At 63.5% G+C, this 53,813-nt stretch carries 60 protein-coding genes (1 of these 60 cut by a window edge); 17 read left to right on the top strand and 43 right to left on the bottom strand.

The features are described from left to right. On the top strand, positions 1-810 hold the 3' portion of the coding sequence (locus tag AC2A04_RS16290; protein ID WP_484213408.1) for a sugar porter family MFS transporter. The gene continues 597 nt to the left of window position 1, outside the view; the window shows 810 of its 1,407 coding nt (coding positions 598-1,407); the start codon falls outside the window, past its left edge; its stop codon occupies positions 808-810. 62 nt (positions 811-872) lie between these two features. On the opposite strand, the gene AC2A04_RS16285 is transcribed toward AC2A04_RS16290, so the two are convergent. The 3 genes from AC2A04_RS16285 to AC2A04_RS16275 all read right to left on the bottom strand — a co-directional run bounded on the left by AC2A04_RS16285 (position 873) and on the right by AC2A04_RS16275 (position 4,129). After that, on the bottom strand, positions 873-2,438 hold the full coding sequence (locus AC2A04_RS16285; protein WP_484213407.1) for an acyl-CoA synthetase: 1,566 nt from the start codon (positions 2,436-2,438) through the stop codon (positions 873-875). A gap of 95 nt (positions 2,439-2,533) precedes the next feature. Further along, positions 2,534-3,088, bottom strand: a complete 555-nt coding sequence (locus AC2A04_RS16280) for a fasciclin domain-containing protein (protein ID WP_484213406.1) — start codon at positions 3,086-3,088, stop codon at positions 2,534-2,536. A gap of 24 nt (positions 3,089-3,112) precedes the next feature. Next, on the bottom strand, positions 3,113-4,129 hold the full coding sequence (locus tag AC2A04_RS16275) for a hypothetical protein (RefSeq protein ID WP_484213405.1): 1,017 nt from the start codon (positions 4,127-4,129) through the stop codon (positions 3,113-3,115). A 160-nt stretch (positions 4,130-4,289) separates the two neighbouring features. Here AC2A04_RS16275 and AC2A04_RS16270 point away from each other — a divergent pair, with 160 nt between their 5' ends. Beyond that, positions 4,290-4,970 (top strand): spermidine synthase, encoded by a 681-nt coding sequence (locus tag AC2A04_RS16270; protein WP_484213404.1) that lies wholly within the window; start codon positions 4,290-4,292, stop codon positions 4,968-4,970. Positions 4,971-5,164: 194 nt separating this feature from the next. On the opposite strand, the gene AC2A04_RS16265 is transcribed toward AC2A04_RS16270, so the two are convergent. Beyond that, positions 5,165-6,160, bottom strand: a complete 996-nt coding sequence (locus tag AC2A04_RS16265) for an aldo/keto reductase (RefSeq protein ID WP_484213403.1) — start codon at positions 6,158-6,160, stop codon at positions 5,165-5,167. 12 nt (positions 6,161-6,172) lie between these two features. Beyond that, positions 6,173-6,472, bottom strand: a complete 300-nt coding sequence (locus AC2A04_RS16260; protein WP_484213402.1) for a lipocalin-like domain-containing protein — start codon at positions 6,470-6,472, stop codon at positions 6,173-6,175. A 229-nt stretch (positions 6,473-6,701) separates the two neighbouring features. Between AC2A04_RS16260 and AC2A04_RS16255 the strand changes: the two genes are divergently transcribed. Further along, positions 6,702-7,643, top strand: coding sequence for an AraC family transcriptional regulator (locus AC2A04_RS16255; RefSeq protein ID WP_484213401.1), 942 nt, complete (start codon positions 6,702-6,704; stop codon positions 7,641-7,643). 227 nt (positions 7,644-7,870) lie between these two features. On the opposite strand, the gene AC2A04_RS16250 is transcribed toward AC2A04_RS16255, so the two are convergent. The 4 genes from AC2A04_RS16250 to AC2A04_RS16235 form a co-directional block, all read right to left on the bottom strand. Beyond that, positions 7,871-8,584 carry a M23 family metallopeptidase gene (locus AC2A04_RS16250; protein WP_484213400.1) on the bottom strand — a complete coding sequence of 238 codons (714 nt, stop codon included), beginning with the start codon at positions 8,582-8,584 and terminating at the stop codon, positions 7,871-7,873. 194 nt (positions 8,585-8,778) lie between these two features. Then, complete coding sequence (locus AC2A04_RS16245; RefSeq protein ID WP_484213399.1) at positions 8,779-9,570, bottom strand: ferritin-like domain-containing protein; 792 nt, start codon at positions 9,568-9,570, stop codon at positions 8,779-8,781. 84 nt (positions 9,571-9,654) lie between these two features. Further along, positions 9,655-10,125, bottom strand: coding sequence for a peroxiredoxin (locus AC2A04_RS16240; RefSeq protein ID WP_484213398.1), 471 nt, complete (start codon positions 10,123-10,125; stop codon positions 9,655-9,657). Continuing rightward, positions 10,122-12,785, bottom strand: coding sequence for a bifunctional [glutamine synthetase] adenylyltransferase/[glutamine synthetase]-adenylyl-L-tyrosine phosphorylase (locus tag AC2A04_RS16235; protein WP_484213427.1), 2,664 nt, complete (start codon positions 12,783-12,785; stop codon positions 10,122-10,124). The genes AC2A04_RS16240 and AC2A04_RS16235 overlap by 4 nt, the downstream gene beginning before the upstream one ends. 108 nt (positions 12,786-12,893) lie before the next feature. On the opposite strand from AC2A04_RS16235, the gene AC2A04_RS16230 reads away from it, so the two are divergent. Then, positions 12,894-13,883: an agmatine deiminase family protein gene (locus AC2A04_RS16230; RefSeq protein ID WP_484213397.1), complete on the top strand. Its 990-nt coding sequence runs from the start codon at positions 12,894-12,896 to the stop codon at positions 13,881-13,883. A 43-nt stretch (positions 13,884-13,926) separates the two neighbouring features. On the opposite strand, the gene AC2A04_RS16225 is transcribed toward AC2A04_RS16230, so the two are convergent. The 3 genes from AC2A04_RS16225 to AC2A04_RS16215 all read right to left on the bottom strand — a co-directional run bounded on the left by AC2A04_RS16225 (position 13,927) and on the right by AC2A04_RS16215 (position 17,568). After that, positions 13,927-14,940: an acyltransferase family protein gene (locus tag AC2A04_RS16225; RefSeq protein ID WP_484213396.1), complete on the bottom strand. Its 1,014-nt coding sequence runs from the start codon at positions 14,938-14,940 to the stop codon at positions 13,927-13,929. A 259-nt stretch (positions 14,941-15,199) separates the two neighbouring features. Further along, a complete protein-coding gene (locus AC2A04_RS16220; RefSeq protein WP_484213395.1) occupies positions 15,200-16,198 on the bottom strand; it encodes a GDP-mannose 4,6-dehydratase in 999 nt (332 codons plus the stop codon). 44 nt (positions 16,199-16,242) lie between these two features. Continuing rightward, complete coding sequence (locus AC2A04_RS16215; RefSeq protein ID WP_484213394.1) at positions 16,243-17,568, bottom strand: nucleotide sugar dehydrogenase; 1,326 nt, start codon at positions 17,566-17,568, stop codon at positions 16,243-16,245. Between the two features lie 107 nt (positions 17,569-17,675). On the opposite strand from AC2A04_RS16215, the gene wecB reads away from it, so the two are divergent. The 3 genes from wecB to AC2A04_RS16200 all read left to right on the top strand — a co-directional run bounded on the left by wecB (position 17,676) and on the right by AC2A04_RS16200 (position 21,128). Further along, complete coding sequence (wecB, locus tag AC2A04_RS16210; protein ID WP_484213393.1) at positions 17,676-18,797, top strand: non-hydrolyzing UDP-N-acetylglucosamine 2-epimerase; 1,122 nt, start codon at positions 17,676-17,678, stop codon at positions 18,795-18,797. Next, entirely contained in the window at positions 18,787-20,091 is a 1,305-nt protein-coding gene (wecC, locus tag AC2A04_RS16205; RefSeq protein WP_484213426.1) for a UDP-N-acetyl-D-mannosamine dehydrogenase, read from the top strand. Before wecB ends, wecC begins: the two co-directional genes overlap by 11 nt. 89 nt (positions 20,092-20,180) lie before the next feature. Then, positions 20,181-21,128 carry a cation diffusion facilitator family transporter gene (locus tag AC2A04_RS16200; RefSeq protein WP_484213392.1) on the top strand — a complete coding sequence of 316 codons (948 nt, stop codon included), beginning with the start codon at positions 20,181-20,183 and terminating at the stop codon, positions 21,126-21,128. A gap of 137 nt (positions 21,129-21,265) precedes the next feature. Here AC2A04_RS16200 and AC2A04_RS16195 read toward each other — a convergent pair whose 3' ends face one another. Genes AC2A04_RS16195 through AC2A04_RS16185 form a run of 3 tightly spaced genes read right to left on the bottom strand, consistent with a single transcriptional unit; the run spans position 21,266 to position 23,050 of the window. Further along, positions 21,266-22,159: a sterol desaturase family protein gene (locus tag AC2A04_RS16195; RefSeq protein ID WP_484213391.1), complete on the bottom strand. Its 894-nt coding sequence runs from the start codon at positions 22,157-22,159 to the stop codon at positions 21,266-21,268. Continuing rightward, positions 22,156-22,608, bottom strand: a complete 453-nt coding sequence (locus tag AC2A04_RS16190; RefSeq protein WP_484213390.1) for a hypothetical protein — start codon at positions 22,606-22,608, stop codon at positions 22,156-22,158. The genes AC2A04_RS16195 and AC2A04_RS16190 overlap by 4 nt, the downstream gene beginning before the upstream one ends. 7 nt (positions 22,609-22,615) lie before the next feature. After that, entirely contained in the window at positions 22,616-23,050 is a 435-nt protein-coding gene (locus tag AC2A04_RS16185) for a protein tyrosine phosphatase family protein (RefSeq protein ID WP_484213389.1), read from the bottom strand. Positions 23,051-23,357: 307 nt separating this feature from the next. Here AC2A04_RS16185 and AC2A04_RS16180 point away from each other — a divergent pair, with 307 nt between their 5' ends. The 7 genes from AC2A04_RS16180 to AC2A04_RS16150 all read left to right on the top strand — a co-directional run bounded on the left by AC2A04_RS16180 (position 23,358) and on the right by AC2A04_RS16150 (position 30,268). Continuing rightward, the gene (locus AC2A04_RS16180; RefSeq protein WP_484213388.1) at positions 23,358-24,146 is read left to right on the top strand and encodes a cold-shock protein; all 789 of its coding nucleotides are present in this window, start codon (positions 23,358-23,360) and stop codon (positions 24,144-24,146) included. A 181-nt stretch (positions 24,147-24,327) separates the two neighbouring features. Beyond that, positions 24,328-25,521, top strand: a complete 1,194-nt coding sequence (locus tag AC2A04_RS16175) for an acetylornithine transaminase (protein WP_484213387.1) — start codon at positions 24,328-24,330, stop codon at positions 25,519-25,521. Beyond that, entirely contained in the window at positions 25,518-26,444 is a 927-nt protein-coding gene (gene argF / locus AC2A04_RS16170; protein ID WP_484213386.1) for an ornithine carbamoyltransferase, read from the top strand. Before AC2A04_RS16175 ends, argF begins: the two co-directional genes overlap by 4 nt. A gap of 10 nt (positions 26,445-26,454) precedes the next feature. Next, the gene (locus tag AC2A04_RS16165; protein ID WP_484213385.1) at positions 26,455-27,357 is read left to right on the top strand and encodes an Hsp33 family molecular chaperone HslO; all 903 of its coding nucleotides are present in this window, start codon (positions 26,455-26,457) and stop codon (positions 27,355-27,357) included. Between the two features lie 192 nt (positions 27,358-27,549). Further along, the gene (locus tag AC2A04_RS16160; RefSeq protein WP_484213384.1) at positions 27,550-27,933 is read left to right on the top strand and encodes a DUF3617 domain-containing protein; all 384 of its coding nucleotides are present in this window, start codon (positions 27,550-27,552) and stop codon (positions 27,931-27,933) included. A 69-nt stretch (positions 27,934-28,002) separates the two neighbouring features. After that, complete coding sequence (gene queC, locus AC2A04_RS16155) at positions 28,003-28,704, top strand: 7-cyano-7-deazaguanine synthase QueC (RefSeq protein WP_484213383.1); 702 nt, start codon at positions 28,003-28,005, stop codon at positions 28,702-28,704. Then, positions 28,676-30,268 carry a spinster family MFS transporter gene (locus tag AC2A04_RS16150; protein ID WP_484213382.1) on the top strand — a complete coding sequence of 531 codons (1,593 nt, stop codon included), beginning with the start codon at positions 28,676-28,678 and terminating at the stop codon, positions 30,266-30,268. The genes queC and AC2A04_RS16150 overlap by 29 nt, the downstream gene beginning before the upstream one ends. Positions 30,269-30,274: 6 nt before the next feature. On the opposite strand, the gene AC2A04_RS16145 is transcribed toward AC2A04_RS16150, so the two are convergent. From AC2A04_RS16145 to AC2A04_RS16130, 4 genes are all read right to left on the bottom strand, one after another. After that, positions 30,275-30,814, bottom strand: a complete 540-nt coding sequence (locus tag AC2A04_RS16145; RefSeq protein ID WP_484213381.1) for a superoxide dismutase family protein — start codon at positions 30,812-30,814, stop codon at positions 30,275-30,277. 93 nt (positions 30,815-30,907) lie between these two features. Next, positions 30,908-31,990 carry an OmpA family protein gene (locus tag AC2A04_RS16140; protein WP_484213380.1) on the bottom strand — a complete coding sequence of 361 codons (1,083 nt, stop codon included), beginning with the start codon at positions 31,988-31,990 and terminating at the stop codon, positions 30,908-30,910. Between the two features lie 192 nt (positions 31,991-32,182). Next, complete coding sequence (locus tag AC2A04_RS16135) at positions 32,183-32,641, bottom strand: DUF2793 domain-containing protein (RefSeq protein ID WP_484213379.1); 459 nt, start codon at positions 32,639-32,641, stop codon at positions 32,183-32,185. A gap of 19 nt (positions 32,642-32,660) precedes the next feature. Further along, positions 32,661-34,847, bottom strand: coding sequence for a phage tail protein (locus AC2A04_RS16130; RefSeq protein WP_484213378.1), 2,187 nt, complete (start codon positions 34,845-34,847; stop codon positions 32,661-32,663). An 8-nt stretch (positions 34,848-34,855) separates the two neighbouring features. On the opposite strand from AC2A04_RS16130, the gene AC2A04_RS16125 reads away from it, so the two are divergent. Beyond that, positions 34,856-35,053, top strand: a complete 198-nt coding sequence (locus tag AC2A04_RS16125) for a hypothetical protein (RefSeq protein ID WP_484213377.1) — start codon at positions 34,856-34,858, stop codon at positions 35,051-35,053. Positions 35,054-35,107: 54 nt separating this feature from the next. On the opposite strand, the gene AC2A04_RS16120 is transcribed toward AC2A04_RS16125, so the two are convergent. The 16 genes from AC2A04_RS16120 to AC2A04_RS16045 all read right to left on the bottom strand — a co-directional run bounded on the left by AC2A04_RS16120 (position 35,108) and on the right by AC2A04_RS16045 (position 46,137). Then, positions 35,108-35,251 (bottom strand): hypothetical protein, encoded by a 144-nt coding sequence (locus AC2A04_RS16120; protein WP_484213376.1) that lies wholly within the window; start codon positions 35,249-35,251, stop codon positions 35,108-35,110. After that, positions 35,248-36,063: a DUF2163 domain-containing protein gene (locus AC2A04_RS16115; protein WP_484213375.1), complete on the bottom strand. Its 816-nt coding sequence runs from the start codon at positions 36,061-36,063 to the stop codon at positions 35,248-35,250. Before AC2A04_RS16115 ends, AC2A04_RS16120 begins: the two co-directional genes overlap by 4 nt. Continuing rightward, entirely contained in the window at positions 36,060-38,396 is a 2,337-nt protein-coding gene (locus AC2A04_RS16110) for a DUF2460 domain-containing protein (RefSeq protein ID WP_484213374.1), read from the bottom strand. The genes AC2A04_RS16115 and AC2A04_RS16110 overlap by 4 nt, the downstream gene beginning before the upstream one ends. Before the next feature lie 18 nt (positions 38,397-38,414). Further along, a complete protein-coding gene (locus AC2A04_RS16105) occupies positions 38,415-38,996 on the bottom strand; it encodes a tail tape measure protein (RefSeq protein WP_484213373.1) in 582 nt (193 codons plus the stop codon). Beyond that, positions 38,986-39,183: a phage tail assembly chaperone gene (locus AC2A04_RS16100; protein ID WP_484213372.1), complete on the bottom strand. Its 198-nt coding sequence runs from the start codon at positions 39,181-39,183 to the stop codon at positions 38,986-38,988. The genes AC2A04_RS16105 and AC2A04_RS16100 overlap by 11 nt, the downstream gene beginning before the upstream one ends. Continuing rightward, the gene (locus AC2A04_RS16095; protein WP_484213371.1) at positions 39,180-39,494 is read right to left on the bottom strand and encodes a gene transfer agent family protein; all 315 of its coding nucleotides are present in this window, start codon (positions 39,492-39,494) and stop codon (positions 39,180-39,182) included. The genes AC2A04_RS16100 and AC2A04_RS16095 overlap by 4 nt, the downstream gene beginning before the upstream one ends. Then, on the bottom strand, positions 39,494-39,901 hold the full coding sequence (locus AC2A04_RS16090) for a phage major tail protein, TP901-1 family (protein WP_484213370.1): 408 nt from the start codon (positions 39,899-39,901) through the stop codon (positions 39,494-39,496). Before AC2A04_RS16090 ends, AC2A04_RS16095 begins: the two co-directional genes overlap by 1 nt. A gap of 29 nt (positions 39,902-39,930) precedes the next feature. After that, complete coding sequence (locus tag AC2A04_RS16085) at positions 39,931-40,326, bottom strand: DUF3168 domain-containing protein (RefSeq protein ID WP_484213369.1); 396 nt, start codon at positions 40,324-40,326, stop codon at positions 39,931-39,933. Positions 40,327-40,330: 4 nt separating this feature from the next. After that, positions 40,331-40,489 carry a hypothetical protein gene (locus AC2A04_RS16080; RefSeq protein ID WP_484213368.1) on the bottom strand — a complete coding sequence of 53 codons (159 nt, stop codon included), beginning with the start codon at positions 40,487-40,489 and terminating at the stop codon, positions 40,331-40,333. After that, positions 40,486-41,037, bottom strand: coding sequence for a head-tail connector protein (locus AC2A04_RS16075; protein WP_484213367.1), 552 nt, complete (start codon positions 41,035-41,037; stop codon positions 40,486-40,488). The genes AC2A04_RS16080 and AC2A04_RS16075 overlap by 4 nt, the downstream gene beginning before the upstream one ends. A 114-nt stretch (positions 41,038-41,151) precedes the next feature. Beyond that, the gene (locus tag AC2A04_RS16070) at positions 41,152-42,303 is read right to left on the bottom strand and encodes a phage major capsid protein (protein ID WP_484213366.1); all 1,152 of its coding nucleotides are present in this window, start codon (positions 42,301-42,303) and stop codon (positions 41,152-41,154) included. Between the two features lie 81 nt (positions 42,304-42,384). Further along, entirely contained in the window at positions 42,385-42,831 is a 447-nt protein-coding gene (locus tag AC2A04_RS16065) for an HK97 family phage prohead protease (RefSeq protein WP_484213365.1), read from the bottom strand. Beyond that, positions 42,828-43,136 (bottom strand): DUF6127 family protein, encoded by a 309-nt coding sequence (locus AC2A04_RS16060; RefSeq protein WP_484213364.1) that lies wholly within the window; start codon positions 43,134-43,136, stop codon positions 42,828-42,830. The genes AC2A04_RS16065 and AC2A04_RS16060 overlap by 4 nt, the downstream gene beginning before the upstream one ends. Further along, complete coding sequence (locus AC2A04_RS16055) at positions 43,133-44,287, bottom strand: phage portal protein (RefSeq protein WP_484213363.1); 1,155 nt, start codon at positions 44,285-44,287, stop codon at positions 43,133-43,135. The genes AC2A04_RS16060 and AC2A04_RS16055 overlap by 4 nt, the downstream gene beginning before the upstream one ends. 22 nt (positions 44,288-44,309) lie before the next feature. Beyond that, positions 44,310-45,638, bottom strand: coding sequence for a DNA-packaging protein (locus AC2A04_RS16050; RefSeq protein WP_484213362.1), 1,329 nt, complete (start codon positions 45,636-45,638; stop codon positions 44,310-44,312). Next, a complete protein-coding gene (locus AC2A04_RS16045; protein ID WP_484213361.1) occupies positions 45,631-46,137 on the bottom strand; it encodes a hypothetical protein in 507 nt (168 codons plus the stop codon). Before AC2A04_RS16045 ends, AC2A04_RS16050 begins: the two co-directional genes overlap by 8 nt. A 220-nt stretch (positions 46,138-46,357) precedes the next feature. On the opposite strand from AC2A04_RS16045, the gene AC2A04_RS16040 reads away from it, so the two are divergent. Further along, on the top strand, positions 46,358-46,996 hold the full coding sequence (locus tag AC2A04_RS16040; protein WP_484213425.1) for a YqaA family protein: 639 nt from the start codon (positions 46,358-46,360) through the stop codon (positions 46,994-46,996). Positions 46,997-47,063: 67 nt separating this feature from the next. On the opposite strand, the gene AC2A04_RS16035 is transcribed toward AC2A04_RS16040, so the two are convergent. Genes AC2A04_RS16035 through AC2A04_RS16000 form a run of 8 tightly spaced genes read right to left on the bottom strand, consistent with a single transcriptional unit; the run spans position 47,064 to position 53,065 of the window. Further along, on the bottom strand, positions 47,064-47,819 hold the full coding sequence (locus tag AC2A04_RS16035) for an SDR family NAD(P)-dependent oxidoreductase (protein WP_484213360.1): 756 nt from the start codon (positions 47,817-47,819) through the stop codon (positions 47,064-47,066). Continuing rightward, a complete protein-coding gene (locus AC2A04_RS16030; protein ID WP_484213359.1) occupies positions 47,819-48,109 on the bottom strand; it encodes a putative quinol monooxygenase in 291 nt (96 codons plus the stop codon). The genes AC2A04_RS16035 and AC2A04_RS16030 overlap by 1 nt, the downstream gene beginning before the upstream one ends. 2 nt (positions 48,110-48,111) lie before the next feature. After that, a complete protein-coding gene (locus tag AC2A04_RS16025; protein ID WP_484213358.1) occupies positions 48,112-48,771 on the bottom strand; it encodes an NAD(P)-dependent oxidoreductase in 660 nt (219 codons plus the stop codon). Then, entirely contained in the window at positions 48,768-49,112 is a 345-nt protein-coding gene (locus tag AC2A04_RS16020; protein WP_484213357.1) for a hypothetical protein, read from the bottom strand. The genes AC2A04_RS16025 and AC2A04_RS16020 overlap by 4 nt, the downstream gene beginning before the upstream one ends. Next, a complete protein-coding gene (locus AC2A04_RS16015; protein WP_484213356.1) occupies positions 49,109-49,504 on the bottom strand; it encodes a c-type cytochrome in 396 nt (131 codons plus the stop codon). The genes AC2A04_RS16020 and AC2A04_RS16015 overlap by 4 nt, the downstream gene beginning before the upstream one ends. Then, positions 49,501-51,030: an FAD-binding oxidoreductase gene (locus AC2A04_RS16010; protein ID WP_484213355.1), complete on the bottom strand. Its 1,530-nt coding sequence runs from the start codon at positions 51,028-51,030 to the stop codon at positions 49,501-49,503. Before AC2A04_RS16010 ends, AC2A04_RS16015 begins: the two co-directional genes overlap by 4 nt. After that, on the bottom strand, positions 51,027-52,190 hold the full coding sequence (locus AC2A04_RS16005; protein ID WP_484213354.1) for an MFS transporter: 1,164 nt from the start codon (positions 52,188-52,190) through the stop codon (positions 51,027-51,029). Before AC2A04_RS16005 ends, AC2A04_RS16010 begins: the two co-directional genes overlap by 4 nt. Before the next feature lie 8 nt (positions 52,191-52,198). Continuing rightward, positions 52,199-53,065 carry an SMP-30/gluconolactonase/LRE family protein gene (locus AC2A04_RS16000; RefSeq protein WP_484213353.1) on the bottom strand — a complete coding sequence of 289 codons (867 nt, stop codon included), beginning with the start codon at positions 53,063-53,065 and terminating at the stop codon, positions 52,199-52,201. Positions 53,066-53,138: 73 nt separating this feature from the next. Between AC2A04_RS16000 and AC2A04_RS15995 the strand changes: the two genes are divergently transcribed. Next, positions 53,139-53,738, top strand: a complete 600-nt coding sequence (locus tag AC2A04_RS15995) for a TetR/AcrR family transcriptional regulator C-terminal domain-containing protein (RefSeq protein WP_484213352.1) — start codon at positions 53,139-53,141, stop codon at positions 53,736-53,738. Positions 53,739-53,813 lie beyond the last annotated feature (75 nt).

Genomic DNA, 53,813 nt, shown 5'->3' with positions numbered 1-53,813 from the left:
ATGCTGATCCCCGAAAGCCCGCGCTTCCTCGTCGCAAAGGGCCGCCACGACGAAGCCCGCAGCGTTCTCGGGCGGCTGTTCGGCACCGACACCGCCGATATCAAGCTCGCCGAGATCCGCGCCTCGCTGGCCAGCGATCACCAGCCAAGCCTTGCCGACATCGCCAAGCCCGGCGGCGGCTGGCGTCCGATCGTCTGGGTCGGCATCGGCCTTGCCGTGTTCCAGCAGCTCGTCGGCATCAACGTCGTGTTCTATTATGGCGCGGTGCTGTGGCAGGCGGTGGGCTTCTCCGAGGCCGACGCGCTCAAGATCAACATTCTCTCGGGCGTCGTCTCGATCGCGGCCTGCCTCGTCTCCATCGGACTTGTCGACAAGATCGGGCGCAAGCCACTGCTGCTGATCGGCTCTGCGGGGATGACCGTCACGCTCGGCATCCTGGCCTGGTGCTTTGCGCAGGCGACGACCGGGGCCGATGGCGCGCTGGTGCTGCCTGAAGGCGTCGGCACGATCGCGCTTTACGCTGCCAATATCTACGTGGTGTTCTTCAACATGAGCTGGGGCCCGGTGATGTGGGTCATGCTGGGCGAGATGTTCCCCAACCAGATGCGCGGGTCAGCGCTTGCCGTGGCGGGCGCGGCACAGTGGCTGGCCAATTTCGCGGTCAGTTCCAGCTTCCCGTGGATGGCCAGCAACATCGGCCTGCCGGTGACATATACCGCCTACACCGTGTTCGCAGGAATCTCGCTCGTGTTCGTCGCCCGTTCGGTCAACGAGACCAAGGGCAAGGAGCTCGAGGCGATGGAAGGCTGAAAGCGCGCTGCCGCTCGTCCTTGTGAAAGCAGGCGGCAGCGGCGGTACGCGCTGCGCCCGGGTCAAGCTGTGGTGCCGTCCTGCGCCTTCTGGCGATATTCATCGCGCAACAGGCGCTTGAACAGCTTGCCGGTCGGCTCGCGCGGCAACTCAGGCCGGAAATCGATCTGGCGCGGCATCTTCATGCGCGAAAGCTGCGGCGCGAGCCATTCGGTGAGTTCCGTCGCCAGCGCAGGCCCGGCCTCGGCCATGTCGCGCGGCTGGACGATCGCGACCACGCGTTCGCCCATGTCCGGGTCGGGCGCGCCGATCACGGCAACGTCGGCCACCTTGGGATGCGTAACCAGCAGGTTCTCGATCTCCTGCGGGTAGATGTTCACGCCGCCCGATATGATCATGAAGCTCTTGCGGTCGGTCAGGTACAGGAAGCCGTCCTCGTCCACCCAGCCCACATCGCCAAGGCTGGTCCAGCCATGCTTGTTGGTGGCATCGCGCGTCTTGTCGGGATCGTTGTGGTAGCTGAACGGGCTGCCGCCTTCGAAGAACACCTGGCCCTCGCTCCGCGCCGGAACCACGTCTCCGCTTTCGTCGCAGATGCGGATCGTGCCGAGCAGCGCCCGCCCGACCGAGCCGGGCCGCTGCAGCCACTCCTCGGCAGAGATATAGGTGAACCCGTTGCCCTCCGTCCCGGCATAGTATTCGCGGATCACCGGCCCCCACCAGTCGATCATCGCCTGCTTGATCGGTACCGGACACGGCGCTGCGGCATGGATCGCGCATTTCAGGCTCGAGATGTCGTGGCGGGTGCGGACTTCCTCGGGCAGCTTGAGCATGCGGATGAAGTGCGTGGGCACCCACTGGCTGTCGGTCACCTTGAAGCGCTCGATCAGGGCCAGGGCCTGTTCGGGATCGAACTTCTCCATGACAACCACGGTGCCGCCCAGCCGGTGGACGGTCATCGACCAGCGCAGCGGTGCCGCGTGATAGAGGGGCGCGGGCGAGAGATAGACGGCATCGCCGGTAATGCCGAAGGCCTGGCTGGCCAGCCCGATCAGCGAATTGACCCCGCCGATCTCGGGGTCCTCGGGCAAGGGAATGCGCACGCCCTTGGGCTTGCCGGTCGTGCCCGAGGAATAGAGCATGTCGCACCCGGCGCGCTCGTCCGCAATCGGTGTGTCGGGCATGGCCGCCAGCACGTCGTCGAGCGATTGCGCCCCGCTCCCGCCAAAGCGCAAGTGCGGGATTTCGGGCGCAAGCGCGGCCACTTCGTCGAGCAGGCCTGCCGTCGCCGCCGATCCCACGATCAGGCGACTGCCGCTGTCGCGCGCGATATAGGCAATCTCCGGCGCAGCCAGCCGGTTCGAAACCGCCACATAGACCAGACCCGCACGCTGCGCGCCCCACGTCACGGTGAACAGGTCTGCCGAATTCTCGAAACACAGCGCGATGGTATCGCCGACTTGCAGGCCCCGCGCGCGCATCGCCTGGGCAAAGCGGTTGGACGACGCCTCAAGCTCGGCATAGGTCACGACCTTGCCGCTGCCGCCCATGATGATCGCCGGTCGCTGTGGATTGCGCGCCGAATGGTACTTGGGATGCAAATGCACCGGCAGGCCCTCTCGAGTCATGCAGCTTTTCGCTGCGGTTTTCGAGATCTTAACCGATCACTTAATTTGCGCAAGCCCCGAGAACATTGCCACGCAATCCGTACGTGCACGCTGGCTTAGGGAGTTGGAAGAACCCGATCGATGGGGAAGATCACCCCGTTGGTAGCGACAATCGGTCGTCCGACGATCCGCGGCGCATCCTCGCCATCGCCCAGGCGAATCATGTCGCCTTCCTTGCGGACCTTGATCGGCGCCGCGCCGACGCTGGCGACAGTGATCGTGCCCCCTGCGCGGGCCAGCGCAGTGTCGAGATCGGCCTGGCTCATGTAGCCCGGCGAGACATGGCTGCTCAACAGGGCGACAAGCTGCGCCCGGCCGGACTCGCTCTCGAGCGCGGTCCTCTCGCTTTCGGGCATGGCCGCAATCGCGGCATTGGTCGGCGCGAACATGGTATAGCTGCCGACCCCGCCGAAGGTCTTGTCGAGCCCCGCCGCCTTGACCAGTTTCGCGGTTGACGAAAGGTCGTCCACCTTGTCGAGCGATTGGGCCAGCGGGCTGCTCGCCGCCGGATCGCCGCTGGTCGCCGATGCAGCGGGCGATGCCTCGTCGCCCTTGTCGCAGGCTCCCAGCGTAAGAGCGGCGACCACGATCGCCATTGTCCAACGTGCCATTATTTTACTCCCCTGTTTTTCGCGTCAGACCAGCAGTTCGATCACGGCCCGCACCAGCTGCGTGGTCGGGTCCACTTCGTAGACGTAGCCATCGCTGTAGCGGTAATAGGCGTCCTCCCGGTCGACATAGCGATCACGGTAGTCGAGCGGGACGTTATAGACATCGTAGCCCGCAGGAATGCGCTGGCCGACGCTCCAGCGGTCGCCCGTGAGGAGGCCCGCGATGCCATCGATCTGGCCATTGCGCGGATCGACCGCGAAAATCGCATTCTGCGCGACGCGATAGTCGTAGCTGCCGCCATAGCCGTAATAGCGGTCGTAATACTGCGGCGCTTCATATCCGGTGTACTGCTCGGGCCAGATCTGGCCACCGAACAGGGCCCCGCCCACCAGCGGAATGAGCGTGGCGATCAGCCCGCCATTGCCGACGCGGTAGAGATAGCCATTGCTCGTCCGCCAGTCGTACCCGTCGTCGCGGTACCGGACCGGATACCAGTTCGACCAGCCGTCATAGCGATCGAGCGTGCGGACCTGCCCCGGAGGCAGGCAGCCGTTGTTCTTGCGCGCCAGTCCCGGCGGGCACCAACTGGCAGTCGGGATGACGAAGGACCGGTCATCATAGCGATAGCGCTTTCCGTCCCAGGTCCGGTCGACGAACAGGCGGGAATTGTCACGCCACCCATCGCGGCCTTTCGAAACCTTTATGCGAACGTCGTTTGACCCGGCGCCGCGGTCGCGCTCTGCAACGCGTTCGATCACGCGATCGCCCTTGTCCTTCCTGTCGGGACCCTTGCCGTCGAAGGACCGGTCGTCCTTCCGGTCCGGACCCTTCGCCATTTTGCGATCGTTGCCGGGTGCGGCCTTGTCGGCCCTCGCCTCGGCCTTGCCCGATCCCTTCACGGCATGGCCCTGGGCATGCTCCTTGTGCCCGCCGCCGCCGTTACCGCCGCCATTGCCGCCACCGTTGCCCTTGCCCTGGGCCAGAGCGGGCGTGCCCAGCACCAGCGATGTTGCGCTGGCCAAAAGAAGGATCATCCGCATTGTCGCTCTCCGCCAAAACTGTCGGCGCTGGAACGGTCCGTCCTGCCGACAGGTTCCCGCACGGACCGCGATCGAGCGGGCGCGGCGGAAATGCACTCTTCCCATCGCGCCTGTGGTATGCTCCACGCCAGCCGACCAACGCCTGACCGGAGCCTTACCCTTGATCGCACGCGAATTGCTTGGAAGCGCCCAGGTGCCGGGAGGCGAGGAGCTGCGGCTGTACCGCCACGATCGCGATTTCATGATCGTGCTCGACCGCAACGAACTGATGAGCACGCGCATGAGCGGCTCGGAAGTCGCGCTCGCGGAGTTGAGCTGCGCGCGCATCGCCGGGGCTGCCCGCCCCGCCATGCTGATCGGCGGCTACGGCATGGGCTTCACCTTGCGCGCTGCGTTGAACAAGCTGCCGGGCGACGCCCATGTCACCGTGGCCGAACTGGTGCCCGAGATCATCCACTGGGCACGCGGGCCCATGGCAGAGGTCGCCGCAGGCTGCCTCGACGATCCGCGCGTCCGGCTGGTGATGACCGACGTCGCCGATGTGATCCGCGCCAACGGATTGAATGTCGGCGGCACCGGCTACGACGCGATCCTGCTCGATGTCGACAACGGCCCCGACGGCCTCGTCCGCAGCGAGAACAACCAGCTCTACTCCACCCGCGGCCTGCGCGCCGCCCAATCCGCCCTGCGCCCCGGCGGCGTGCTGGCGATCTGGTCCGCGGCCAAAGACCCCAACTTCACCCAACGCCTCAAACACGTCGGCTTCGACGTCGAAGAAGTAGAAGTCCGCGCCCGCGCCAACGGCAAAGGCGCCCGCCACGTGATCTGGTTCGCGCGATAGGTTTCTGGTGTTTTTTGTTGGTGGAGTGAATGGCAGGTTACGACCAAATCTGGACGCTCACATCAGCCCGTATGAACGTCCAGATCTGAGAAATGCAGCCCTACGGGTTAGACAAGTTGGTCTGCCGTGAGGCGAACTCTCCACCGACATGGTACAAGTTCAGTTCCGGCGGAGGGCAATGGTGCTTGTTTCGTTCAATGTTCACTCATAGCCTCGATGTTGTCGGGGTAGCGGGCGCCCTGAATGTCGATAGCTGCGGCCGCCTGTTCGATGTCGGCAAGGTCGCTGGCCGCCAGGGTCAGGTTCGCACCCGCGATGTTTTCGGCAAGGCGTTCGGCCATGCGGGTGCCCGGAATGGGCACGATCGACGGGCGCTGTGCCAGAAGCCATGCCAGCGCTACCTGCGCGGGGCTGGCATTGTGGCGGGCGGCAATTCGGCCAAGCAGATCCACCAAGGCCTGGTTGGCGGCACGCGCCTCAGGAGCGAAGCGAGGAATGGAATTACGGATATCGACGCCGGGGAACTCCGTCGCAGGGTCGATCTTTCCGGTGAGGAAGCCTTTGCCCAGCGGACTGAACGGGACAAAACCAATGCCCAATTCGTCCAGCACTGGCAGGACATGGGTCTCAGGCTGGCGATACCACAAAGAATATTCGCTTTGCAGCGCCGTCACGGGGATAACGGCATGAGCGCGGCGGATGGTCTCCACGCCAGCCTCCGAAAGACCGAAATGGAGCACTTTGCCCTCGGTAATCAGGTCGCCCACTGTGCCGGCCACATCCTCGATGGGCACAGCCGGGTCGACACGATGCTGGTAGAACAGGTCGATGACGTCGCTACGCAGACGCTTGAGCGAAGCTTCGCACACGCGTCGAATCTGCTCGGGACGGCTGTCGAGGCCGCCATGGCCGGTGTGTCCGGCATAGCCGATGTCAAAGCCGAACTTGGTGGCGATCACCACTTGATCTCGCACCGGCGCCAAGGCCTCGCCCAGCAATTCCTCGTTGGTGTAGGGGCCGTAAACTTCGGCGGTGTCGAAGAAGGTCACCCCCAGTTCTACCGCCTTGCGCAGCAGTGCGATATTGTCGGAACGCTCGCCTGCGGGGCCATAGTGCACCGAGGACATACCCATCGCGCCATAACCGATGGCCGACACTTCGAGCCCTTGGCCCAGAATACGCTTTTGCATGTGTGTGTCCTTTTAGGGGCGCTGCCAGACGACGCGCCAATGTTCGGCCGGATTGGTGGAGGTGATGATAAGGCGATTGCCTTCCATCCGGATCGCGCGGGGCAGATCGCGCCCGACCAGATCGCGCACCAGCGCGCCATCAACATGGAACACCAAGCTCTTGCCATCAGGTGCCAGTTTGAACGTGCCATAGGAGGCTTCGTAGCCTCCGTGGGAATAGGCGTTGATCACGCTTTCCGGCAGCATGACCTGCACCGCCATATGGCCATCTTCCGTCAGCGTCAGCAGGCCGCAACAAGGCGTGGACTGCACCTGCCCATTGGCCCCGGGTTGCTCGAGGCTGGCAATCCGCCATGCGCCCAGAATATCCGGGCGAGTTTGAGCGGAGGCAGAGGCAGTCAGTGTGCCGGTCAAAATGGCAGCCAGTAAGACAAGGCGAGGCAGCATCTGTTTTCCTTTGTGGCCGAGTATGGAGGCTGTTTAGCCGAAGCGTGCCTTTCGGGCTTTCCTGATCCTGCCCGATATTTGCCTGATCCTCTGAATGCTGGAAATCCTTCTTGCCAGCTTGCGCCTGCCTGCGCAAAATCACAGCATGTCGGATACCCCTAGCCAATCGCCATACATCGGCAAGTTGCCTCAAGTTATTCTGGCGCATACGCCAGAGGTGGGCGAGAATGCCACGGCTATCAGCGGCCTTTCACTTTATCGCCGGATTGCCCAAACCCCTTGTTATCGGGCAATTTATGATCCCAGCCTGACGCTGTTCGCGCAAGGACGCAAGGCGGTGAATGTAGGCGGGGTGGATTATCAGGGCATGGCCGGGCGGTTTCTGATCTCCTCGGTCGACTTGCCGGTGCAAAGCCAGGTTATCGAAGCCAGCCCTGAAAAGCCGTTGCTCTCGATGTTGCTCTCGATCGACAGTGCCATGTTGCGCGAGGTGATCGCACAGCAAGAGCCGCAGCCGGTAAGACCGGTGCAAGGCGCTTTGGCATTGGGCGAAGCGCCGCTTAGCCTTATGGACGCCTGCGCGCGGCTGGTCGGCCTGCTCGACCGCCCACAAGACATCGGCTTTATGGCGCCGCTGATCCAGCGCGAAATCCTCTACCGCTTGTTGCAAACCCCGCAGGCCGCACGTCTGCGCGCCATCGCCTCGGCCAGCGATCACAGCCACCGCACCGCCCGCGCTATCGGCTGGTTGCGCCGCAACTATGACCAGCCACTGCGGATCGACGCGCTGGCTGATTTGGCCAGTATGGGGGTATCGACTCTGCACCACCATTTTCGCGCACTGACCGCGATGAGCCCGTTGCAATATCAAAAGCAACTGCGCCTGCAGGCCGCCCGCGAAAAGATGATTGGCGGTCTGGACGCCACCGGCGCGGCATATGCTGTAGGCTATGAAAGCGTCAGCCAGTTCAACCGCGAATATGCCCGGCTATTCGGGCAACCCCCATTGCGGGACATGAAAGCATTCAATGCTTAAAGTGTGATCGACAGCATCAAATGGCAGCTCTCCAACTGAAAGCCGTCCTTCGCGTGCTCAAACGCGAATGACCGCAAAGTCCCAAAAGCAGTCATTGCGCATGTGTCCTAGGTCCAACTCCTTCTCCCACGCCTCAATCCGCTACCCCGCTCCAAATAGAAAAGGGCGCCGTCACCGGCGCCCTTTTCCGCATCCTCTCCAAGATGCTTCGTACTGACCGGGGCGGTTTATTCCGGACCACCGCGTCCTTCGGCCGGGTTGTTGCTGGCATAGACCTTGGCGTTGTCCTGCAGGTAGGGGACCGGGTTGACCGCTTCACCGGCAACGCGGACTTCGTAGTGCAGGTGCGGGCCGGTCGAGCGGCCGGTCGAACCGACGTAGCCGATGATGTCGCCCTTGCGGACCTGCTGCCCTTCGGCAACGGCAACGCGCGACATGTGGCCGTAACGGGTTTCCATCGCGCCGCCATGATCGAGGCTGACGAACAGGCCGTAGCCGCCGAACCAGTCAGCCTTTTCGACAACGCCATCGGCGCTGGCGCGGATCGGGGTGCCGGTGGCGGCGGCAAGGTCGATACCCTTGTGCGCGCGGCGGCCGCCGAGGACCGGGTGGACGCGCATGCCGTAGCCGCTGGTCAGGTGCGAAACGAAGACCGGCGCCAGCGACGGGATCGAGACGCCGGAGCGGCGGATCGTCGTGGGCTTGGCGGCCGAGGGAAGGATGCCGTTGTCGAGCTGCTGCCAGCTGGCGAAGAGGCGGCGGAATTCTTCGTCGCCACGATCGGCCGAGACGCCTGCCTTGGCAGCTTCGGCGGCGCGAAGCGGAGCGGCGATGTCGGCAGAAGCGGCGCTGTTGGCAAGCGCCGGAGCGGCAGAAGAGAAGAAGGCAACGGCAGCGAAGGCACCGAGAGCAGTCTTGAAGGTTTTGCTGTTGAACAACATTACGACCCGTACGACCTTTTGTCTGCGATCCGGTCTTGCCGTTGCGGCATTTTCGACCGGCGCGCGCTGAAACCCCCAGAGCGAGCCCGTTTTGCAACGACAAGCCGGTTAGGGCCTGCCGTTTCGGGTTTATTTCAAGATTGGTCGGAACCCCCCGCCATCTCGTGATTTGGGGGTAGAGGACGGGGGCGCGGTCAGGCAACCCCTGCCATGAATTCGCGCGACAGACCGGCTTGATGACGCGCCGAGTCGTTGAACGGTGGCTTAACGGCCCCGCGAAAGTGCTGCGCGACCAGCCTTTTCCACGCGGTCGGCGGTGATTCCTGGCGCTTTTGGCATATCGCGACGAAATGTGTTGTGCCGAAGCGCACATGGCGGATTTCGTCGTCAAGGATTCGTTGCAGGATGCGCGCCGACCGCTCGTCACCTGCCGACGCGAACCGCGCGATGGTCTGCGGCGATACGTCCAGCGCACGGGCCTCCAGCACCATCGGCACGATCGCGAGCCGCGCCGCCACATCGTGCGCCGTCTCGCGCGCGGCCTCCCACAATCCGTCGTGCGCGGGCAATGCGCCATAGGACGTGCCCAGCGTCCGCAGCCGCCGCGCCAGCAGCGCAAAGTGCATCGCCTCGTCCGCCGCGACCGAAAGCCAGTCGTCGACGAAGCCGCGTCCCATCTCCGCCCCGAAGCGCCCCGCGGCATCGAGCGCCAGGTCGATCGCCACGAACTCGATGTGCGCCAGCGCGTGAAGCAGCGCGATCCTCCCGTGCTCCGATCCGCGCCCGCGCCTGGGCATTTCCGCTGGCGCAAGCAGGACCGGCGCATCGGGACGGGCGGGCACATCCGGCATCGCGCAATCGAAGGTAAAGTCCAACCGGCCGGCGCGCCACATGCGCTCGACCTCGCGCGCGGCCATGACCTTTGCGGTCGGCTCGGCGGTCAGCATCGCGGCGCGGATGGCGCCTGAAAGGGATTGTCGGGTCATGGACTGTCCGGGAATGCGGCAAGCGGGTGGATAATGGAGGCTACCCCCCGTCTACCCCCCACCTACTCCCCTTCTACCGCCTGTCTATCCGCGCGCGGCCGCGAGGACTTCGGCGGCGTGGCCCTTGACCTTCACCTTGTTCCACATGCGGGCGATCTTTCCTGCTTCATCAACAAGATAGGTCGTGCGCTCCATGCCCATGTAGGTGCGCCCATACATCGATTTCTCGGTCCAGATGCCCAGCGCGTCCGAAACGCCCCCTTCCTCGGCATCGCTGGCCAGCGGCGCTGTGAGGCCGTGCTTCGCGGCGAACTTGACGTGCTTCTTGGGCGGGTCCTTGCTGACACCGAGCACGGCTATGCCGGCGCTCCGGAATTCACCGTAAAGCTCCGAAAAGTCCTTGTTTTCCGTTGTGCAGCCGGGTGTGTCATCCTTGGGATAGAAGAACACGACGAGCTTGCTGCCGGCAAAGTCCGATGCCTTGATGGCCGCGCCGTCGGGCGCCGTCATCGCGATATCGGGAAACGCATCTCCCACACCCAGCCGCTCGCTCATTCCTCAATCTCCACAACACTATCAAACACTTGCGCCCAGGCTGCCGCGACCTGTCGCCGCGCTTCGAGTACGGCAGCGAGCAACTCGTCCCAATTTTCCAACCCGCACGATCGCGCCACGATAGCCCGGCTCGCCTCGGGCGGGAACATGCCATCGGGGGCAACCAGCCGGACGACCACCAGCAACCGTGCCATCAGATCGTGCGCCGCCCGGATGCCTTCTGGCAAAAGCCCTGCAATTTCAAGGGCGAGAGCGGCCTCTCCGAGGTCCGGAGTCCGCGCAATGTGATCGCGCAACTGGAGGAAGTGGACCATGAACTCGATGTCGACCAGCCCGCCCCGCGCCAGCTTGACGTCGAGCGGTCCCTTGGGCGGCTTGTGCTGCGCCATGGTCGCGCGCATTTCCAGAACGTCGTCGCGCAGCTTTGGCGGATCGCGAGGAATATCAAGCACCTGCTGGATCGTTGCGCAAAGCCGGGCGCGATCTTCGCTCGGGCCAAGCATCGGCCGGGCACGGCACAGCGCCATGTGCTCCCACGTCCAGGCATCCTCGCGCTGGTATCGCGCAAAGCTTTCGAAACTCACGGAAATCGGACCCTGTGCCCCCGAGGGACGCAGGCGCGTATCGACCTCGTAAAGCGCGCCCGCCGCCGTCGGCACCGAGAGCGCGGCGATCACCCGCTGGGCAAGGCGATTGTAGTAGAGCGTCGCGCCCAAAGGCCGGCGACCGTCAGATTCGGCGGCATGATCGCCGCTGAACAGGAAGATCAGGTCGAGGTCCGAGGCATGGGTCAGCGCCGCGCCGCCCAGCCGTCCAAGGCCGAGAATGGCGAGACTGCTGCCCGGCACATCGCCGTGATTCTGGCGGAATTCCTCGATCGCCGCACGGCCCAGCACTTCGATTGCGGCCTCGGCGACGCGCGAGAGTGCGGCCGCGACCTCGAGCGGATCTCGCTGCCCTTCGATGAGCTGGACGCCGAGGGCAAAGCGCATCTCGCTTACCCGGACGCGGACGGTGTCGAGAAGGCGCTGGTAATCGTCGCCTGCCTCACCGCGCGCGAGTTCGCTGGCGATTTCCGCGACGTCGCCGGGCAGATCGAAGGCGGAGCGGTCGATCAAGGTGTCGAGCAGGTCGGACCGGCGGGCGAGTTCGTCAGCCAGCGCAGGAGCATGGGCGAGGATGCGCATGACCACGGCAAGCAGGCCCGGACGCGCTTCGAGCAGGCGGAAGACGTTGATCGCGCTCGGAAGTCCTGCCAGCAACTGTTCCCAGCGCAACAGCGCGCGGTCGGGGTCGGGCGCTTCGGCAAGTGCGCGCAGCAGTTGTGGGCGGATGCGGGCGAAGGCCTCGCGCGCCTCGGCCGAGCGCAGGCAGCGGTACTGGCCGCCTTCCCATGTCGAGACGCGTTCGGCAAAGACATCGGTGACGGGCGGAGCCTCGACCTGGACCGCACCGGTGGGGGCGTAAGTCTCGATCAGGGCATCGAAGCGGCGACCGACCAGGTCGGAAATCTGCGCCAGTTCGGAGATCAGCGCCGCGCCATCGGACAAGCCCTCGAGGCGCGCAACGCCTTCAAGCGAGGCGGGATCGGTCGGTAGCGAATGGGTCTGGTGGTCCGAGACCATCTGCAAACGGTGTTCGAGTGTGCGCAGGCGATCGTAGCTATCCCCCATGACGCGCGCATCCTCTGCCGAGATGATGCCGGCATCGGCCAAGGCATCTAGACTGGCGCGGGTACCGCGCAGACGCAAAGCGGGATTGCGGCCGCCGTGGATCAGCTGGTGGGTCTGGGCGAAGAATTCGACTTCGCGAATGCCGCCGCGCCCACGCTTGAGGTCATAGCCGGGGCCGATCGCCTGTCCTGCCGAATAGTGATCGCGGATGCGCGTGGTGAGACGGCCGATCTCGGCAATCGCGCCGAAATCGAGGCTGCGGCGCCAGACGAAAGGGCGGATCGTGTCGAGGAAAGCCTGCCCCGCCGCGACATCGCCCGACGCGGCGCGGGCGCGGATGTAGGCGGCGCGCTCCCACGCCAGGGCACTGGATTCGTAGTGCGTGATCGCCGCTTCGAAGGGCAAGGCGAGCGGGCTGACTTCGGAGGCGGGTCTCAGGCGAAGATCGACGCGGAAGACGTATCCCTCCGACGTGACGTTCGACATGATTTCCATCAACGCCCGCGCCACGCGCTGGGCAGCCTCGGCCGGATCGTCGCGTTCGCGCCGGGGCAGGGTGTCCGGGTCATAGAGCAGGATCGGGTCGATGTCGGACGAGTAGTTCAGCTCCTGCGCACCGTGCTTGCCGAGCGCGATGGCAGAGAAGCCTGCAGGCTCTGCATCGGGCACACGGCGGCGGATTGCAGCGGCGATCGCGGCATCGAGCGAACGGTCGGCGAAATCGGAGAGTTCGGTGACAACGCGGGAGAGCGGGAACACGCCGGCAAGGTCGCCGATGGCAAGGACCAGCGCCAGAGCAAGGCGTTCGCGCCGCAGCGCGACGGCGGTGTCTTCGATGCCGCCTCCGGCGGCTCGGGCCTGGGCGAGGGCCTGTTCGACTTTGCCGTTGGCGAGCAGGGCTTCGAGTTCGGGCAAGCGGTCCAGCGCCAGCGACAGGAACGGAGCATGGGCGCGAGCACGCGAAATGGCATTGGGCAGGTCGGTCATTGCGTTGCCGGAATGAACCGGATGGGCGGGGGGATCAAGCGTGATGGAAAGCACGCTGGTTCTCCTCTAAGGCGCTGGGCCTGATCAATCTTGCCCGGACACAGCCACATGACTTCGCAATTCCGCATGCCGCCCGAATGGCACCCTCAGGACTGGCTGTGGATCGGCTTTCCGCATCTGGCAGAGGAATGGTCGGGCGTGATCGACCGGGCGCAGGAGCAGATTGCCGCCTTTGCCAACGCGGTTGCCGACAGCGGGCAGCAGGTGCGGCTGGTCGTGCGCGATGCGGCGAACGAGATGCGCGCGAAGGCGCTCGTATCGGCAGCGGTGACGCTGGAGCGACGCACGTATGGCGATGTATGGTTGCGCGATACCGGGCCGCTGGTTGTGATGGACGAAGCGGGTAAACGCGAGGCGCGGCTGTTCGGGTTCAACGGCTGGGGCGAGAAGTATCTCATGCCGGGCGATCAGGAGATCGGGGCTGATCTGGCGGTGTCGGCAGGGCTCGACACAGCCCCGAAGGCCGACTGGATTCTCGAAGGCGGGGCGCTGGACGGCGATGGCACCGGGCTTGTGGCGACGACGGAGCAGTGCCTGCTCAATCCCAATCGCAATCCGCACCTGACGCGCAGCGATCTGGAGACGCGGCTGCTGCGCGATCTGGGATATGACCGCGTCCTGTGGCTCGGCGACGGGCTGATCAACGATCATACCGACGGCCATGTCGACAATCTGGCGCGCTTTGTCGGCCCCAACAGGCTGGCACTGCCGCGTGCGACCGGGCCGGAAGATCCCAATGCCGCGATCTATGCCGATGCCAGATCGCGGGCGCTGACGGCGGGCGTGGAAGTGGTCGAAGTGCCCTCGCCGGGGCGGATCGAGTGGGGCGACATGGTCCAGCCTGCCAGTTACATGAACTTCGTGATCACGAGCAATCTGGTGGTCGTGCCTGTATTCGGATCGCCACACGACGCGGACGGCGTGGCGGCGATTGCAGAGCTGTTCCCGGAGCACGCGACCGTGGGGATTATGGGCGACGCGGTGCTGGCCGGGGGCGGCGGGTTCCACTGCGCGAGTCAGCAGATGCCGAGGAGCTGATACCCGCCATTCGTTGCCGCATATCGTCGGATGAAGGCCGTGGTCAGGCCGGGGTAGCTTTGACCATGGTCGGCTTGCCCTTGAACGAGATCAGCTTCGAAAAGATGAAAGCGAGCAGCATGGCGGCGCCGACCGCGACGATGCGGACCCATTCGGCGCGGCCGAGCAATTCGGAAACCCACACGAGAATGGTGAGGTGCACGCAGTAGAGCGGCAGCGAGTAGCTGCCGAACCATTCGCAGGCCGGCTGCAGGGCCTTGGGCGGATGCGACTGGGCAACGGCCCAGACGACCAGCGGCAGGAAGACCATCACGAACAGGAGATCGCCGGTCGCGGCGCTGAACGGAAGGCTGGGCACGATCACGATTCCCGCTACTGGCAGCGCGAGCATGAGCCACCATGGCAGCACCGGGCCGCGCAGGCCCTCCTTGTACTTGCGCCCCATCCAGACGCCGAGGACGTAGGACCAGCCGAGGCGGGGCAGGCCCATCCACCAGTTGTCCCAGGTAGGCGCGTCCACGCCCATCGTGTCGGTCCGGTGGATGCGGACAGTCACGATCAGCGCCACGCCAAGCGCCAGCGCCAGCGCCAGCATCCAGCGGGTCGGGATCTTGCGCAGCACCAGCGCATGGAGGAAATTTGCCAGCAATTCGTAGAACAGCGTCCACTGCGGGCCGTTAAGGCGATAGAATGGTCCGCTTCCGGCAAAGCTCGGGATCATGGCCAGATCAAGCGCGAGCCAGAGCAGCAGGGTCAGCGGGTCCATGCCGATCGTGAAGCCACGGGCGACGGCGACACCGGCCCCGACTGCGACGAGCGGCCAGAGACGGATGAACCGGTCGCGCGTGAAGGCAAGCGCTCCGATGCCGGCGTTCAACTTGCGCTCGGTCGAAACCGCCAGCACGAAGCCGCTGAGCAGGAAGAACATGTCGACGAAAAGGTAGCCGCGCACGAACACGCCGTGGATGCGGTAGACCAGATCGAGGTGGAACAGCATGACCACCATCGCGGCAATGCCGCGCAGCGCGTCGAGCTGGAACAGCCGCGGCGCGTGCATTGCGCCACCTGGATGTGCGGCATCGGTCAAATCGGCATCCTCCCCTCGGTCACCCTTGATCGCTTGTGCACCAAGGCGGGAGATTTGCGCAATCAGGGACTGACGGTGCCGTGACAGCGCTGTGCCCAAAACCCATGAGGGATCCCATGAGCGGTCATTGCGAGGCTGAAGGCTGAAGCAATCCAGAGCCGCCATGTATGTGGTTATGGCTTGCCGCGTCGGCCTCGCCTCCTCGCAATGACGAAAACGCATGTCACCGTCAGAGGCCGTGGTAATCCTTGTACCAGCGGACGAAGTTGGGGACGCCCACGTCGATGCTGGTGGTCGGCTGGTAGCCAAGATCGCCCGAGATCGCGTCGATATCTGCGAAGGACTGGCGCACGTCACCCGGCTGCATCGGCATGAGGTTCATCTCCGCCTTGCGTCCCAGTTCGCTTTCCAGAATGCCGATGACCTTCATCAGGTGCTCGGATTTGTGGTTGCCGATGTTGTAGAGCCGGTGGGGCTTTTCGCTGCCACCGGCCTTGACCGCGCCATCGTCGGGCGGCGGGTTGTCGAGACAGGCCATGACGCCCGAGACGATGTCGTCGATATAGGTGAAATCGCGGTACATGTCGCCGTGGTTGAACACCTGGATCGGCTCGCCCGCGAGGATCGCCCTGGTGAACAGCCACATCATCATGTCCGGCCGGCCCCAGGGGCCGTAGACGGTGAAGAACCTGAGGCCCGTCAGCGGCAGGCGATAGAGGTGAGCGTAGGTCTCGCTCATCAGTTCATCCGCCTTCTTGGTGGCGGCATAGAGCGAAAGCGGGTGATCGACGCGATCGTCGACCGAGAACGGCAGCTTGGTGTTGCCGCCGTAAACCGATGAGGACGAGGCGTAGACCATGTGCTCGGCCCCGCGATGGCGCGCGACTTCGAGCAGGTTGAGATGGCCGACGAGGTTCGACTGCACGTAGGCGTGGGGGTTCTCGATCGAGTAGCGCACGCCCGCCTGTGCGCCCAGGTGAACGACGCGTTCGAACTGCTTGCCTTCGAGTGCCGCAGTGAGGCCCGCGTAATCGGCAAAGTCGGTGCGCAGAAAGGTGAAGCGGTCCTTGCCCTGTTCGATCAGGCGGGCGAGACGGGCTTCTTTGAGCGCGGGATCATAATAGGCGTTGACGATGTCGACGCCGATCACCTCGTCGCCCCGGGCGAGCAGGCGGGTGATCAGGGAGTAGCCGATGAAGCCGGCGGCTCCGGTAACGAGGACGCGCATGGGTATTCCTGTTTCAGTGGCGGGCCGCTTCTAGGCCGCGCCGGTCAAAGCTTCCAGTCGGCCCTTTCGCCGAGCACACCCTTCAGATCGGCCAGCGTGCCGCCCGGCGAGACCAGTGCGGCGATGCGGTCGGCGCCGGCGGCGAGGTAATACTTGTGCGGCACGGCCAGGAAGACGAGGTCGTAGGTGTGTTCGAAAGCATCGCCTGCGAGTTCCAGCCCATATTCGAGCAGGGCCTCGGCGGTGTCGGCGTGCGGATCGTGGACAGCGACATCGTGGCCGAGCGTCTGCAATTCGGCGATGACATCGGCGACCTTGGAATTGCGAAGGTCGGGCACGTTTTCCTTGAAAGTGAGACCAAGGACGAGGACCGAGCCGGGCTTGCCTTCGCGTGTTGCGTGAAGCTGGCCCGCGACCCACTGCGCCATGCCATCGTTCACCCCGCGACCGGCAAGGATCACCTGAGGGTCGTGACCGAGCGCTTCGGCGCGGGCTGAGAGATAGTAGGGATCGACGCCGATGCAGTGCCCGCCGACGAGGCCGGGAGTGAAGGGCAGGAAGTTCCACTTGGTGTTCGAGGCGGCGAGCACGTCCCAGACCGAGAGGTCCATCTTCGAGAAGATCTGGGTGATCTCGTTCATGAAGGCGATGTTGATGTCGCGCTGGGCGTTCTCGATGACCTTGGCGGCTTCGGCAGCCTTGATCGAGGCGGCGCGGAAGACGCCCCCTGTCGTGATCGCGCCGTAGAGATCGGCCACGCGGTCGAGCGTCTCCGGGGTTTGCCCCGAGACGACCTTGGTGATGCGATCAATCGTGTGTTCGCGGTCGCCGGGATTGATGCGTTCGGGGCTGTAGCCGAGGAAGAAGTCCTCGCCGCATTTAAGGCCCGAAACGGATTCGAGGATCGGGCCGCAGATGTCTTCGGTGACGCCGGGATAGACCGTGCTTTCGAACACGACGACGGGCTTTCGGCCTTCGGCGACGGCATCTGGCAGCATCCGGCCGACAGTGCGCGAGGCCGATTCGACGAGGCGAAGATCGGGGTTGTTTTCGGCATCGATCGGGGTCGGCACCGTGACGATGTAGAAGTCGCTCGGCGGGCAGACGGCGGCGTCGGAGGTCAGGCCGAGGCTGGACTTGGCAAGGCGCGCGGGATCGATCTCGCGCGTGCGGTCGTGGCCTTCCGAGAGCTCCGAAATGCGCTGTGTATCGATGTCGAAGCCGGTCACGTAAAACTGTTTCGCCAGCGCCACCGCCAGCGGCAGGCCGACATAGCCGAGGCCGAGCACGGTCACGCGCGTGGTCGCAGAGACGAGCGGATCGAGTCCCTTGGGGGTTGCAGGCGAAATCGAAGGGAACTGGACGGTCACGTGACTGGCGGCCTTTCATGGTTGACGCGGGCGTGCGCGCCACAAGCCACCTGCTTAAAGCGAGGCTCTTATTTCACGGTTAACGATCAGGGATTATTGGTCCGGCCATGACGAAGACGATACTCGTAGTGTTCGGGACGCGACCCGAGGCGATCAAGATGTTCCCGGTGGTGCATGCGCTGCAGGCCGATCCGCGCTGCAAGGTGGTGACCTGCGTTTCGGCGCAGCATCGGGGCATTCTCGATCAGGTGCTTGAGATTGCCGGCATCGTGCCCGATCATGACCTTGACCTGATGCGCCCAGACCAGACGCTGGACGGATTGACCGCGGCGCTGCTGACGGGCCTGGGCAAGGTGATGGACGAGGTTCGGCCCGACTGGGTGGTGGTGCAGGGCGACACCGCGACGGCGATGGCGGGCGCGCTGGCTGCCTACTATCGCAAGTTGCCGGTGGCGCATGTCGAGGCGGGCCTTCGCAGCCACAACATCTATCACCCCTGGCCCGAGGAGGTGAACCGCAAGATCATCGGGACGATAGCCCGGCTGCACTTTGCGCCGACCGATGTTTCGGCAAGCGCCCTGCTGGCGGAGAACGTCGATCCGGCGAGCGTGCACGTGACCGGCAATACCGTGATCGATGCGCTGCAATGGGTGAGCGCGAAGATCGTCGCCGAGCCGTCGCTGGCGGAGGGCCTTGCAGAGATCGAGGCACGGTTTGCGGACAAGCGAATCATCGGCGTGACCAGCCACCGGCGCGAGAACTTCGGCGGGGGGCTTGAGAACATAGCCGAGGCGATCCGGCGGATTGCCGCGCGCGACGATGTGGCGCTGGTGTTCCCGGTCCACCCCAATCCCAACGTGCGCAAGGTCATGGACGCGGCGCTGGCCGGCCTGCCCAACGTGGCGATGATCGAGCCGCTGGATTACCCGCACTTTGCCCGGCTGCTGAGCATTTCCGAGATCATGCTGACCGATTCGGGCGGCGTGCAGGAAGAAGCGCCTGCACTCGGCAAGCCGGTGCTGGTAATGCGCGAAACGACCGAGCGACCCGAGGGCGTGACTGCCGGGACCGCAAAGCTGGTTGGCACCGATGTGGAGCGCATCGTTTCCGAAATCTTCACCCTGCTCGACGATAAGGCTGCCTATTCAGCCATGGCGCGTGCCCACAACCCGTTCGGGGATGGGCAGACTTCGCGCCGTATCGTGGAGTTGCTGGCGAATGATGGGTGATGTGAAGCCGGACGTCTGTGTCGTCGGCCTTGGCTATATCGGACTTCCTACTGCCGCCATCATAGCCCGCGCGGGATGCCGCGTGCTGGGCCTCGACGTTTCGCAACGCGTGGTCGACACGATCAATCGCGGCGAGATCCATATCGAGGAAGTGGATCTCGACGGGCTGGTGCATGGCGTGGTCCAGCGCGGCCTGCTGCGCGCATCGACCACGATCGAACCCGCCGACGTTTTCGTGATCGCCGTGCCGACGCCGTTCGAGAAGGACGGGCACCACACGCCCGACATTTCCTATGTGCTGGCCGCTGCGACGCAGGTCGCCGCCGTGCTCAAGGCCGGGGATACGGTGATTCTGGAATCGACTTCGCCCGTCGGCACGACCGAGAAGATGCTCGACCTGATGGCGGGCATGCGCACCGACCTCAAGTTTCCCGGAAAGACCCGCGAGACGCCCGACGTTTCGGTGGCCTACTGCCCCGAACGCGTGCTGCCTGGGCGCATTCTGGAAGAACTAACCAACAACGATCGCTCGATCGGCGGCATCACGCCGCGCTGCGCGCGCAAGGCGCTGGCCTTCTACAAGCGCTTCGTGCGCGGGACTTGCGTCACCACCGATGCGCGCTCTGCCGAAATGACCAAGCTGGTCGAGAACGCCTATCGCGACGTCAACATCGCCTTCGCCAACGAGCTTTCGATGGTGGCGGACCGCATGGGGCTGGACGTGTGGGAGGTCATCCGCCTCGCCAACCGCCACCCGCGCGTGAACATCCTCCAGCCGGGGCCGGGCGTGGGCGGGCACTGCATTGCCGTGGACCCGTGGTTCATCGTGGCCAGCGCGCCTGAAGAGACGCCGCTGATCCGCACCGCACGCAATGTGAACGACGGCAAGATGCACCACGTGGTGAAGAAGGCCGCCGCATTGATCGAGGCCAATCCGGGCGCAAAGGTCGCATGCCTCGGCCTCGCGTTCAAGGCTAACATCGACGATTTCCGCGAAAGCCCCGCGCGCTATGTCGCCGCCAGCCTCGCGCGCCAGTTCGGCAGCCGCATCAACGTGGTCGAGCCTTACGCAGGCGAACTGCCGAAGGAATTCGACGGTACCGGCGCGGTCCAGATCGACATCGACACCGCGCTCGAGGAATGCGGCGTGCTGATCGTGCTGGTGGATCACGACGTGTTCAAGGTGATCCCGCTGGCCGAGCGTTCGGGCAAGGTCGTCTATGACACGCGCGGCATCTGGCCGGACCAGCCGGACGGGCAGAGCGCAGGTGCCGGATTGCGTTTGGCAAGTTGAGCGCCTGCTGACCGGTATCGGGAGCAAGCGCGCACAAATTTTTTTGAGGTCCTCGCGCCTTCCTGAACGACTTGTTCGTTCGGGAAGGCATGAACACTGACGATCCTCCCAAGCACAACATCGTCGTCTGGGCCGCGCTATTTGCCAATCTCGGGATCGGTGCCGCCAAGTTCGTGGCGGCTACGATCACCGGTTCGACGGCGATGCTGACCGAAGGCATCCATTCGATCGTCGACAGCGGCAACCAGCTGCTGCTGCTCTATGGCGAGCATCGCGCCAAGCGACCGCCCGACGCGCTGCATCCGTTCGGATACGGGCGCGAGCTGTATTTCTGGGCTTTCGTTGTCGCGATCCTGATTTTTGCCGTAGGCTCGGTCATCTCGATCTACGAAGGTGTTCTGCACTGGTCGAACCCCGAGCCCCTGCGACCGCCGCTGGTCAACTATATCGTCCTTGCGCTCGCCTTTGCGCTTGAAGGCACATCGTGGGCCATAGCGCTGCGCGAGTTTGCGGTATCCAAGGGCGATACCGGCTGGTGGCAAGCGGTGCGGGACTCCAAGGACCCTGCGACGTTCACGGTGCTGTTCGAGGATTCCGCGGCGCTTGCAGGACTGATCGTCGCCGCGATCGGCGTCTGGGCGAGCCATCATTTCGGCGACCCTCGGCTCGATGGCCTGGCGTCGATCGTGGTCGGCGTGATCCTGGCCGTCGTGGCCGTCTTTCTGGCGCGCGAGGCCAAGGGACTTCTGATCGGCGAGCGCGCGGACCCCGTCATGATCGCCCGGATCAGGGAAATCGTTGCCGCCCATCCGGCGATCTCGGGCGTGAACCATGTGCGGACGATCCACACGGCGCCAAGGCAGGTCTTCGCCGCGATCAGTGCGGACTTCGTCGATGCGGTGACAATGGGTGACGCCGAGCGCCTGATCGAGGAGATCGAGGACGATCTGCGCGCATCCTTTCCGGTGCTCTCGTCGATCTATATCCGCCCCGAGCAAAACGAGCAGGCCGCAACCCTTCCCTCGCGCAAGGCCTGACTGCGGCTACAAAAAAGCCCCGGCTTGCGGGCCGGGGCTTGGATGTTGAACCGGGCTGAGGGAGGGGGGATCGCCCGGTCGCAAATTATAACAAGGTATGAGGATAAAGGTTCCACATGCGTGGATCGCAGCGAACCTTATTCGCCGCCGGGCGACTGGCGTTTCTGCCACCGCGCCCTGATCGCATCCGAGCCTTCGCGACTGCCATCATGGCTCCACCCCGGCGCTCGCACCAGATACGACAGCTTGTGCCCCCAGGGCGCCCGCCAGAAGTCGCCAAGCATGGCGCGCCATTCGTGGAAGGCGGCGTGGAGGAGGTGGAAGCTGCCGAGTTGCTTGACGGTGCCGTAGCGGATGGGGAGGTCGTCCTGTTCGCGCTGGAAGGTGCCGAACAGGCGGTCCCAGACTATGAACACGCCCGCATAGTTGCGGTCGAGGTAGAGCGGGTTCGTCGCGTGGTGGACGCGGTGGTGCGAGGGGGTGTTGAACACGGCCTCAAACCAGCGCGGCATGCGGCCGATTGTCTCGGTGTGAATCCAGAACTGGTAGACGAGGTTGGCCGCGCCGACCGTCAGGATCATCGCCGGGTGGAAGCCGATGAACGCGGGCCAGATGCGGAACAGGAATGATCCTGCCAGCGGGCCGGTCCAGGTCTGGCGCAGCGCGGTCGACAGGTTGTAGTGCTGGCTGGTGTGGTGGTTGACGTGGGAGGCCCAGAACCAGCGCACGCGATGGCCGCTGCGGTGGAAAAGGTAGTAGTTGAAGTCATCCAGCACGAAGCACAGGCCCCAAGCCCACCATGCGGTCGGCACAGTCAGCACCCGGTGGTTGTAGAGCGACATCGCGGCGAAGTAGATCGCGCCTGCAGCAAGCGCGCCAGCCACTGTGCTGCCAAGGCCGAGCGCGAGGCTGGTGAGCGTGTCGCGCGGTTCGTATTTCTCCGGCGCGCGCTTTGCGGCCCAGATCATTTCGGCCAGCACCAGCACGACGAAGAACGGAACGGCATAAGTGACGATGTCGACCGGCGTCATGCGGGCGTGCCTCCGAGGCGACGAAGGCTGGCTGCCCAGACTTGCGCCTGATCGCCAAGGTCGAGCGTAACGGTACCGAAGCGCTTGTCATCGGTGGCGATGGTAAGGAACCGGCCATCCAGCCGCACACCCGCGTGGCTTGAAAGCTGGCGGGCGGCGAAGTGGCTGCCGTGTTGACGGATGAGCAGCACGCGATCGTCGGCGTCGCGCAGCAGCGCGCCTATTCCTGCACGGTCAACGCACGTCTGGCGCGCATCGAAGCCGCAGAGCGCCTCGTCTGCAAGCGCGCGGGCATGGTCTTCGCCGCGGATACGCGGATCGCCGCCGAGGCCCAGCTTGCGCGCCAGCCATGCCAGCGCGAGAATGGCCACAAGCGACCCCGCCAGTTGCAGCGCCATGGCGACGCCGGGCATCGCCATAAGGTCGCGCACCTGATCGATCAGCGCCATTCAGGACTCAGCCGGCCTGGGCTGCAAGCATGTCGACGGTCGCACGGATCGGGCCGATGTCGTAGCCAGCGCCTGCCGCCTTTGCCGCAATGTCTTCGGGGTTGGCACCCGCCTTGGCCTGGGCCAGTGCCCAGAGCAGGGTCGAGCGGGTGCCCGAGCGGCAATAGGCGAGGACAGGGGCATCGCCGGCCACATCGAGCGCGGCAAGCAGGGCTTCGACCTGCGCCATCGAAAAGCCGGCGTGCGTCACGGGAATGGCGACGTAGTCCATGCCGGCGGCGCGTGCGGCCGCTTCGATATCAGGACCAGGGGTCTGGTCGTCGGATTCGCCTTCGGGCCGGTTGTTGACGATCAGGCCGATGCCCAGTGCCTTTGCGTAAGCGACTTCGGCGAGCGAGATCTGCGGGCTGGCATAGGTTTTATCGTCTATTTTGCGGAACATGCGGGTCGAGTCCTGCTGGCAAGAAGCCCTCTTAGGGCAGCCGATCGCTTGTGCCCAATGCCTGCGTGCGGGGCAAGGGGGGCGAAAAACCGCCATGATCGGCATGAAAGCCACAGTTTTCGGGGTGAATCGAGCGCTTGCTGTCGATTCCATTCGCGCTGCTCTTTTTTTTAGTTATAGTCTTTCGCGCAAAGGAGAAGGCCGGCCCCTAAAAGTCCGGTACTGATTCCTTCGTCGTGCCGCTGGTCCCCGCGTCCGGCCAGTGGTGCCGTGAAGGTAGGGGCGGATTGAAGGTCTATTGATTTCTATGGGTTTTGACAGAGGGCGGCGCGGTCGCGGCAGAGACAAGCGCGACGGATTCGGCGACGAAGGTGGTTTTGATCCCTACGGCGGTGGCGGCGGTTTTGGCGGCGGCTTCGGCGGCGGTGACCGTGGCGGCTTCGGTGGCGGCAATCGTGGTGGCTTTGGCGGCGGCGATCGCGGTGGCTTCGGCGGTGGTGACCGCGGCGGCTTCGGCGGCGGCGATCGTGGCGGCTTCAGCGGTGGCCCGCGCGGCGGCGGCGGTGGCGGCTTCGGCGGCCCGCGCGGCGGCGGCGGTGGCATGCCTGCCCAGGTCGTTGGCACCGGCAAGGGTGTCGTAAAGTTCTTCAACGGCCAGAAGGGCTTCGGCTTCATTCAGCGTGAAGACGGTGGCGAGGACGTGTTCGTCCACATCAGCGCCGTTGAGCGTGCAGGTCTCGAAGGCCTTGCCGAAGGTCAGACGCTTGAGTTCAACCTCGTCGATCGCGGCGGGAAGATCTCGGCTGCCGACCTTCAAGTCGTGGGCGACGTGATCCCCGTGGCAGCAAAGCCTGCGGCTCCGCAGCGCGAACTGACCGGCGAACGGGCAACGGGCACGGTCAAGTTCTTCAACGCGATGAAGGGCTTCGGCTTCATCACGCGTGATGACGGCCAGCCGGACGCTTTCGTGCACATCAGCGCGGTCGAGCGTTCGGGCATGCGCGAGCTGAACGAAGGCGACAAGCTTGAGTTCGACCTCGAGGTCGATCGACGAGGCAAGTACTCGGCGGTCAACCTGGTGCCGCGTCAGGACTGACCGACCTGCACTGTTCCCCGATCGAATTGACCGGGGGCCTGCAACAATCTAACAACGCGCAAATGGCGGCCCGTGATCCTATTGGGATCGGGGTCGCCATTTGTCGTTTGCGAATCCCTCACCGGATCAGGCCCCCATTGGACAAGTCGGGCCGATTCTCGAGAATGAACAGGAGATGCCAATGTCGATCACCCCGCTGATGCCCGTATACCCCCGGAGTGGCGTGCGTCCGGTGCGAGGCGAACATTGCCACCTGATCTCGGAAGACGGCACTCGCTATCTGGACTTTGCCAGCGGCATCGCAGTGAACCTGCTGGGCCATTCCAACGAACACCTGATCGGCGCGATCCAGAGGCAGGCCGCCACGCTGATGCACGTGTCGAACCTTTATGGCAGCCCGCAGGGCGAGCAACTGGCGCAGCGCCTGGTGGACCTGACCTTTGCCGACACGGTGTTCTTCACCAATTCGGGCGCAGAGGCTGTCGAGTGTGCGATCAAGACCGCGCGCGCCTATCACAGCGCTGCCGGCAACGACCACAAGTACGAGCTGATCACGTTCAAGAACGCGTTCCACGGCCGCACGATGGCAACGATCAGCGCCTCGAATCAGGAGAAGATGCACAAGGGCTTCCTGCCGCTTCTGGAAGGCTTCAAGTACGTTGATTTCGACGATCTTGAAGGTGCCAAGGCGGCAATGGGGCCCAATACCGCGGGCTTCCTCGTCGAGCCGATCCAGGGCGAGGGCGGCATCCGCGATGCGTCCGAGGAATTCCTGCAAGGGCTGCGTGCGCTGTGCGACGAGCATGATCTCGTTCTGATCTTCGATGAAGTACAGTGCGGCGTGGCGCGCACCGGTACGCTCTATGCCTATGAGCAGTATGGCATCACGCCCGATGTGATGGCGACCGCCAAGGGCATCGGCGGTGGTTTCCCGATCGGTGCCTGCCTCGCCACCGAGAAGGCCGCGCGCGGCATGGTGGCCGGCACGCATGGCAGCACTTACGGTGGCAACCCGCTGGCAATGGCTGCGGGCGAAGCTGTGCTCGACGTCGTCGCGAACGAGGCGTTCCTTGCCGAGGTGCGCGCCAAGGGTGAGCGGCTGCGGGGCCGCATCGAGCAGTTTATCGGCAACTATCCCGACCTGTTCATCGGCGTGCGCGGGCGTGGCCTGATGCTTGGCCTGATGATGAAGGTGGAGCCGCGGCCGTTCGTTGCGCACATGCGCGACAATCATCAACTGCTGACCGTATCGGCTGGTGACAACACCGTGCGCGTCATCCCGCCGCTGGTCATCGACGACAGCCACATCGACGAGTTCATGGAGCGGCTCTCGGCCGCTGCTGCAAGCTATGCGCCGGAGGTGCCGGTTACGTGACCAGGCATTTCCTGAACCTGACGGACGCTGGCGGCGACGCAATCGCGGCCATGATCAACGATGCGATCGATCGCAAGGCGGCGCGCAAGGGGCAACCCAAGGGTAGCGCTGATCGCGATGCGCCGCTTGCCGGGCATCTCCTCGCGATGGTGTTCGAGAAGAATTCGACCCGCACCCGCGTGTCGTTCGATGTTGCAATGCGCCAGCTTGGCGGTTCGGCACTGGTTCTGGATGCCGGGACGACGCAGCTTGGGCGGGGTGAGACCGTGGCCGACACTGCCCGCGTGCTCAGCCGCATGGCAGATGCGATCATGCTGCGCACCGATGACCACGCCAAGGTCGAGGAGCTTGCGCATTACGCGACGGTCCCGGTCATCAACGGCCTGACCGACCTTTCGCATCCCTGCCAGATCATGGCGGACCTGCTGACCGTGATCGAACATGGCAAAGCGTTACCCGGTCTCGAGGTCGCCTGGCTGGGTGATGGCAACAACGTGCTCAACTCGATCGTCGAAGCGGCGGGCCTGATGAAGTTCAACGTCCGGATCGGTGTGCCCGAGGGTTACGAATCCGACCCAAGCTTCATCGAGGCTGCCCGCAAGGGTGGTGCTAACGTGCGTCTCACGCGCGATGCTGCCGACGCCGTGCGCGGGGCAGACGTTGTCGTGACCGACACGTGGATATCGATGGGGCAGGCCCACGCCGAGGCCAAGCTGGCGGCGATGTGCCCCTATCAGGTTGACGAGGCGCTCATGGCGCAGGCAAAGCCCGACGCGCTGTTCCTGCATTGCCTTCCGGCACATCGCGGCGAAGAAGTGACCGATACGGTAATCGACGGCCCGCGCTCGGTCATCTGGGACGAGGCCGAGAACCGCATCCACGCGCAGAAGTCGGTCCTGCGTTGGGCCTTTGGCCAGATCTGAGGTCATTGGCATGACTGACCCGAATCAGCCGTCCACCGGCTTCGACCGGCTGCTGCACTTTACTCTGCCTGATCGCGACGCGCGGGGCAGGGTGGTGCGGCTGGGGCCTGTGCTGGACCGGATCATCTCGGCTCACAGCTATCCCGCGCCAATTCGCCAGCTCCTGGCCGAGGCACTGGTTGTGACCGCGTTGCTGGGCTCGCTTCTCAAGGATCAGGACAGCCAGCTCACGCTTCAGGCGCAGACGCAGGACGGCGTGGTTGATCTTCTGGTTTGCGATTACCGCAATGGCGAGTTGCGGGGTTACGTGCGCCATGACCGGGCGAGGCTTGATGAACTGGGGCCGGTGCCGTCGCTGTTCGCGCTGTTCGGCGACGGTTACCTTGCGATCACGTTTGATCTGGCAGCAACTGGGCAGCGTTACCAAGGCGTCGTGCCACTTGAAGGCAATTCGCTGGCCGAAGCATGCCAGAGCTACTTCCTGCAATCAGAGCAGGTTCCGACGCTAATCCGCGTAGGCATAGAATCGAGCCCGGAAGGGTGCGTTGCCGGTGGGCTTCTGCTCCAGCATCTGCCGGATGGGGAGGAGGGGCGCGAGCGTCTTCACGCGCCGCTTGACCATCCCGAATGGGAACACGTCGCGATCCTGGGTGGTTCAATTACGGCGCAAGAACTAACCGATACGGCACTGGATCTCGAAGGTGTTGTCTGGCGACTGTTTCACGAAGAGCGAGAGATACGGGTCGAACCGGGCCAGCCCATCGTACGCGGATGCCGCTGTACCGTTGAACATTACCGTGATGTGCTGGCGAGATTCGCCCCCGAGGCACGCGCCGAGATGCGCAACGATGAGGGTCTCATCGTCGTCGACTGCGCGTTCTGTTCGCGTGAGTTTGGGATCGATTTGCCCTGAGAGACGCACTTTCAGGCAAATCTAACAGCATATTTCACGTTTCATCGACGATACAGGACGTTTCATCGCAGGCTGGGCGATGGTATAGGGCTTGTGTGCGCAGGTCCACAGACCTGACCGTGAGTGCTGTGCGAGAGACCCGGTATGGTAAAGGCATTTCGTCAAGTTGGTTGGTTGGCAAGGCCGACGCTGATGGGCCTTTGCCTCTATGCGGGCTTCACCGCGACGAGCGGCGGTGCCCAAGGACCTGCGCTCGGCATGCTGGACAGACTGGAGCCAGGGCTTTGGGAGATCCAGCCGCGCGACCAGTCCAGCGGGGTAACGCAGGTCTGCATCGACAGTGGCCGGCGTCTGATCCAGATCCGCCATTCGCGCGACAATTGCCGTCGTTTTGTCATCGATGACAGCCCCGGGGCCGTAACGGTCCAGTATTCTTGCCCTGCTAACGGCTATGGTCACACCCACATCAGGTTCGAGAACGCACGTCTGGCCCAGATCGACACGCAGGGGATCGAAAGCGGTCTCCCCTTCAACTTTTCGGCGGAAGCCCGTCGGATCGGAACCTGCAAGCGCTGATCCACGCAATGGTGGCGGTTTCCAGCGAAACCATTGCATCCATGCTGCGGCACGGCTAGCCATTGCCCGATGCCAGCCAAACCTCCTGCTGCCGATGCTCCCCTTGCTGTTGTCCTGCTTTCAGGCGGACTGGATTCAATGGTCTGCGCCGCCCTTGCGCAGGAGCAGGGCTTTCGCGTCCTCGCGCTGACGATCGACTACAACCAGCGGCACCGGGTCGAGCTCGATTCTGCGCGCAGGATCGCGTCAAGGCTGGGCATCGAGCGCCATGTCGTGCTGCCGCTCGATCTGCGTCTGTTCGGCGGATCGGCGTTGACGGCCGATATCGACGTTCCGAAGGACGGGCTGACCGACGATATCCCGGTAACATACGTTCCTGCGCGAAACCTCGTCTTCCTGTCGCTCGCACTGGCCTGGGCCGAAGCTGCGGGTTCAAAGGACCTGTTCATCGGCGTTAATGCACTCGATTATTCGGGCTATCCCGATTGCCGCCCGGAATTCGTCGCGGGCTTCGAAAATCTTGCCTGCATTGCCACCAAGATCGGCAATGACGGCGGGGCGGTGAAAGTTCACGCGCCGCTCCAGTATCTCAAGAAAGCACAGATCGCCCAAGAGGCGGCGCGGCTGGAGTTGGACGCAGGCCAGAGCTGGTCGTGCTACGATCCCCTGCCGGATGGGAGAGCCTGCGGCGTCTGCGACAGTTGTCGTCTGAGGCGTGCAGGATTTGCAGAGGCAGGCCTTGATGACGGAACGAGCTACGCGATCGGCTGAAGATCTGATCAAGACTGACGCGAACGAGCCGGTACCTGCCTATAGCTGGTATGTTCTGGGCATCCTTGTGCTGGTCTACATCCTCAATTTCGTCGACCGGCAGATTCTGTCCATTCTGGCAAATGACATCAAGCGCGACCTCGACCTGACGGATGCGGACCTCGGCTTTCTCTACGGCACCGCATTTGCGGTTTTCTATTCGCTGTTCGGTATTCCCCTGGGCCGTCTGGCAGACAACTGGCACCGGGTTCGCTTGATGAGCCTTGGGCTCGCCCTGTGGTCGGCAATGACGGCGATTTCCGGCTTTTCGCGCAGTGGTTCGCAGCTGACCGCGGCGCGCATCGGTGTGGGAATCGGCGAAGCTACCGCCAGCCCCGCAGCGTATTCGCTGATAGCCGACTATTTTCCCCAGAGGCTGCGCGCCACTGCGCTGGCCATCTATTCCTCCGGTTTGTTCCTCGGCGGAGGGCTCTCGTTGCTCGTCGGCGGGCTCGTCGTCGAGCGATGGAACGCCGCATACCCTGCAGGCGGCCCGCTTGGGCTAGTCGGATGGCAGGCCGCATTCATGGCGGTCGGCTTGCCCGGGCTGCTGCTGGCAATCTGGGTATCTTTCATCCGTGAGCCGGTCCGCGGCGCAATCGATGGCTTGCCCACCGAAGGATCGGACAGGCCCTTTCGCGAATTTCTTGCCGAGCTGCTAAACGTGATCCCACCATTGACGTTGCTGGCAGCCGTGCGTCGGGGGCGCAAGGCGCTCGTCGCCAATCTGGCCATGGCCCTTGTGATCTCCGCGATCGTTTTCGGCCTGGTCAGCTTGCTCGGTAGATCGACATTGCAACAATGGTTGTTCGTCGGGGTTGGCGTCTACGCCGTGTACAGTTGGGCGAGTGCGTTGCGCGCAGCCGATGCAGCCACGTTCATGATGATCTGGCGATCGCGCGCCTTCATCTGCACAACGCTGGGATATGGCATGGTGGCGTTTACCGCATACGCTTCGTCATACTGGGCCGCGCCCTATGCGGAGCGGGTATTTGCCGTGAGCAAAGGCGATCTTGGCTGGGCAATTGGCGCCCCGGCCGCAGTCGCTGGGTTTCTCGGCGTGATCGCTGGCGGACGCATTGCCGATTACCTCCATCTGCGGCTCGTGGCAGGGCGCGTCTACGTCACCCTGTTCGGTTTGATCGCGCCGGTCCTGCCGCTTGTTTTGGCCTATCGCACGGACAGTTTCGCCGTCTTCGTCGCATCGTCGTTTTTCGCACAGGCATTCTCGAGCAGTGCCCTCGGCGCGGCGGCCGCCGCAAGCCAGGCGCTCGTGCTCCCACGCATGCGAGGCACAGCGACAGCCACATTCTTTCTGGCGACCACCTTGGTAGGCTTGGCGCTCGGACCGTTCATGGCCGGATACGTCTCTGCGCGAAATGACAGCAACCTCGCCGCAGGCGTGCTTTCGACGCTCGTCGCGGTTCCGATCGGGATTGCCTTGCTAGTTACGGCGATTCGATGCACGCCCAAGGCGCAGGCTATCCTTGCGAAGGCCGCCAACGACGCTTCCATGTCACGATGACAATGGTCAACCCGCAGGCCTGAGAATGCCGCACGCGAGGCGACCGCCACTGTTGCCGCTGGGATCGGTCTTGTAATCATCAGGCCCGGCGTGGAGGACCAGCGCAGAGCCATCGGCGTCGAAGAGCGCTGCGCGAAGGTCTGCAATGCTGGTGTTCATCGGCACGTTCAAGCTGCCGGTACCATCTGCGCCGATGTCTAGATTTGGCAAATCGCCCAAATGTGGGCCGCTCGGGTTGAGCGTGCCGTGCTGGTGGCTCATCGGGTTAAGGTGCCCGCCTGCAGTAGTGAAAGCGGGCGCTTCACACTTGCCCGTCATGTGAAGGTGAATTCCGTGAGAGCCGGGCGTCTGCGCCGAGGCGCTGACGCGAAGCGTCGCCTGCATGCCAGTCTGCTCGATGGTCGCTACGCCGACCGACTTGCCACCAGCGTCGGCAAGGTTCGCTTTTGCCAGGATCTGGACGGAGTCGACTGCGGAAGGAGCCGTGGCACAGCCAGCAAGCGGAATAGTTCCTGCAAGACAAGCTATTGCGATCTTTTGCATCATGATCTGGCCTCCGCACGTGTGGACACGAGACCATAACGAAAAAGGGGCCGGATTGCTCCAGCCCCTTTTCCGAATATCGGTTTTAACCGATTATTACATGCCCGAACCCGGACCGTACGTGATTTCCACGCGACGGTTCTGAAGTTCGCGAACGCCGTCAGCGGTCGGAACGCGCGGATTGCTTTCGCCAAAGGCCTGGCTCGTGATCGAACCATCGGGAATGCCGTGGGTCGACAGGTACGAACGGACCGATACGTTGCGACGCTCGGACAGTGCCTGGTTGTACTTCACGGTGCCCGAACGGTCGGCATAGCCAGCCAGCATGATCGGAACGCTCATGCAGTTGCCGTATGCGGTAACTGCGTTGTCGAGGATCGTCGCTGCTTCCGGCGTGATGTCCGACTTATCCCAGTCGAAGAACACGATGTACGGACCCTTGTTGCAGACCGGAGCCGGCGGCGGGGGAGGCGGCGGCGGCGGGGGCGGCGGCGGCGGGGGAGGCGGCGGCGGAGCAGCTTCCTCGACCGGGGCAGCGCCACCGAAGTTATACGTCAGCGTGCCGAGCAACGAGTGCGAACGGAACTTGGTGCGGACGTTGGTGCCAGCGTTGTTCACCAGGTCGATGTGATCCTGGTTGAAGAAGCGATACTTAAGGCCCACGTCGATGTTGTCGCTGAGCGGTGCACGAATGCCGGCCAGCGCCTGCCATGCGAAACCGGTGTCCGAATCGACGACGTTGCGCGGAGTATCGTTGTAGATCACCCCGATCTTCGCGCGGCTTACGCCAACGCCGCCGCCGACGAAGCCCTGAATGCCGTCATCGGGCCCGAAGTCCAAAAGGCCGTTGACCATGAAGCTGAGAGCTTCAGCGCCGCCGCCCAGTGCACCCTCAGGCACAACACGCGAAACGGCGTCGTAAGAGCTCTCTTCGGCGCGGCGATAGCTGACTTCGCTTTCGAGGCGGAAGCCACCGAAGTCATAACCAACAATGCCACCGAAGTCATAGCCGGTGCGCGTGTCGAGCACGCCGTTCTGGTTCGAACCCAGCAGGTTCTCGATGTCTTCGACAATCATCGCGCCAGCATCGGCTTCGACATACCAGGAATCATTCCGAGCAAATGCCGGTGATGCCAAGGCAGTCGAGGCCAGGGCCACGCCCAGGACCAGTTTCCGCATTATAGTTTCCCCTTTAAGCGACATCATGCCACGTCGTGCAGTCTGTCTAACGGTTCCAAAGTGGTCATGCAAGCGGACAAACACACCAACTGTTGCATGAAAACAACGAATTGAAACCGTTGTGCCATACAAATAGTCAGCTGAAGACGCCCTCATGTGCCGGTGGAATGCTGCAGACGCGATATGGTTCCGTCAGTTTGCTGAAATAATGCCCGCCGCTTCGAGAGCATTCACCAACGCTGTCAGGCAGTTGCGCGCTTCTATATCCACTACGGTGCCACCGGAAGGCAGATTCGGTGAGGAAATCGGGGCCCAACCACCCGAGTAGTGGCGTTGGGATCCGATTGAACGGTCTAGAATCATCAGCCCGTCCTGAGGCACGAGAAACCGCCATCCACCCTCGGTCCATGCCGCCAGACTGTCGGCGTGACCGGCAAACGCGCCGGTAGGATCTGGGCCGACAATCCATGCTTGGCCCGATACCGGATTCGCCGGTTCGGCTGTCACGAGGCCTTCGACCGAACCGTAAAGCAACACATCGATCAGAGTCAGCGCTTCGTTGACCGTCACTTCCTTTTGCGACTGACCGGAGAAAAGGAGCGGAAAGCCAAATCGCGGCGTTACGGCCGAATAATTGAGTGGATCACTCATGGGTTGCCCTTTCTTCAAATCATGATGCGCGGAGGGGAATGGCCAGCGGGAGCGATTGCGACAAACGACCCAGTTGGCGCACTTCGAATGTTCCGGTCGGCATGCCGGCGCCGGTCAAAGGTTCGATTTCAAGCCTGGCCAAGCCTGTCTGCCAAACCTTTCTGAGTGTCCCGGGTGCAGTGAACGCAATTTCCCATGTCTCGGCGCTTTCGTTGAGCGGCACGTCGACTTCGTCCAGCCATCTCCAGCTCCCACGTGACCGGCGGGTCCATGACACTACGATCGAGCCGTTCGGCATTCGCACTGCCCTGCCATGAACGGGTGACAAGGGCCGCAGTGTCAGTCCCGGATTCGTCACGGGACTGACGACTGGCGTTGCATCGCCCAAGCCGATCGCGACGATTTCGGTCGTGGAGGCGTTCGGGATCAGGGAATGGTCCAGATAAACCAGGCGTTCGTCGATAATGGCGAACGGCTCTCCTGACTCGTGGCCTGTGACAGCCGCTTCGGTTCCGCCGCGACCGCGCAACAGATCGGCAAGCCGCCATCTCTTTGGGCCGATGCGCGTCGCACGTGCGAACTGGATCAATTCCGAGCCCAAGGCGGCGAGGTTTGCGCCCTGCACCAGCTGAGCCCAAGTCGCATCTGCGAGGAGGAAATCGTCCGAAGCAAGTTCCACCTCGACGAACCCGCTTCGATCAATCAGCAGCGGCGAAGCGGGAGGCAGGCTTACCATGGCAATGCCTGCGATTGCGCGTTGTCTTCCCGTCGCACCGGCCGGAAGCATCGTGCCGTCGGCCTGCCGTGCATAGAGCGTTGCCCCTGTCCAACCGCTGCCCGCTCCGCTTGCGGCGACCCGGTACGCGGCGCTGGCTCCGTCACCGCTGCCGTCCCATGGAATTTCGAATGCCGACATGATGGTCGGGGTGGCAATGAGGTCGGGCGCACGGTTCGATCGACCCGGGTCGGTCCCCACGTTTGCGGCGGTGGTAGGATGGACCAATGCGAGGTCGAGCATGACACCGTCGGCTTGCCACTCCCATTGGTCAATTCGCCAGACTCCGTCGACGACGGGATTGCGCACGATCGCGCCAGGAATGAACGCGGGGGCAATCTCGCTGATGCGATACCTCATCGAATCCTGTGCCACTGTCAGGCGCCATGCCGCGCGGTTGGCCAGATCTCGGGCTTCGTGCGCGGCCATAGCGGCAGGCAATTCGATGACATTGACGTCGCCGGGACCGCTGCGTCCGATGCTGCGTTGCAAGCCCGGCTGATAGTCGCGGGCGGTGTCGTAATAGCGCAGCGCGCACTGCCTTGCCGAAGGAAGCGATTCCCGCCTTCGCGACCATCCGCTTGTGCGAGCGTCTTCGGCGTTGTCGCCTCCCGCGACGGGGGGCGGAAGCAAAGGGAGCGTGCCTGCTGGCAGTGTTTCGGCCAGACGGAATGCGAGCGCGTCTGCTTGCACGCTACATGAGAGCGGCGTGACGTCGGACAGCGTCGATAGCACATCGCCGACGCTTCCCTGATCGATCGTGAAACCCGCGAAAGACGCCGTGGAAAGCCCATTGGCCAGTGCTCCGGGCAACAAGCACCGCACGATATCACTAATCGCAACACTGCCATCATCGGCGATTATCTCGAACGTAAGCGAGGGTAAGCGGTTGCCGTAATCGGCGAGCTCCAGGTCCTCGAACACCACATAGGCCAGGTTGCGATAGGCAGGGTTGAGCGCGCTTCCCTCGGCCTGCGCGAGGAGTGGATCTGCAGTTTGGTCGCCGAATCCGTTGTGGACCCGCATCTTGCCCCCGACCTTGAGATCGCCCGCTTCGCCGCGCAGCAGGTTGCCATCGGCCCAGATCCGTCTGATGCCCGCAATCGGGCGGCTTGCCAGTGCGACCGCGAATGACGCCGTATAAGTATAGGACGTCACCGAGGGTCGTCCCTTGCCTCCGCCGGATTTTTCCTTGTGTTCAACCAGTTCGGTCGCCCAGATTACGCTTCCTGACGATCGGATCGTGCCGAAGTGCAACGGCAGCGGGGAGCCGTAGCTGGACGTCTGGACCGACAACTCTTTGAGTCTCGGCCCCTGGACCTTGCGCGCAAACAGACTCGAATCGATCTGCTGGCCGATCAAGGCGCCGATTGCCCCGCCAAGGGGACCGCCCACGAGTGTGCCTACGGTCGACAGGATAAGCGTTGCCATGAGGTTCAATGATCCTTTTCGCCAAATCGCCATTGGCGGACGACAGGCCATGGAAGTGGCCCGGGAAGATAAGTTACCCGACCAAGCCCGGCATGGGCGTGGACGAAGCCACCTGGCACTGCGATAGCGAGGTGCGGCTGGACCGGATTTGCCATGCAGAGCACGACGTCGCCTCCGCTCTCGACGGAAGCAAGCCCGCTCCTTGAAGCATTTTCCAGCCACCGCGAGACCGACATGAGCCGTAACGAATAGCCCTCAGGTCAGTCGGGCCTTGCGCCCGTGCGCCGCATTGCTTCGGCAACCACGCCCACACAGTCGAGGCCTGTTTCCGGCGACCGGCCATGCAGGCGAAATGGTGAACCGACGAGTGTCATCGCGGCTTCGGCAAGGGACATATCTGTCATTGCGCTGGCGGGTAACGCGTGAGCAGGTCGTTACCTGGCAGGAATGGTTCACCCTGAAAGTTGGCCGCATTGGCAAAACGGCTGGAGCAGGTCGTAAGAGTGTGATCGCAGCCTTCACGCAGGATCAGCCGTAATCCAGCGACGATTCCGTCAGACATCGGACGATCGAGTCCCAGCCATTCGCCTTCAACCGACTGAACCCGAATCGGAAGACCTGTCTCCGGCCCATCGACGGCACGAATCCACCCGAATTCGAAGCTGGCAGGATCCGCAACGCCGATTGTGATCCACCGGCGGTCAGCTGAGATATCCAGCAGAAGCGCCTCATGCGAAAAGCGCGCCGGTGAAAGGGTGCATCCCTCTCCGCAAAATTCGGCCCTGCATGTTGGCGAAGTGCGCGGCACCACTTGGCGCGCCAGGTCTTGCTTGATCGACTGTAGTTCGGCGGAAAACTGTTCTCCCTCCCGGCCAACCGATCCTACCGTACCGGTGAACAAGGTCTCATGTTCGAGCGTTTCCCAATCGACCAATCCCATGGAAACGCGTGCGCCATCGAAGCGACCGGCAGACAGGTCATCTTCCCCGATCGCATCATGGCTGAGCGCGCCGGTTACTTCTGCGGAATCAGCTTCCAGGGTTGCCGTTCGTCGCACGGCTGACGGCACCATTCCAGGCGCAGTACGGTGACGCAGGCCCGCGAAAGTGAGATCGCGGTCGTGGCCCGTAAGGCCAAGCGCAACTCCGTCTCGCCGTTCAATCCGCCACCATACCGCCACCGTCTCCAGTGGCTCGCCAAACCAGGTCCGTGTCATGCGTCTTCTCGCAGTTCGACGAGCGGGACGCTGGGCGCTTCGCCCGCAGCGAATTCCGCACCTGAAACGTCGAGGCGATCCTCGGCAAAGCGTACCGGCACATCGAAAAGATAGCCGGCACGCACGACCGCGCTTGCCGGGGGAGCCACGGCGAAAGCGATTACTCCCAGCGGTTCCAGCGTGAAGTTGCTGGTCTCCACGCCGTCGACGCTGACGCGCACGGTATCGGTTCTAGGCCGCGTTATGCGGCGGCGCTGCGCGTCCTCGCCGTCACCGTAAAGCTTGACCAAGGCGAAGCGCGAAGTAGCACCGTCGCCGGTACCGATCATCTGGTCGGCGGGTGTCGCCGTCCCCGTCATGCCGTTTGAGCTGAAATCCGACGGGTCACGGAGACGAAAGCCGCGTGCCTGTCCGCGCCGTGCACGGAAGAACGCGATGAGCTCACCCAGTTCGGCTTCCGACCGGACGCCGGGCCCCACATCGAACTGAAGTCGCGCATCCGACCACAGGCTGTTGCGTCGCTCGAAGCCGGAGGCAGTGATGGTCACATTGGTTGAGAACTCGGGCGTGACCGATGCGTCTCGACCCAGTGCCAGCGGAAACAGGACATCATCGAAGGACTGCATGTTCTCGTCTCCTCGCGCATCGGGAAGGCGGACGTATCCGTCCCGCGAAACCTGGGGCTGCGCCCATACAAACGTCTCGGCCACACCAAGCGCGACTGCCTCGCTCGCGGCCGAATCGATCCGTTGCCACTCGCTTTCGGCATTCTGGGCATTGAGAACGAAGCCAGAGAGGTAGTGCTGCCGCGTGCGAGGGTAATTGAGTCGTGCTTCGGCAATGGCTCGCCCCTGCTTTCGCAGCGCGTCCTTGCCTGTGGTGACCCAATCGTAATCCTCAAGCTGCAACACGTCGAAAGCGGGAGACGCCCAGCCCGTCGGCAGGTTTGCACGCCGCGCCTCGGGCGTTGCGGGGTCGAGTACGGTCGGCAGGAAAGCAAGCAACAGCGTTTCGGCCCCTGCCGGGCCCGCCGCTGTCCTTACCGCCGTGGCAAGGTCCGCAGTGGATTGGGCAAGGATCGCGCCAGCCGCATCGAGCAGGTTCTTCTGGGTCGTTGTCAGCGTGGCGGAGAGGTCCGGTATATCCTCGGGACTGCCGCCAAGCGCGGCCTTTGCCGCATCATCATAGATGCAGATCCGCCGGTCAGCCGTTACCCACCACCACGGCTCGCCTACCTGATGGCGCACTGGAAGTCCGGCACTTTTCATCAGTTCGACAAGAGCAACGCCAACCTTGCGCACCCAGGCCATAGCCTGCGCATTGGCTGGCGAAAGCAAGGCCGAGGGTGGTGACCAGCCCGTTCGGCCAGCCTCGCCATTCCAGGCACGCTGCTGCCAGGCAGCAGGGCAATGCTGCGCCAGAACTTCGTACGACTGAGATGCGATGACCGTGTACCCCATGGCACCGGCTTCAGCCAAAAACGCCTTGTGCCAGGCGAGAGCCGCAGCGTTCATCGCCGGCAGTGCCGGATCGACAACGAAGCCCCCGGTGCCATCGGGCACGAGCGGGAAGAAGTGGCTCATGCCGATGTAGTGATTGATGCTCCCGCGATAGCCCAGGCCCCGAACCTGCCGCAGAAGTCGAGCCGGCGTCAGATTGTAGGCATCGTCATATCCAGTGCACATCGAAAGCCCGTGCGGAGGCACCATGACATCGCCGATCTCGAGCATTGGCTTGTGCCCTTCACAGCGCAATTGGGTAAGCTCGGCCCACCCGGTCGCAGCCGACGTGAACGCATCGGAACCAGACCCATAACCCGGCGGCACCAGCGAGATGAACAGCCGGTCGATATCCGTCACGTGGACCGGGTCGGCCTCCGCCGGCAGCAGGAAGCCGCCATTCAGCTCGGAAAATGGCAAGACCACCAACGCGTCCGTCGGCGATCCACTCGCGTAATTCCAAAGACGCACATACCAGGCACGGGCATTGCCGGCCGCATCCCTACCCTCGATCGTCAGCGTCGGCCCATTGACCGCATCAAGCGGCAGGACGCCTTCGGATCGCCAACGGAAGGAAAGCGTCAGGCGCGAGTAGTCACGCCGGGTATCATAGGCCAGCAGCGGATGATCCCAGGTGTCCTGTGATTCCCAGATCAGCCCTACGAGATCGTCCGCCTTCTGGAAAACCGTGTCGACGCGCAAGCCATCGGGCGCCGTCGTGACGACCGAGGCCATCGCTGGCCTGGGAAAGTTAACTGTCCAGAAGCGAGGGTCGAACCGCTGGATCGTGTCGGCGTGCTGCACCGTCCGGCGCTTGGCGAGCCAGTAGGTCATGTCGGGATCTCCGATGTGTCAGAAGTCGCTGAGTGCTCGGCGCACCGCTTGTGCAACCTGTCGCCCCGACCGGCGCAGGCTATCGGGCTGGCTGCTGCCCTGCGGGCTGACAATGCGGATGGAAACATTGACTTCCTTCCGCCTTCCGCCACCTTCCGAAGCCTCGACGCGCCCGGCGGACGTCGGCACAAACAATTCGGGGCCGCGTTCGCCGACCAGATATCCTCGGCCCGGTGCCACCGGCCCCCCCGTCGCACGACCCGGCAATCCGAAAATCGAGCCGACGAGTCCGGAGAGCAGTCCCCCGATCCCGCCAGATTGGCCAAGCCCCGTTGCACCACCCAGCGACCCGATACCTGCTTGAACAGCTTGCGCAGCAATATCACCGATCACATTCATCGCGATGCGCCGCAGGTCTTCAAAACCCATCGAGCCGCGCCGGATCGCGCCAAGCAGCCCGCGCTCCAGCGTGTCTCCGGCACGACCAAAGCCTTCCACCAGGATCGAATCGAAGCTGCCCCGCATCTGTGCAACGTCAGCCGAAAAGCCCGACGTATTGGCGCGCACGTCGATCATCAGCGTATCGAGTTCATCCGCCACGGTCTGCCTCCATCATTCTGTCCAGCGTGCCCTTGTCGATCGCGCCGCCGCCGGGCTGGTGCATTGCGGCAATCACCGAAGCGAATTCTTCCGGCGTCGCGGACCAGAACACCTCCGGCATCCAGCCCAGCAGCAACGCGGCCTGTCCGCTCATCCGCGCAGCGCCCATGCCGAAACTTTCAGTCACCCGGCGCCCTTCAGGATCTGTATGATCAAGGCGCGCAGCGGCGAGGTGCAGGCCGCGAGGCCTTCGCGAGTAACCGCTTCGGCAAAGGCGTCACGATCGAGTCCGTTGCGCTCGCGCAGGCAATGCCAGAACAGTCCGACCAGCTCGGCCAGGCGTAACTGACCAGCGCTTGCCCGTTCCACGAACGCGAACAGCGGCCCCAGTTCCTCTTCGGCCGCCGCCAATGCGCCGAACGTCGGTCGCAGGACCAGCGGCTGGCCGCCGATGACGATCACGGTCTCCCCGCGGTGCGGATTGGCTGCGTCCGGCATCAGACCTGCGCCACCAGGCCCGAACTTTCGAGCGTCATGGTATAGTTGCGCTCACCATTGAAATCGCCCGAATAGTCGAGCCGCTGCACAAGAAACTTGCCCCGCATCTTCTCGCCGCCTTCGAACGAAAGCTCGTAATCCGCGATCGTACCTGCCAGCGCATTGCCGCGAACCTGGCCCTCGGCCGCGCTGCCCAGAAAAATGCCCGCAGCACTGACCGTCACCGATCGCGTACCGGCGCCCGAAAGCAGTTCGCGCCACCCGCCGGAGTCCTTGCTGGTGATCACCACCGCTTCACCGTTGATCGACATCTGCGTCGTGCGCAGGCCTGCGACGGTGTTGTAGGTGGGCGTCGCGGCTCCATCGCTGATTTTCAGCAGGAACGCGCTTCCCTTTTGGGCTGCCATCGTTGTTTCTCCTTGGAAATATGGGAAAATCAGACCGCGAGCACACGCGCCCGGTATTCGAGCACAACCACCCGCACGGCCTCGCCACGCTGCTCGGCTCTGGCGCGGATCATGCCGACGCTGGCGATCCGGAAGCCGTTCGCGGACTGGTCGACAGGGAGGCTCTCGACGCGTGCTTCGATCGCCGCGACGAGCGCCGCTCCGCCGAGGGGGTCGTCACTGCGGAAATTCAGTTCCAGCGCCACGCGTATTTCGCGCCCCGCCAAGGTCTTGGTTCCCCAGTTTGTGCTCGCGCTCGTTGTAAGGGCCAGCCAGGGCAAGGCAGTGCGCGAAGGCGTTCCCTCGACTACCGCGTTGAGGGCGTCGGCCAGTGCGGGATCGCTTGCCAGCCATTCGATGAGTGTGGCTCGGAATGGAATTTCCATTGGTTCAATCCTGTCCGAATAGGGGCCACAGCAGGTTGGCCTTGCGCCAGCGACGAGCGTCGCGACGACGTGCGACAAGCACCGCCCGGGCTTGCGCCAGCGCCCATGCCTTGTCAGTCAGGCGGCCGGCGATCTCGCCGATATTGCTCTCGGCTCTGATCATGCCAGTCGCATCCTGCGCCAGGGGCGCCACAGCGCCGCGACCACCGATGGCGGCAAGGATGCCGCTTTGCGATCGTCGTCGCGGGCACGGTGCTGATGCGCGCATAGCCGGATCACGCCGTGGCGAATCGCATCAGGAAGGCTTTCCCAGTCGCTTGCAATTCCTGCGGAATAAGTCACGGCAACGCGGGTCTGCTCTATCGGCTTGCGCAGGCGGACCCGGCCTGTGCCGTCCGCCGCAATGTCGAATTCATAATCCGATGCTGCCAAGGCGATACGTGTGCCAGTCAGGTTCACCGCCACCAGCGCCGTGATGGCGCGTACAGGCCGCGCGGAGAGGGTTTGCCATTCGCTGCTGGCCGTGAGCGTTTCCTCACAACCGGATTCGAGCGGCATTTCACCGGTGAACCCTTCGCAAACATCCAGCGCCGTTCGCAGCAGCGCGATCAGTTCGGCATCATCGGCAGACCGGGAAATGCCCAGCCAGGCCTTCAGTTCGGTAAGCGCCGCCGAAGACAGGGCAGGCGGTGCGACAATTGCCCGCATCATGGCAATCTCCGGTCCGTTATTGGGAAGAGGGGCGCCCGCGGCAACAAGGGGAAGGTAGCCGCGGGCGCAGTCGGTGCGCGCCCGTCAGGGGGAGGAGGCAGGGCGCGCGCCCGATCAGACCGCGATCTTCAGCAGCTTGATCGCGTCGCTATCCAGCACCTGACCGCCGATGCGGCGCGTGGCGTAGAACTGGACGTAAGGCTTGTTGGTGTAGGGATCGCGCAGGATCGTGGTCTGGCGACGCTCCGCGATCAGGTAGCCGGCCTTGAAGTTGCCGAACGCAATCGGGAACTGGTTTGCGGCAACGTCGGGCATGTCTTCGGCCTCGACCACAGGATAGCCCAGCAGGCGGTCCGGCTGACCTTCGACAAGGCCCGGCTGCCACAGGAATGCACCATCGGCGGTCTTGAGCTTGCGCACCGCAGCCAGCGTGGTCGAATTCATGACCCAGGCAGCACCCTGACGAAGAGGCGCCTTGAGCTGGCAGACGAGATCGATCAGCTTGGCTTCCGGCGTGCTGTCAAAGCCCGTGGCGTTGCCGGAACCAATGAACTGAAGCGAACCGAATGCGCGGGTATTGTCGCCCGCTGCGCTCATCGTCGCGGCGAGGAAGCCCTTGGGCTGGTTGGTGCCGGTACCCGAGATGAACGCTGCACCTTCCGCGCGGGCGAACTCGGTTGCGATCTCGTTCGCCAGCCAGCTTTCGAGGTCGAAGACCGCATCGTCGAGCATGGCCTGCGTTGCCGAGGGGTTGGCATAAAGCTCGCCCGTAGGCGGCACGATCTCGGCCAGCTTCGGGCTCGCGGTTTCCGGACGTGCACCCGTCTCGCTGACCCATCCCGAGGCCGTTCCGCCGGTTGAAATGAGACGGCGGAAGCCGGAAGTTCCGGTCTTGACCACGTTGGCGATCGCGCGGATCGGACTGATCTCGACCATGCGGCGCGCAATCATCTGGTCGATCTGCTGCGGCACGGCGTAGCCACCATCGGCGGCCACCACACCGGAGAGCGATTTCAGCTCGGTCTCCCGACCATGGCGGAGGTAGCCATCGACAAAGCCCTTCACTTCCGGCCCTTCGGTCAGACCGGAACCGTCAAGCAACGGGCGGACCGCTGCAGCGCGGCCAACCTTCTCGAGCCGGCCTTTCACTTCGTCCACATCGCTGCGCAGGATTGCCAGCGCGGCGTCCTGCGCTTCCTGGCGCTCGACGATGTCGAACGATCCGGTCAGCGCATCGGCCTTGGTTTCAAGGTTCAGATTATCCATGGGGCACAACGTCCTTTCTGCATCAAGAAGGCCACCCCATGGGGTAGCCGCGGGGTAATTCTGGTCGTCGTCGAGAGAATTTCAGGCAGCCTCGGCGGCGGCCGTCTCGAGATAATGGACGCGGGCAAGCGGCTGCATCGGCCGGGTGACGAGGCTCACTTCCATGATGTCGAGGTCATGCAACTCGCGTCCTGAAGGCAGCGCCCGCCCCTGACGCACGCGATACCCGAATGAAAGTCCGTCCACCGCGCCGTCCTTTAATGCGCGGGCCGCAGCCGATTGCGGTTCTGTAATCGTTGCAACCACGCGCAGACCGCGTTCGTCCTCGTTCGCCAGATCAATCCAGCCAATCCGCTGGTCGGGCCGGTGCTGCCACAGCAATGGCAGGCGCAGGCCTTCGGCCAACCGCCGCTCAAGGCTCGCTCGGAAAGCGCCGGGACGGATCGTGTCGCCACCGCTGTCGCGTTTCCCGAAGATTGCCGCGTAACCGGCAAAGCGCATTTGTGGCTGAGGGAACGGCGTTGTCATCGCACGAGATCTCCCGAGCCGAACCGCACCGCGATCGCGAACAGCAACAGGGCCAGCACTGCGCGAACCACCCAGCCCACCGCCGCCTTCCAAGCGCTCGCCTTGGCATCGCGCCAGGCGCTCAGGAGTTGGCGCAATTCGGCAAGATCATGGTGCGCGCTCTCGTCGGCGAGCCCCATCCGGGCCAGCACGCGCGCCGCGCCAAGATCGCTTGCTTCCTCCACGATGGCGCGCAAAGTGACGAGATCGCCGCCTTCACCCTCGGCCTGCGCGATCAGCCGCGCCAGCATCTCCTCGCGCGTCATGCCGCGAGCCCCAGCATTGAGCGCTTCTCGGCGTCCGACAGAAAATCGGCGGCCGTGACCTGGCTCCACAGGCGCTCGCGATCTTCAGCAAGAGCTGGCACGCGATCAAGATCAATGACAAGCTTGGCCTCGCCGAACCATGGTGCCAGCCCTTCGGTCAATGCTGACAGGATCTTGCCCGCAACCGGCAGCAGCGTCAGGCGCCACAAGGCACGATTGGCCTCGCGGTAATTGGCGAACGTATTGTCGCCCGGTATTCCCAGCAGCATCGGCGGTATACCGAAAGCAAGCGCGATGTCCCTCGCTGCTGCAGCCTTTAGCGTCGCGAAGTCCATGTCGGCCGGCGAAAGCGCGAGACTCTGCCACTTGAGGCCACCTTCCAGCAGCATCGGTCGTCCGGCGTTGACCTGCCCGGCATAGGCCTGGGTCAGTTCCGATTTGATCCGCTCGAATTGATCGGCCGAAAGCGCCGCGCCCGGTTCGCCCGGATCATAGACCAGCGCGCCCGATGGCCGCGCCGCGTTTTCCAGCAGCGAACGGTTCCAGCGCGCTGCTGCATTGTGGATGGCCACCGATTCCTCGGCCGCCTCCAGGCAGCCCGCGCCGTAGTGGTCGTCTACAGGATGGAAGTGCTTCACATGGATCAGGTTGGGCCGCCCAAAATCGTCGAGAGCCTCGATCCGCAACGCCTTTTCGCCGACCTTGTAGGCAAAGGCTGCAGGCCAACCTGCTGCATCAGGCAGGATCGTCACCCGTTCCGGCCGCAGCGCAAACAGTTCCGCCGGGTTGCCATCGACGTCGCGCAGAACCTGCACATAGCCATTGCCGTGAAGCATGAGATGCGCCGCGAGCGTTTCGAGCAGCGGTTGGCCAGCACTCGTCTCGTTGACCAGCGCCAGCAGTGCCGGATCGGACGCGACGACAGGTGCGCCACCGATCCCTTCTGCAACCAGTCGCACCGCGCGCTGCGCCACCGGATTCTTGAGGTAGGCCTCGCGGATCGCCACCGGATAATTGATCGGCCCACGTGACGGTTCGCCATGCCAGTCCGAGGTTGCGATCCAGGGCGAAACGAAGCTCCGTCCCAAAGGCGCGCGGGGAGTCACCGCCTCGCCCTTGAAGGCCGCGGCCAACGATTGAAAGAACGACATGATCAGCCTTTCGGTTTGAATTTCAATCGAACCAGATGCGGGGCTCTCCCGCCCGTCCCAGCATGAGCTCGGTCAAAGCCCACACACAGGCATCGGCGCGGTCAGGCGATCGCCCGGGGCCCTGGTAGTCACCACCCGGCATCAGTCCGCACAGTTCGTCCTCCAGCCGCGGGAACATGCCAGCGTGCCGGACCCGTCCCGCTTCGTAGAGTGCCGCAACCGGCTCGGCCCGCGCCGTCTTGCCGCGGCTCGCGTGGACAAGGCGCAGTGGGAGCGATGTTTCGGCGGCGCGCAGCACCGCCTCGACCATCGCCCCGCCCTGGTTCGCCTCGGCCACCACCCGGTCCGCCGACCAGGCGCGGGCAGCATCCGCAACGGCGCGGGCCCATCGCTCGGGGCTGGCTTGCTCGACCGAACAGTCGGCCAGCACCCGTGCGATTCTGTCATCTCCAATCCCGCAGACGACGATCCCGCAGGCATCTCCGTGCGCGCTCGCTGGCGGATCGACCGCAACCACTACCCGCGTCATCGGAGGTGCAATGGTTTCCCGGCCCTGCTCGATCAGCGTACGGCTCCACAGTGCGCCCGCCAGGTCCTCGATCATCTCGCCATGCAGTTCCTGCCGGCCCAGAACGGAACGTCCGAAAGTGCGCCGCATCGCAGCGGTGAAGCGGGCCGGAAGGTTGGCGACGTTGTCGAACGTGCTTCCCCGCGTCAGGACAACATCCCCATCAGACCCTTCGGCGAGGAGACGGGCCACAAGTGGCACCGGTCTGGGCGTTGTAGTGGCAACCAGTCGTGGGTCGATGCCAAGGCGTAGCCCAATCAGCAGGTTGTCCCAGGTTGCGGTTGCCCTGCTCGATCCGTTGTCCCACTTGGCAATCTCGTCGCACCAGGCGTGGCTGTGCTGGGGCCCGCGCAGGCTGTCGGGCTCCGCCGCCGAATAAAGAAAGGCTTGCGCACCGTTGGGCCAGACCAACCTTCGAACCGACGATTCATAAACCGGGCGGCGCCAGGGCGCGCCGATCGAAAGCAGCCCGCTTTCGCCTTCGACCATGACACTGCGCGCCTCGTGCAGTGAAGCGCCGACTAGAGCGATCCGCGCTTCGGGGTCCAACTCGGCCTGCTCCCGAACCCATTCCGCACCAAGCCGCGTCTTGCCGAACCCTCGACCAGCCATGACCAACCAGATGCGCCAGTCGCCCATCGGCGCGCGTTGCGCCTTTCGAGCCCAGACGTTCCAATCCCATCGCCATTCGCGACATTCAAGGTCAGAAAGCCGGGATAGAAATGTGCCGATTTCCTCCGGCCCCGCGTCAATGAGGCAATCGATCGGTTCAGCCTCACTCATCTGCAAGACCCGGGCCGGTTGCTGCAGCGTCGGCCTTGCGGCGCGCAACAACCTGATCGCGCATTGCCAGCAATTTCGTTTGAATCGAGGCACGCACTTCAGCGATGTCCGCGTTCTCTCGGATCGCGCGTTGCCGGGCAACCGTCTCGCGGTGCTGGGACAAAAGCCTCAGCGCGTTTGCGTTGTCGAACTTGGCGTCGCTGTCCTTGGGTTCGCCGAAGCGAAGTCTGTGCAGCAGTTCGAGCTCGAGATTGTCATAACCCTCGCACAGAGCTTCACGCCAGGCCCGAGCAAAGTCCGGTTGGCTCCGCTTCAATCCATAAGGGCGGCTGGTGTTGACGCCGGCGGCGGCTGCTGCTGCCGTCACGTTCGAAGTCTCGGCCAGTGCCGCAAGGAAATCCGTGCGCCATCGCGGACTTACCCTTTCATCCTGTGTGTTGCTGACGTCATTGATCGTCGCCCGGGCGGCGCCGGACGCAGATCGGATCGGCTTGGCCATTCAGACCATCCTTGCGTTTGAAGTGAATGGATTTGTCGAGAATGCCGCTTTGTCTGGCGACCATCAGAAGCGACTCGGTGTGCCGCGTTGTTCCTGTTATGTACCTATCGCAGCCACAAATGTCAAGAGCAAAGTACCAATTTGGTTAATGCGGTCGAAAGCTGGCACTTTGATGCACTCTCGCCTAAACGCCGGGCTGCAACTACCGACTGGAATCCGGATGCTTCGTCGCCTCTATGATTGGACATTGGCCAAGGCTGCTCACCCGAAGGCCGAATGGTGGCTGGCGCTGTTTGCGTTCATGGAAGCCAGTTTCTTTCCGATCCCGCCGCATCCGTTGCTCGGCCTGATGTGCCTTGCTGAACCCAAACGTGCGATCCGCTTCGCCGCAGTCGCGACCGCTGCCTCGGTGCTCGGGGGTCTGCTCGGCTATGCGATCGGCTACGCACTCTACGACACGGTCGGCACGCAACTCCTGGCTGCGCTCGGGCTTGCTGAAAGCTTCCCGAGGGCCGCATGCTACCTGCGCGAGTACGGGGTTGAGATCATCATGATCAAGGGCGCCACGCCCATTCCGTTCAAACTGTTGACGATCACGGCCGGCTTCATCGCGATGCCATTGGTGCCGTTCATCCTTGCCAGCATCGTCAGCCGGTCGATCAGCTTCATGATCGTCGGCGTGCTGTTCCGTCTTTTCGGAGCACCGATCAAGCGCTTCATCGACAAGTACCTCGGCCTCGTCACTGTGGGCTTTGTCGTCCTCGTCGTCGGCGGCTTCATAGCCGCAACAATGTTAGGCGGCGGCGGCTCCCAGGCGTCGTCGAGGTGTGATCAGGTCACAGTTCCCATCCAGCCGTAATGCCATTCCGTTCCTGCAGCGCAAGCGTTGCGAGGCAGGTTCCGGGCCCGGCGCTGCTTATGCTCCGCTACTGTATGACAACCCCGCCATCGACGCTCATCATGACGCCAATCATGTAACTGGCCTCGTCCGAGGCAAGAAACAGCGCGGCCTTGGCGACTTCGTCTGCGGCCGCGATCCTGCCAATTGGGGCCATCGCACTTATTGCGGCCCGCGCCTCCGGTGCCGCAATTGCCCCGGCAAGCATCGGTGTATCGACAAAGCCGGGGCAGATCGCGTTGACGCGGATGCCCTGGCCGATCAGATCGAGCGCCGCGGCCTTGGTCAGCCCGCCCACGCCGTGCTTGCTTGCAACATAGGCCGCCATGCCAGGGGCTGCGACCAGACTGGCGACCGAAGCCGTGTTGACGATGGCCGTACCACCATGGGCCTTCAGCGCGGGAACCTCGGCCTTCATGCTGTAGAAAACGCCATTCAGGTTGGTGGCGATCAAGGAATCCCAATTCTCCACGGAGAAGTCTTCAAACGATCCGCCAATCGCAGAAGGAATGCCGGCGTTGTTGAACGCGATGTGGAGAGCGCCAAAAGTCTCGACGGCATGCGCGACCATCGCTTCGCAAGCGCCAAAATCGCTGACATCAGTGAAAACGCTCGTCGCCGCGCCACCGGCGCTGCGGATCGCTTCGGCACCAGCTTCGGCAAGCGCACTGTTCCGATCCGCCAGCACGACCTTTGCACCTTCCCGCGCAAAGGCCTGGGCCGCAGCAAGGCCGATTCCACTTGCCGCGCCCGTCACCAGGGCAACTTTTCCGTCGAACCGCATCAGATGACCACCTCCAGCCAGTCGATGCTTGGCGGGCTTGCGATGCAGGCGTTCATCGCGGGCATCGCGTCGAGCACATAGTCGTACGTCTGATGCGCCTGCTGTGTCTCCCAGCTCTCGAACTGCTGCATCAGGATATAGCGCGTATCAATGTCGCGGTCGCGCGTCAGGCTGTAGAAGGAATAGCTGGGATCGCGTGTGCGGACATTGTTCACGTGGAACGACACTGCTTTTTCAAAGGCGGCCTGCTTGCCTGGGGTAATGTCGAAAGTGATCAGCATGGCCTTCATGATCAGTATCCTACCGTAAAGCGTTCGCGGTGATGCTTCGGGCTGATGACCTCGTCGATCAGGGCGAGCGCATAATCCTGGTTTGAAATCGAGCTTGTCCCATCGGCGGCGAAAAGCATGTCATCCTTGCCGATGCGGAAGTTGCCCGTGCGCTCACCGGGCCGCAACCATGCAGACGGCGCCACGAATACCCAGTCCAGGTCGTTCACCGGCTTGAGCAGATAATAGAGCGCACGCGTGCCCAGAATCGCGTTGCGGTAAGGATCGAATGCCTTGTCCCAATGACTGGATTCGAGATATTCCTTGCCTTCCGGCGTCATCAGGCTTGCGGCACCGCCCACGCATACCAGACGGGGCACACCGGCTGCCCGTGTGGCGGCAATGATCGCTTCATGTCCTGCAATGCTCTGATCATAGACATCGGCCATGTCGGCCGCGCGTCCGGGGTGGAAAGCGTGGATCACCGCATCATGTCCCCGCAGGGCTTTGACCAGCGGGGAAGCGTCGAATATGTCGCCCATGACGATGGTCAATCGCTCGTGCTGCGCAAGCGCGTCGGGGTTGCGGGCAATAGCGGTGATGGCAAGCTCTGGGCGGGTCAGCGCCTCGGCCAGAATGAATGATCCGGCAAAGCCGGTGCTGCCTAAAATCGCGACCTTCATGAAGCTTTTTCCTCGCCTATCGTCCAGTGAAACACCACGCCATTCCGGGCAATCAATGTGAATTTTCGTTTCACTTCGCGTGCCGATCCGCGTGCGACGAGCATGTCGGAGCCATTGGTCAAACCTGCGATGGGACGGGAAGATCGTTCCAGCAGGCGCTGCAACTGACGCACCGGATCACCGACTCGATCGATGACCACGGCCTCTTCGGGAAAGTGCGGAGCGATGTCCGGCAGCGCACGATCCACCAGCAGGCGCGGCCTGGCCGATCGCGCCAGCCCATTGGCGGGGATCGCAGCTGCACCAACGGTGACGAGCATCTGGCGGCGGGACAGTTTCATTGGCCCTTTTCCCTTGCGAGATAGGCTGCAATCCGCGCAAGCTGCGTGTCGCTCACTTCACCGCGGGATATGCGTGGCATGTTGCCGATCCCCATGCGTGCGCTGGCGATGACGGTCTCGGCGGTAAGATCCTCGCGTGCTTCCAGCATCGCCTCCTTTGAATCCATGCGTCTTGCAAGGATTACGGTGCCCATTCCCATTTGCCGGTGACACATCCCGCATTTTTCAACGAACAGACGTTCATCGGGCGATTTGCTGGCCCGATTTTGCAGGGCGCCACGGAAGGCGTTGGTGATCTGCGTGTCGTCGCCACCCAGCGCGGGTGAAGCGCTTGCCAGTGCGGCAATCGCGGCGGCCAGGACGAGCGCGGACAGGGCGGTCCCGCGTCTCATGCCCGGTTCTCCCGCAATTGCCTGGGCCAGATTCCGCTCTTGCCCGGCGCGATGATCCCATTGGGATCAAGCGCGTCCTTCACTCGCTGGTTGAGCCGCAACAAGGCGTTCCGGTTGAAATCGTAGGTGCCGGCAACAAGGTCCATGTAGTCGATGTGGGTCCGGTATTCGCCGTAGCGTTTGGCAGTTGCGTCCGCCACCAGCGCGCGGAACATCGCATCGACCCGGCCCATCATGTCCGGATTGTCCTTGTCATACAGGATCTGGTTGACGTTGGTGAGGCTGCGCTCGCCCATCGCGAAGCTGGCGTGATAGTCCATGCCGTATCTCTGATAGAGTTCATAGGTTCGCTTGAACTGATCCAGAGCCAGATCACCCTTTGGTGGCAGCACTGGCGAATAGCCCACATGCCCGCCGCGACCGCCATGCCAGTTCGCATTGGCCAGCGGAAAGCTGACCGGAACCCCCGTGACCGGCGAGCCTTCGGGCGCATCACCCCTCGTCCATCTGGCTGGTTTCTTCGACAGGATCGGCTTCTTTTCGAAGGCCTTTTCAAGCACTCGCATGGAAGCATCGGTGATTTCACTGGGCCCGTAAAAGCGCACCTGCACGCTCCACCACCCAATCTTGAACTTCTCGCGGATCGCCGTCACCACCTTCTCACCGAGCGGGCCCTTGTCCTTGGTCCATTGATCGCGGGTGGTCATGACGGCCGCGGAGCGCAGCCAGTTGCCAATGCTTGGGCTCTGCTGGATGACGCCTTCGCGGCGCAGGGGCATGATCGTGTCAATTGCCCAGCCAAGATCGTCAGGCTGGTCGAACTCGAAATCAAGCCCTTGTACCGATTCCGGTTCGGGCATCAGCCACAGGCCAAGCTTGGTAACGATTCCGAAGTTGGATTGGCAAAACAGTGAATCCCAGCTTGGCCCAAAGCCCGGCTTGTAGAGCTGCCAGTTCGGACTGCCGGCCATCGCGCCCATGCCCGTGCGGACAATATCGCCGTCCGGCAGGACGACCTCGAGCCCGCAGATGCGCGCGGCATGGTCCCCGTAGCTCGTGTAGCCAACCCCGCGATCGAGCGCATTGCCTGCCACCGATCCCCAGCTGTTGCCCGGTACCGACAGCCAGAGCGGAATCTTGCGTTCTTGCAAATAGTCGTAGAGATCGAAAAAGCCGACACCGGGTTCGACCAGCACCGTGCCGTTTTCGGCATCGACCTCGATCGCTTTCATCCTGCTGAGATCGAGGATCACTGCGCCCTTCATTACCGGCGCGGCGCCACCATAGCCAAAGTTCTTGCCCCGGCTGATCGGCCAGAGCGGAACCTTGTACTGGTTGGCGATCCGGACCACCGCACGGACTTCTTCGGCATTCGCAGGTGCCACCGCGGCGCTCGGCTGGTGCTTCGCCTCATCGGCAGCGAAGTGATCGGAATAGGCGATGCGATCGTCCTCGCTCGTCATCACCCAGTCCTTGCCAACGGCTGCAGCAAAGGCGCGGAAAGCGGCGGGATTGAAACTGGTCATGCTCTGCTCTCCCGGATGCGCACAACGCCCAAGGCAACGGGCAGCATCGCCGCAATCATCAGCGCGCAAATGTAATACGGCAGGTCGGCGCTCACCGCGAACAGCCAGCCAAACAGGGGTGGGGCCACGATCCTCGACAGCGCGTTCGATGCCATGTTGAGCCCCATCACGCTGCCTTGAACGGACGGTGGCGTGCTTCGCGATACCAGTGCCCCGGCATTGGGAAAGGCGAGACTGTGTCCGACCATCAGCGCCGCCATCAGCACCACCGATGCGACAGGCAAGCGGATAAGCGGCTGCAGCACCATAGCAGCGATCAGCACCGACAAGCCGCCGACGATGACCCGCGCCTCGCCATAGCGTCCGACCAGCGGACCGATCATGAGCGTCTGTACCAGCAACCCCGCGCCGCCGACCGCAAGGAATGTCAGCCCCACTTCATGCGCGGTCCAGCGGAAATTGGCTTGCGTCCACAACCCGAACACTGCCTCCATCGACGCAAAAGCGCCGATTCCGCAAAACGCTATGAGGAAGAGGCGCGTCAGCAGCCCGTCGTTTCGAACGAAGCGAAACGCTTCGCCATAGCTTGGTGCAGGGCGCACGTCTGCACCAGGAGGTCTCGTCTCGGGCAAGGCCAGCACGGCCCACAGCGATGCGCCTGCCGCCAGCGCTGCTGCGGCAAAGATCGGCGCATGGAATCCCGTCAGTCCCTGCGTCGTGTCGGCCAGCAAGCCGCCTATCGCAGGGCCCGTGGCAAAACCGAGATTGAAGGCCGCTCCGAAGTAGCCCATGTTCCTGGCGCGGGTTTCGGGCGGTGTGATATCTGCAATCACGCCCTGGACCACGCCGAACGTGCCACTGAAAAAGCCGCTGAGGATGCGGATGAGGAGCGCGGAGGCAAGATCGGGCGCATATGCAAACGCCACGTAGCTGAGCGCTGCGCAGGCCGTGGTCAGGACCAGGACGGGCTTGCGGCCGATCGAGTCCGAACGCCGCCCCCAGTATATCTCTCCGAACACGCTGCCGAAGGAATAGGCGGCAAACAGGCAGGCTACGGCAAATGGCGAGGCATCGAACGCCTTTGCGTAGAACGGCAGCAGCGGCAGGATCAGGCTGAATCCGGCGATGTTGAGAAACACCATCACCATCAGGAGCGGCATCGGTCCTTTCACGCCGCATACCTTGGTTCCGGCAGTCCCTTCGCGCCCAGCCCTTCGATCACGAACGTGCAGCCATCAAGCGCCGCCGCTTCCCGACCGAGAAATGCCGGGCTGAGCGAGGTGACATACAGCTGATCGAGCGCCGCCCCGCCGAACATCACGCTCGAAGGGCATTTGACCGGCATGTCGATCACTCGCTCCAATCCGCCATCCGGGCGGAACTGGACGACCTTCTGCCCCTCGCAAATCGCCATCCACATGCAGCCGTCGGTATCGATCGTTGCGCCATCCGGGATGCCGCCAAGTTCGGCCGTGCTCGCCCAGGGGCGACGATTTGCGGCTGTGCCCGTGTCGATGTCGTAATCATAGGCGAACACCGTGTTGCGGATGCTGTCGCTGTGATAGAAAGTCCTGTCGTCGGGGGACCAGCACGGGCCGTTCGATAGAAAGATGTCATCGTCGATTTCGCGCAGGATCGCATCGGCACTCAACGCATAAAGCTTGCCCCGCGCCTGCTTCATCGCGCGGTCGCTCGATCCCACAATGAATCGCCCACGCCGGTCCACTTTGCCATCGGCGAGCTGGACCATGTCGTTCAGGTCGTCACTCGCTGCCAGCATCGCGCAGGCACCGGTTCTGAAATCAAGCGTGTGAACGCCGTTCGTCAAAGCCACGATCGCGCCTCCACCCGCTCGCAGCGCCATGGACCCGATCACGTCGGGCAGATCCCACCAGCGCGTTTCTCCGGCTGCAGGATCAAACCGCAGAACCTTCCTGCCCAGGATGTCGATGAAATAGAGCGCCTGTTCGGCCACGTCCCACACCGGACCTTCGCCGATCGTGCACCGGAGCGTGTCGATCTGTGTTATCCTCACGGCGCCTCATCCCTTGTTTATTTATCATTGATAATTTAATACAAAGGCAAGAGTCAAGTGGGAGGTGCCGGGGGTGAAAACTGAACCGAAACGCGTTGCTGGCCGGCCCAGAAAGCAGGACGCGTTTCTCGATCCCGGAGTCATCGTCGATGCGGCGTGGCGGCTAGTTGAACGGGATGGCGTCGATGCCCTGACGACGCGCACGATTGCGGCCGCCCTCGGCGTTAAAAGCCCGGCGCTTTACTGGCACGTTCCCAGCATGACGGCGCTCCACAGCCTCATGGTCGAGCGAATGCTGACCGAAAGCGTCCGCAATCCGGCACCCGGAGAGGCATGGCAGGGCTGGCTTCGTGATGTCGGCACGGCGCAGCGCCGAAATTTTCTGACGCACCGCGACAGTGGGCGAATCCTGGCGATGGCCCCACCCACCGAAGTCACCCGTAATCAGATCATCCCGATGCTGATGGCCCCACTGGTCCAGGTCGGGTTCGCCACTTCAGATGCCGTTGCGGCCGCTGGCGCCTTCGCCAGCTTCATCCTTGGCTGGGTGATCTATGAACAGAGCGCTGAGGCCAGCAGCTATATCGCCTCGATGGTCGACCTCGCGTCCGCGTTTGAATTTGGTCTGGACACGTTCATTGGTGGACTGCACCAACGGCTGCAAACCGGCTGAAGTTTCCTGACACGTCCAGCGGCAGCAACGCCCCCGACCGAAATCGCATACCGTCATACTGCCGTCAGCGTACCG

The sequence above is a fragment of the Novosphingobium sp. HNCC26DJ243 genome (assembly GCF_057180545.1).
The sequence above is the reverse complement of the archived record's forward strand: the minus strand, read 5'-3'. Positions and strand labels throughout refer to the sequence as shown.

Excerpts from the sequence above, each read along its gene's own strand:
- AC2A04_RS16165 (WP_484213385.1), top strand. The coding sequence starts at position 26,455 with ATGACTGACCCGAATCAGCCGTCCACCGGCTTCGACCGGCTGCTGCAC.
- AC2A04_RS16005 (WP_484213354.1), bottom strand. The coding sequence starts at position 52,190 with ATGCCGCTCCTGATGGTGATGGTGTTTCTCAACATCGCCGGATTCAGC.
- AC2A04_RS16065 (WP_484213365.1), bottom strand. The coding sequence starts at position 42,831 with ATGACAACGCCGTTCCCTCAGCCACAAATGCGCTTTGCCGGTTACGCG.
- AC2A04_RS16230 (WP_484213397.1), top strand. The coding sequence starts at position 12,894 with ATGACTTCGCAATTCCGCATGCCGCCCGAATGGCACCCTCAGGACTGG.
- AC2A04_RS16195 (WP_484213391.1), bottom strand. The coding sequence starts at position 22,159 with ATGACGCCGGTCGACATCGTCACTTATGCCGTTCCGTTCTTCGTCGTG.
- AC2A04_RS16255 (WP_484213401.1), top strand. The coding sequence starts at position 6,702 with ATGCTGGAAATCCTTCTTGCCAGCTTGCGCCTGCCTGCGCAAAATCAC.
- AC2A04_RS16045 (WP_484213361.1), bottom strand. The coding sequence starts at position 46,137 with ATGGCCAAGCCGATCCGATCTGCGTCCGGCGCCGCCCGGGCGACGATC.
- wecC (WP_484213426.1), top strand. The coding sequence starts at position 18,787 with ATGATGGGTGATGTGAAGCCGGACGTCTGTGTCGTCGGCCTTGGCTAT.
- wecB (WP_484213393.1), top strand. The coding sequence starts at position 17,676 with ATGACGAAGACGATACTCGTAGTGTTCGGGACGCGACCCGAGGCGATC.
- AC2A04_RS16175 (WP_484213387.1), top strand. The coding sequence starts at position 24,328 with ATGTCGATCACCCCGCTGATGCCCGTATACCCCCGGAGTGGCGTGCGT.
- AC2A04_RS16050 (WP_484213362.1), bottom strand. The coding sequence starts at position 45,638 with ATGAGTGAGGCTGAACCGATCGATTGCCTCATTGACGCGGGGCCGGAG.
- AC2A04_RS16225 (WP_484213396.1), bottom strand. The coding sequence starts at position 14,940 with ATGCACGCGCCGCGGCTGTTCCAGCTCGACGCGCTGCGCGGCATTGCC.
- AC2A04_RS16055 (WP_484213363.1), bottom strand. The coding sequence starts at position 44,287 with ATGTCGTTCTTTCAATCGTTGGCCGCGGCCTTCAAGGGCGAGGCGGTG.
- AC2A04_RS16220 (WP_484213395.1), bottom strand. The coding sequence starts at position 16,198 with ATGCGCGTCCTCGTTACCGGAGCCGCCGGCTTCATCGGCTACTCCCTG.
- AC2A04_RS16080 (WP_484213368.1), bottom strand. The coding sequence starts at position 40,489 with ATGATCAGAGCCGAGAGCAATATCGGCGAGATCGCCGGCCGCCTGACT.
- AC2A04_RS16250 (WP_484213400.1), bottom strand. The coding sequence starts at position 8,584 with ATGTTGTTCAACAGCAAAACCTTCAAGACTGCTCTCGGTGCCTTCGCT.
- AC2A04_RS16145 (WP_484213381.1), bottom strand. The coding sequence starts at position 30,814 with ATGATGCAAAAGATCGCAATAGCTTGTCTTGCAGGAACTATTCCGCTT.
- AC2A04_RS16265 (WP_484213403.1), bottom strand. The coding sequence starts at position 6,160 with ATGCAAAAGCGTATTCTGGGCCAAGGGCTCGAAGTGTCGGCCATCGGT.
- AC2A04_RS16120 (WP_484213376.1), bottom strand. The coding sequence starts at position 35,251 with ATGACAGATATGTCCCTTGCCGAAGCCGCGATGACACTCGTCGGTTCA.
- AC2A04_RS16130 (WP_484213378.1), bottom strand. The coding sequence starts at position 34,847 with ATGGCAACGCTTATCCTGTCGACCGTAGGCACACTCGTGGGCGGTCCC.
- AC2A04_RS16140 (WP_484213380.1), bottom strand. The coding sequence starts at position 31,990 with ATGCGGAAACTGGTCCTGGGCGTGGCCCTGGCCTCGACTGCCTTGGCA.
- AC2A04_RS16235 (WP_484213427.1), bottom strand. The coding sequence starts at position 12,785 with ATGACCGACCTGCCCAATGCCATTTCGCGTGCTCGCGCCCATGCTCCG.
- AC2A04_RS16180 (WP_484213388.1), top strand. The coding sequence starts at position 23,358 with ATGGGTTTTGACAGAGGGCGGCGCGGTCGCGGCAGAGACAAGCGCGAC.
- queC (WP_484213383.1), top strand. The coding sequence starts at position 28,003 with ATGCCAGCCAAACCTCCTGCTGCCGATGCTCCCCTTGCTGTTGTCCTG.
- AC2A04_RS16070 (WP_484213366.1), bottom strand. The coding sequence starts at position 42,303 with ATGGATAATCTGAACCTTGAAACCAAGGCCGATGCGCTGACCGGATCG.
- AC2A04_RS16115 (WP_484213375.1), bottom strand. The coding sequence starts at position 36,063 with ATGACACGGACCTGGTTTGGCGAGCCACTGGAGACGGTGGCGGTATGG.
- AC2A04_RS16020 (WP_484213357.1), bottom strand. The coding sequence starts at position 49,112 with ATGAAACTGTCCCGCCGCCAGATGCTCGTCACCGTTGGTGCAGCTGCG.
- AC2A04_RS16035 (WP_484213360.1), bottom strand. The coding sequence starts at position 47,819 with ATGCGGTTCGACGGAAAAGTTGCCCTGGTGACGGGCGCGGCAAGTGGA.
- AC2A04_RS16185 (WP_484213389.1), bottom strand. The coding sequence starts at position 23,050 with ATGTTCCGCAAAATAGACGATAAAACCTATGCCAGCCCGCAGATCTCG.
- AC2A04_RS16245 (WP_484213399.1), bottom strand. The coding sequence starts at position 9,570 with ATGACCCGACAATCCCTTTCAGGCGCCATCCGCGCCGCGATGCTGACC.
- AC2A04_RS16135 (WP_484213379.1), bottom strand. The coding sequence starts at position 32,641 with ATGAGTGATCCACTCAATTATTCGGCCGTAACGCCGCGATTTGGCTTT.
- AC2A04_RS16085 (WP_484213369.1), bottom strand. The coding sequence starts at position 40,326 with ATGGAAATTCCATTCCGAGCCACACTCATCGAATGGCTGGCAAGCGAT.
- AC2A04_RS16015 (WP_484213356.1), bottom strand. The coding sequence starts at position 49,504 with ATGAGACGCGGGACCGCCCTGTCCGCGCTCGTCCTGGCCGCCGCGATT.
- AC2A04_RS16010 (WP_484213355.1), bottom strand. The coding sequence starts at position 51,030 with ATGACCAGTTTCAATCCCGCCGCTTTCCGCGCCTTTGCTGCAGCCGTT.
- AC2A04_RS16280 (WP_484213406.1), bottom strand. The coding sequence starts at position 3,088 with ATGGCACGTTGGACAATGGCGATCGTGGTCGCCGCTCTTACGCTGGGA.
- AC2A04_RS16025 (WP_484213358.1), bottom strand. The coding sequence starts at position 48,771 with ATGAAGGTCGCGATTTTAGGCAGCACCGGCTTTGCCGGATCATTCATT.
- AC2A04_RS16240 (WP_484213398.1), bottom strand. The coding sequence starts at position 10,125 with ATGAGCGAGCGGCTGGGTGTGGGAGATGCGTTTCCCGATATCGCGATG.
- AC2A04_RS16075 (WP_484213367.1), bottom strand. The coding sequence starts at position 41,037 with ATGATGCGGGCAATTGTCGCACCGCCTGCCCTGTCTTCGGCGGCGCTT.
- AC2A04_RS16275 (WP_484213405.1), bottom strand. The coding sequence starts at position 4,129 with ATGCGGATGATCCTTCTTTTGGCCAGCGCAACATCGCTGGTGCTGGGC.
- AC2A04_RS16040 (WP_484213425.1), top strand. The coding sequence starts at position 46,358 with ATGCTTCGTCGCCTCTATGATTGGACATTGGCCAAGGCTGCTCACCCG.
- AC2A04_RS16060 (WP_484213364.1), bottom strand. The coding sequence starts at position 43,136 with ATGACGCGCGAGGAGATGCTGGCGCGGCTGATCGCGCAGGCCGAGGGT.
- AC2A04_RS16110 (WP_484213374.1), bottom strand. The coding sequence starts at position 38,396 with ATGACCTACTGGCTCGCCAAGCGCCGGACGGTGCAGCACGCCGACACG.
- AC2A04_RS16150 (WP_484213382.1), top strand. The coding sequence starts at position 28,676 with ATGACGGAACGAGCTACGCGATCGGCTGAAGATCTGATCAAGACTGAC.
- AC2A04_RS16160 (WP_484213384.1), top strand. The coding sequence starts at position 27,550 with ATGGGCCTTTGCCTCTATGCGGGCTTCACCGCGACGAGCGGCGGTGCC.
- AC2A04_RS16095 (WP_484213371.1), bottom strand. The coding sequence starts at position 39,494 with ATGCCGGACGCAGCCAATCCGCACCGCGGGGAGACCGTGATCGTCATC.
- AC2A04_RS16090 (WP_484213370.1), bottom strand. The coding sequence starts at position 39,901 with ATGGCAGCCCAAAAGGGAAGCGCGTTCCTGCTGAAAATCAGCGATGGA.
- AC2A04_RS16200 (WP_484213392.1), top strand. The coding sequence starts at position 20,181 with ATGAACACTGACGATCCTCCCAAGCACAACATCGTCGTCTGGGCCGCG.
- AC2A04_RS16285 (WP_484213407.1), bottom strand. The coding sequence starts at position 2,438 with ATGACTCGAGAGGGCCTGCCGGTGCATTTGCATCCCAAGTACCATTCG.
- AC2A04_RS16190 (WP_484213390.1), bottom strand. The coding sequence starts at position 22,608 with ATGGCGCTGATCGATCAGGTGCGCGACCTTATGGCGATGCCCGGCGTC.
- AC2A04_RS16030 (WP_484213359.1), bottom strand. The coding sequence starts at position 48,109 with ATGAAGGCCATGCTGATCACTTTCGACATTACCCCAGGCAAGCAGGCC.
- AC2A04_RS16125 (WP_484213377.1), top strand. The coding sequence starts at position 34,856 with ATGATCCTTTTCGCCAAATCGCCATTGGCGGACGACAGGCCATGGAAG.